This window comes from Anabaena cylindrica UHCC 0172, from assembly GCF_034931625.1.
Taxonomy (GTDB): Bacteria; Cyanobacteriota; Cyanobacteriia; order Cyanobacteriales; family Nostocaceae; genus Anabaena; species Anabaena cylindrica_A.
The window spans coordinates 1-57671 of the sequence record NZ_JAYGGY010000018.1; the positions used below are offsets into that span (position 1 = coordinate 1).

Annotated in this window: 56 protein-coding genes and 1 tRNA gene (1 of these 57 running past the window's edge); 31 read left to right on the plus strand and 26 right to left on the minus strand. The window is 39.6% G+C overall.

What is annotated here, in order from left to right; all coding sequences use genetic code 11:
• Positions 1 to 89: 89 nt before the first annotated feature.
• From VB713_RS07300 to VB713_RS07315, 4 genes are all read left to right on the plus strand, one after another.
• Positions 90 to 269: a hypothetical protein gene (locus VB713_RS07300; RefSeq protein ID WP_323310903.1), complete on the plus strand. Its 180-nt coding sequence runs from the start codon at positions 90 to 92 to the stop codon at positions 267 to 269.
• A 69-nt stretch (positions 270 to 338) separates the two neighbouring features.
• Positions 339 to 839 carry a DUF4258 domain-containing protein gene (locus tag VB713_RS07305; RefSeq protein ID WP_323310904.1) on the plus strand — a complete coding sequence of 167 codons (501 nt, stop codon included), beginning with the start codon at positions 339 to 341 and terminating at the stop codon, positions 837 to 839.
• Between the two features lie 212 nt (positions 840 to 1051).
• Positions 1052 to 1294, plus strand: a complete 243-nt coding sequence (locus VB713_RS07310) for a YgiT-type zinc finger protein (protein ID WP_323310905.1) — start codon at positions 1052 to 1054, stop codon at positions 1292 to 1294.
• A 546-nt stretch (positions 1295 to 1840) separates the two neighbouring features.
• Complete coding sequence (locus tag VB713_RS07315; RefSeq protein WP_323310906.1) at positions 1841 to 2056, plus strand: hypothetical protein; 216 nt, start codon at positions 1841 to 1843, stop codon at positions 2054 to 2056.
• Between the two features lie 300 nt (positions 2057 to 2356).
• On the opposite strand, the gene VB713_RS07320 is transcribed toward VB713_RS07315, so the two are convergent.
• Entirely contained in the window at positions 2357 to 3562 is a 1206-nt protein-coding gene (locus VB713_RS07320) for a glutathione S-transferase family protein (protein ID WP_323310907.1), read from the minus strand.
• A 133-nt stretch (positions 3563 to 3695) separates the two neighbouring features.
• Here VB713_RS07320 and VB713_RS07325 point away from each other — a divergent pair, with 133 nt between their 5' ends.
• The gene (locus VB713_RS07325) at positions 3696 to 3920 is read left to right on the plus strand and encodes a DUF167 domain-containing protein (protein ID WP_323310908.1); all 225 of its coding nucleotides are present in this window, start codon (positions 3696 to 3698) and stop codon (positions 3918 to 3920) included.
• Between the two features lie 23 nt (positions 3921 to 3943).
• Here VB713_RS07325 and VB713_RS07330 read toward each other — a convergent pair whose 3' ends face one another.
• A complete protein-coding gene (locus tag VB713_RS07330) occupies positions 3944 to 5434 on the minus strand; it encodes a HAMP domain-containing sensor histidine kinase (RefSeq protein ID WP_323310909.1) in 1491 nt (496 codons plus the stop codon).
• A 569-nt stretch (positions 5435 to 6003) separates the two neighbouring features.
• Between VB713_RS07330 and VB713_RS07335 the strand changes: the two genes are divergently transcribed.
• The 3 genes from VB713_RS07335 to VB713_RS07345 all read left to right on the plus strand — a co-directional run bounded on the left by VB713_RS07335 (position 6004) and on the right by VB713_RS07345 (position 10631).
• Positions 6004 to 6450: a BON domain-containing protein gene (locus VB713_RS07335; protein ID WP_323310910.1), complete on the plus strand. Its 447-nt coding sequence runs from the start codon at positions 6004 to 6006 to the stop codon at positions 6448 to 6450.
• Between the two features lie 589 nt (positions 6451 to 7039).
• Positions 7040 to 8341: an EndoU domain-containing protein gene (locus VB713_RS07340; RefSeq protein WP_323310911.1), complete on the plus strand. Its 1302-nt coding sequence runs from the start codon at positions 7040 to 7042 to the stop codon at positions 8339 to 8341.
• A gap of 307 nt (positions 8342 to 8648) precedes the next feature.
• Complete coding sequence (locus tag VB713_RS07345) at positions 8649 to 10631, plus strand: AarF/ABC1/UbiB kinase family protein (protein WP_323310912.1); 1983 nt, start codon at positions 8649 to 8651, stop codon at positions 10629 to 10631.
• Between the two features lie 149 nt (positions 10632 to 10780).
• Here the strand turns inward: VB713_RS07345 and VB713_RS07350 are convergent, their stop codons facing one another.
• From VB713_RS07350 to VB713_RS07380, 7 genes are all read right to left on the minus strand, one after another.
• Complete coding sequence (locus VB713_RS07350; protein ID WP_323310913.1) at positions 10781 to 11077, minus strand: type II toxin-antitoxin system RelE/ParE family toxin; 297 nt, start codon at positions 11075 to 11077, stop codon at positions 10781 to 10783.
• On the minus strand, positions 11078 to 11368 hold the full coding sequence (locus VB713_RS07355; RefSeq protein ID WP_323310914.1) for a hypothetical protein: 291 nt from the start codon (positions 11366 to 11368) through the stop codon (positions 11078 to 11080).
• A 176-nt stretch (positions 11369 to 11544) separates the two neighbouring features.
• Positions 11545 to 11964 carry a hypothetical protein gene (locus VB713_RS07360; RefSeq protein WP_323310915.1) on the minus strand — a complete coding sequence of 140 codons (420 nt, stop codon included), beginning with the start codon at positions 11962 to 11964 and terminating at the stop codon, positions 11545 to 11547.
• Positions 11965 to 12112: 148 nt separating this feature from the next.
• On the minus strand, positions 12113 to 15142 hold the full coding sequence (locus tag VB713_RS07365; RefSeq protein WP_323310916.1) for a valine--tRNA ligase: 3030 nt from the start codon (positions 15140 to 15142) through the stop codon (positions 12113 to 12115).
• Positions 15143 to 15519: 377 nt separating this feature from the next.
• Entirely contained in the window at positions 15520 to 15939 is a 420-nt protein-coding gene (locus VB713_RS07370; protein ID WP_323310917.1) for a transcriptional regulator, read from the minus strand.
• A gap of 232 nt (positions 15940 to 16171) precedes the next feature.
• Positions 16172 to 17149, minus strand: coding sequence for a porphobilinogen synthase (gene hemB, locus VB713_RS07375; protein ID WP_323310918.1), 978 nt, complete (start codon positions 17147 to 17149; stop codon positions 16172 to 16174).
• Positions 17150 to 17418: 269 nt separating this feature from the next.
• Positions 17419 to 17778, minus strand: a complete 360-nt coding sequence (locus VB713_RS07380) for a DUF4870 domain-containing protein (protein WP_323310919.1) — start codon at positions 17776 to 17778, stop codon at positions 17419 to 17421.
• 205 nt (positions 17779 to 17983) lie between these two features.
• Between VB713_RS07380 and VB713_RS07385 the strand changes: the two genes are divergently transcribed.
• The 12 genes from VB713_RS07385 to VB713_RS07440 all read left to right on the plus strand — a co-directional run bounded on the left by VB713_RS07385 (position 17984) and on the right by VB713_RS07440 (position 32871).
• Positions 17984 to 19336, plus strand: a complete 1353-nt coding sequence (locus VB713_RS07385) for a serine/threonine-protein kinase (RefSeq protein ID WP_323310920.1) — start codon at positions 17984 to 17986, stop codon at positions 19334 to 19336.
• A 310-nt stretch (positions 19337 to 19646) separates the two neighbouring features.
• Positions 19647 to 19913: a ribbon-helix-helix domain-containing protein gene (locus VB713_RS07390; RefSeq protein ID WP_323310921.1), complete on the plus strand. Its 267-nt coding sequence runs from the start codon at positions 19647 to 19649 to the stop codon at positions 19911 to 19913.
• Between the two features lie 134 nt (positions 19914 to 20047).
• Positions 20048 to 20377, plus strand: coding sequence for a hypothetical protein (locus VB713_RS07395; protein ID WP_323310922.1), 330 nt, complete (start codon positions 20048 to 20050; stop codon positions 20375 to 20377).
• A 56-nt stretch (positions 20378 to 20433) separates the two neighbouring features.
• Entirely contained in the window at positions 20434 to 21798 is a 1365-nt protein-coding gene (locus tag VB713_RS07400; protein ID WP_323310923.1) for a protein kinase domain-containing protein, read from the plus strand.
• A gap of 49 nt (positions 21799 to 21847) precedes the next feature.
• A complete protein-coding gene (locus tag VB713_RS07405; protein ID WP_323310924.1) occupies positions 21848 to 22210 on the plus strand; it encodes a nucleotidyltransferase domain-containing protein in 363 nt (120 codons plus the stop codon).
• The gene (locus tag VB713_RS07410) at positions 22173 to 22541 is read left to right on the plus strand and encodes a HEPN domain-containing protein (protein ID WP_323310925.1); all 369 of its coding nucleotides are present in this window, start codon (positions 22173 to 22175) and stop codon (positions 22539 to 22541) included. Before VB713_RS07405 ends, VB713_RS07410 begins: the two co-directional genes overlap by 38 nt.
• Before the next feature lie 349 nt (positions 22542 to 22890).
• Complete coding sequence (gene prfC, locus VB713_RS07415; protein ID WP_323310926.1) at positions 22891 to 24555, plus strand: peptide chain release factor 3; 1665 nt, start codon at positions 22891 to 22893, stop codon at positions 24553 to 24555.
• A gap of 164 nt (positions 24556 to 24719) precedes the next feature.
• Positions 24720 to 26942, plus strand: coding sequence for a M48 family metalloprotease (locus VB713_RS07420; protein WP_323310927.1), 2223 nt, complete (start codon positions 24720 to 24722; stop codon positions 26940 to 26942).
• Positions 26943 to 27529: 587 nt separating this feature from the next.
• Entirely contained in the window at positions 27530 to 28021 is a 492-nt protein-coding gene (locus VB713_RS07425) for an RNA-binding protein (protein ID WP_323310928.1), read from the plus strand.
• A gap of 1141 nt (positions 28022 to 29162) precedes the next feature.
• Complete coding sequence (locus VB713_RS07430; RefSeq protein WP_323310929.1) at positions 29163 to 30428, plus strand: glycosyltransferase family 1 protein; 1266 nt, start codon at positions 29163 to 29165, stop codon at positions 30426 to 30428.
• A 102-nt stretch (positions 30429 to 30530) separates the two neighbouring features.
• On the plus strand, positions 30531 to 30803 hold the full coding sequence (locus VB713_RS07435) for a hypothetical protein (protein ID WP_323310930.1): 273 nt from the start codon (positions 30531 to 30533) through the stop codon (positions 30801 to 30803).
• A gap of 310 nt (positions 30804 to 31113) precedes the next feature.
• The gene (locus tag VB713_RS07440; RefSeq protein WP_323310931.1) at positions 31114 to 32871 is read left to right on the plus strand and encodes an NFACT family protein; all 1758 of its coding nucleotides are present in this window, start codon (positions 31114 to 31116) and stop codon (positions 32869 to 32871) included.
• Between the two features lie 152 nt (positions 32872 to 33023).
• Here VB713_RS07440 and VB713_RS07445 read toward each other — a convergent pair whose 3' ends face one another.
• The 8 genes from VB713_RS07445 to VB713_RS07480 form a co-directional block, all read right to left on the minus strand.
• Positions 33024 to 33392, minus strand: a complete 369-nt coding sequence (locus VB713_RS07445) for a type II toxin-antitoxin system PemK/MazF family toxin (RefSeq protein ID WP_323310932.1) — start codon at positions 33390 to 33392, stop codon at positions 33024 to 33026.
• A complete protein-coding gene (locus tag VB713_RS07450; RefSeq protein ID WP_323310933.1) occupies positions 33386 to 33640 on the minus strand; it encodes a ribbon-helix-helix domain-containing protein in 255 nt (84 codons plus the stop codon). The genes VB713_RS07445 and VB713_RS07450 overlap by 7 nt, the downstream gene beginning before the upstream one ends.
• Positions 33641 to 33933: 293 nt before the next feature.
• Positions 33934 to 34134 (minus strand): type II toxin-antitoxin system HicA family toxin, encoded by a 201-nt coding sequence (locus tag VB713_RS07455; RefSeq protein WP_323310934.1) that lies wholly within the window; start codon positions 34132 to 34134, stop codon positions 33934 to 33936.
• 2 nt (positions 34135 to 34136) lie between these two features.
• Positions 34137 to 34430 carry a type II toxin-antitoxin system HicB family antitoxin gene (locus tag VB713_RS07460; RefSeq protein WP_323310935.1) on the minus strand — a complete coding sequence of 98 codons (294 nt, stop codon included), beginning with the start codon at positions 34428 to 34430 and terminating at the stop codon, positions 34137 to 34139.
• A 346-nt stretch (positions 34431 to 34776) separates the two neighbouring features.
• Positions 34777 to 35691, minus strand: coding sequence for a peptide chain release factor N(5)-glutamine methyltransferase (gene prmC / locus VB713_RS07465; RefSeq protein ID WP_323310936.1), 915 nt, complete (start codon positions 35689 to 35691; stop codon positions 34777 to 34779).
• 8 nt (positions 35692 to 35699) lie between these two features.
• A complete protein-coding gene (locus VB713_RS07470; RefSeq protein WP_323310937.1) occupies positions 35700 to 36497 on the minus strand; it encodes a Tic22 family protein in 798 nt (265 codons plus the stop codon).
• 417 nt (positions 36498 to 36914) lie between these two features.
• A tRNA-Pro gene (locus tag VB713_RS07475) sits at positions 36915 to 36988 on the minus strand.
• Between the two features lie 274 nt (positions 36989 to 37262).
• Positions 37263 to 37790: a GNAT family N-acetyltransferase gene (locus tag VB713_RS07480; RefSeq protein WP_323310938.1), complete on the minus strand. Its 528-nt coding sequence runs from the start codon at positions 37788 to 37790 to the stop codon at positions 37263 to 37265.
• Positions 37791 to 38865: 1075 nt separating this feature from the next.
• On the opposite strand from VB713_RS07480, the gene VB713_RS07485 reads away from it, so the two are divergent.
• Positions 38866 to 39585: a hypothetical protein gene (locus tag VB713_RS07485; protein ID WP_015212803.1), complete on the plus strand. Its 720-nt coding sequence runs from the start codon at positions 38866 to 38868 to the stop codon at positions 39583 to 39585.
• 116 nt (positions 39586 to 39701) lie between these two features.
• Positions 39702 to 40595: an alpha/beta hydrolase gene (locus VB713_RS07490; RefSeq protein WP_323310939.1), complete on the plus strand. Its 894-nt coding sequence runs from the start codon at positions 39702 to 39704 to the stop codon at positions 40593 to 40595.
• A gap of 75 nt (positions 40596 to 40670) precedes the next feature.
• Here the strand turns inward: VB713_RS07490 and tsaD are convergent, their stop codons facing one another.
• Entirely contained in the window at positions 40671 to 41723 is a 1053-nt protein-coding gene (gene tsaD / locus VB713_RS07495; protein ID WP_323310940.1) for a tRNA (adenosine(37)-N6)-threonylcarbamoyltransferase complex transferase subunit TsaD, read from the minus strand.
• Positions 41724 to 41971: 248 nt separating this feature from the next.
• On the opposite strand from tsaD, the gene VB713_RS07500 reads away from it, so the two are divergent.
• The 3 genes from VB713_RS07500 (at position 41972) to VB713_RS07510 (ending at position 43309) form a co-directional block, all read left to right on the plus strand.
• On the plus strand, positions 41972 to 42466 hold the full coding sequence (locus tag VB713_RS07500) for a Photosystem I reaction center subunit III (protein ID WP_323310941.1): 495 nt from the start codon (positions 41972 to 41974) through the stop codon (positions 42464 to 42466).
• An 82-nt stretch (positions 42467 to 42548) separates the two neighbouring features.
• Positions 42549 to 42656, plus strand: coding sequence for a photosystem I reaction center subunit IX (gene psaJ / locus VB713_RS07505; protein WP_323310956.1), 108 nt, complete (start codon positions 42549 to 42551; stop codon positions 42654 to 42656).
• A gap of 131 nt (positions 42657 to 42787) precedes the next feature.
• Positions 42788 to 43309 carry a photosystem I reaction center protein subunit XI gene (locus tag VB713_RS07510; RefSeq protein WP_323310942.1) on the plus strand — a complete coding sequence of 174 codons (522 nt, stop codon included), beginning with the start codon at positions 42788 to 42790 and terminating at the stop codon, positions 43307 to 43309.
• Positions 43310 to 43399: 90 nt separating this feature from the next.
• Here VB713_RS07510 and gmk read toward each other — a convergent pair whose 3' ends face one another.
• Positions 43400 to 44011: a guanylate kinase gene (gmk, locus tag VB713_RS07515; RefSeq protein ID WP_323310957.1), complete on the minus strand. Its 612-nt coding sequence runs from the start codon at positions 44009 to 44011 to the stop codon at positions 43400 to 43402.
• A gap of 172 nt (positions 44012 to 44183) precedes the next feature.
• On the minus strand, positions 44184 to 44450 hold the full coding sequence (remA, locus tag VB713_RS07520; protein WP_012410221.1) for an extracellular matrix/biofilm regulator RemA: 267 nt from the start codon (positions 44448 to 44450) through the stop codon (positions 44184 to 44186).
• Between the two features lie 1224 nt (positions 44451 to 45674).
• Here remA and VB713_RS07525 point away from each other — a divergent pair.
• From VB713_RS07525 to VB713_RS07535, 4 genes are all read left to right on the plus strand, one after another.
• The gene (locus VB713_RS07525) at positions 45675 to 46325 is read left to right on the plus strand and encodes a hypothetical protein (RefSeq protein ID WP_323310943.1); all 651 of its coding nucleotides are present in this window, start codon (positions 45675 to 45677) and stop codon (positions 46323 to 46325) included.
• 281 nt (positions 46326 to 46606) lie between these two features.
• On the plus strand, positions 46607 to 46927 hold the full coding sequence (locus tag VB713_RS28225) for a transposase family protein (protein WP_416242413.1): 321 nt from the start codon (positions 46607 to 46609) through the stop codon (positions 46925 to 46927).
• Entirely contained in the window at positions 46899 to 47297 is a 399-nt protein-coding gene (locus tag VB713_RS28230) for an ISAs1 family transposase (RefSeq protein ID WP_416242414.1), read from the plus strand. Before VB713_RS28225 ends, VB713_RS28230 begins: the two co-directional genes overlap by 29 nt.
• A complete protein-coding gene (locus VB713_RS07535; RefSeq protein ID WP_323310944.1) occupies positions 47294 to 47437 on the plus strand; it encodes a hypothetical protein in 144 nt (47 codons plus the stop codon). The genes VB713_RS28230 and VB713_RS07535 overlap by 4 nt, the downstream gene beginning before the upstream one ends.
• 1 nt (position 47438) lies before the next feature.
• On the opposite strand, the gene VB713_RS07540 is transcribed toward VB713_RS07535, so the two are convergent.
• The 3 genes from VB713_RS07540 to hetZ form a co-directional block, all read right to left on the minus strand.
• Positions 47439 to 49736: a DUF3488 and DUF4129 domain-containing transglutaminase family protein gene (locus VB713_RS07540; protein WP_323310945.1), complete on the minus strand. Its 2298-nt coding sequence runs from the start codon at positions 49734 to 49736 to the stop codon at positions 47439 to 47441.
• A gap of 302 nt (positions 49737 to 50038) precedes the next feature.
• On the minus strand, positions 50039 to 50884 hold the full coding sequence (locus VB713_RS07545) for a PatU (RefSeq protein ID WP_323310946.1): 846 nt from the start codon (positions 50882 to 50884) through the stop codon (positions 50039 to 50041).
• A gap of 151 nt (positions 50885 to 51035) precedes the next feature.
• The gene (hetZ, locus tag VB713_RS07550) at positions 51036 to 52226 is read right to left on the minus strand and encodes a heterocyst differentiation protein HetZ (RefSeq protein WP_323310947.1); all 1191 of its coding nucleotides are present in this window, start codon (positions 52224 to 52226) and stop codon (positions 51036 to 51038) included.
• A 169-nt stretch (positions 52227 to 52395) separates the two neighbouring features.
• Here hetZ and VB713_RS07555 point away from each other — a divergent pair, with 169 nt between their 5' ends.
• On the plus strand, positions 52396 to 52872 hold the full coding sequence (locus tag VB713_RS07555) for a hypothetical protein (protein ID WP_323310948.1): 477 nt from the start codon (positions 52396 to 52398) through the stop codon (positions 52870 to 52872).
• Between the two features lie 64 nt (positions 52873 to 52936).
• On the opposite strand, the gene sds is transcribed toward VB713_RS07555, so the two are convergent.
• The gene (sds, locus tag VB713_RS07560; protein ID WP_323310949.1) at positions 52937 to 53908 is read right to left on the minus strand and encodes a solanesyl diphosphate synthase; all 972 of its coding nucleotides are present in this window, start codon (positions 53906 to 53908) and stop codon (positions 52937 to 52939) included.
• Positions 53909 to 54801: 893 nt separating this feature from the next.
• Between sds and VB713_RS07565 the strand changes: the two genes are divergently transcribed.
• Positions 54802 to 54990 carry a hypothetical protein gene (locus VB713_RS07565; protein ID WP_323310950.1) on the plus strand — a complete coding sequence of 63 codons (189 nt, stop codon included), beginning with the start codon at positions 54802 to 54804 and terminating at the stop codon, positions 54988 to 54990.
• Between the two features lie 190 nt (positions 54991 to 55180).
• Here the strand turns inward: VB713_RS07565 and murI are convergent, their stop codons facing one another.
• Both murI and VB713_RS07575 read right to left on the minus strand, forming a co-directional pair.
• Positions 55181 to 56038, minus strand: a complete 858-nt coding sequence (gene murI, locus VB713_RS07570) for a glutamate racemase (RefSeq protein WP_323310951.1) — start codon at positions 56036 to 56038, stop codon at positions 55181 to 55183.
• A 234-nt stretch (positions 56039 to 56272) separates the two neighbouring features.
• A protein-coding gene (locus VB713_RS07575) for an N-acetylmuramoyl-L-alanine amidase (RefSeq protein WP_323310952.1) crosses the window boundary here: on the minus strand, positions 56273 to 57671 show its 3' portion. 515 nt of this gene lie beyond the right edge of the window; only the last 1399 of its 1914 coding nucleotides appear in the window; its start codon lies off the right edge, out of view — the gene reads right to left on this strand; it ends in the stop codon at positions 56273 to 56275.

Sequence of the window (57671 nt, forward strand, 5' to 3'; positions counted from 1 at the left end):
TCCTCTATCCATATAAGTTACATTTTGTCAAGATAATTTAGATGCGTTTCCCCTGGTTTATCAAGTTAACTTTAACTATAAAGATAGCAATGACAACTATTAAACAAAACTCTCTAACTCGTGTTGTACCAACTAGATTAACCATTAAGGACTATGACCTTTTATCAAATGTCGCCAGACAAAATAAAAGTACAACTTCGGCTTTACTCAGACAGTTAGTGATGAAGTGTATTGAGAAGCAAGATAAAGAAATACCACCACTTGATTAAGTGATGGCATCTCCAAATCAGTTCAAATATACGAAACAAACCAAATTGAGTAAAAGTAAAAATCTAACTATGAATAACAATAATTATAACGCTTTTTCCGATAATCAAGACCTAGAAACAACCGAATTAACACAGGAAGAACATAATCTAATACCGTTACCACTATTGATGCCACAAAAGTTAGATGCTAATCAACATCTACAAAACAGAGAGAATGAAATAGTCTCTACTGTGGTATATAGTAAACCAGCTAAAAATACAGAAGAAGATATTATTGCAGCGATTAACTTAAATCAGGTTTGGGTGACTCGTCATGCAAAAGAAGAAGCAGCAAATGATCACTTATTCATCGATGAAATTAATTTTTCTGCCACTCAAGGACAGATAATCGAAGATTATCCAAATGATACCCCCTATCCTAGTTGCTTGATTTATGGACTCAATCAGAAAGGTGATCCTATTCATAGTGTGTGGGCATATAATAAAGATACAGGGTTAGCCGTGCTAATTACTGTCTATTGTCCTGATCCAAATAAATGGATTAATGGGCGCATTAGAAAAAAAGACTGAGAATCTAAATCGTACTAAATTACTAAGGAACGTGGATTTATTAACTTACAATTTTTGATAACGACAATCTAAGCCAACGTTAGATTACATCCATCAAGAGTTGTACTTTATTTAATCCTCATTCCTAACCTAGATATGGCTGTTTTAGTCTTATCTAGTAACAGTTTAGATCATGGTAACTGGTACCATACAATATATAAGAGGTAATAATTATGATTCCCATTGATAAATGTGTTGTTTGTAATGGCAACTTATTAGAAATTAAAGTCACAGAAATTATCAAAGGTGGTGGTAACACTGCAACATTACAAGTTAATGCTTTAGTTTGCGAAAATTGTGGAGAACGTTTTTATCATGTAGATACCATCAGAAAATTTGAAACTATTAAACTTAAATTAGAAAAACAAGAAACGCAAGACTTAATTGCAGTAGGACAATCTTTTGAGGTTGCATGATTACTAAATTATCAGAAATTGTAACGATGGATGATACATAAAATATCTTGTTTAACTTATGCCAATAACGTATTTCTCTAACTGTAGTTAATACAATGCGGTACTGATGATATATTTACTATGTTCAAAAGTTATATGGGTGTACTCAGATAATAGAAAACATAGTTCCCATTAACTAATGCAAAATAAGGCATTACAAAACATTTAAACTATTTATATTTCATATAGTTTTTATTACTAATGATGAGATTAATAAATATTTGCTTTTTCTATCTCAATACCACTGTTGCCATATAAATAAGCTTTGTATTGACTTTATTAAACGTAATTCCATATCTACTGTTTCTATATGCCTCTACAACAGCAGATATGAATATGACATTGTATGGCAATTTGTACCTAAAACTTAAAACATAGCTGTTACAGCCGAATATGACATGATTAGTTAACTGATATGGTTATTGGCTAAAGCTTAATAAATTTGTTGGATAGGTTTTCAGATAACTATGATCTATACTTAATCTGCTACTTGCCACGATGTAATATATGTCAGATAACGATTGGAGACAACAGGAAACCACTATAGCCGTTGCTAATGATAATACTGGTGAATGGGAGTTTCTATCGTTCCCATCGTGGGAGGAAGCCAGACAAGCTGTTAATGCGACTAGAAGTGAAGATAAAGCTGCTGTTTTCTATGATGGTGCTACTCTTCCTTTCCCACCAGAATTACCTATAGAACTAGAACCACCAAAAGATTGACTATGATTTGACTATGAAGATGAATGACTATCCTTAACTATCAGTCATTACAGTCATTAAAACAGAGGGGAGAAAATTTTCGTGTCACGAGTTCAAGTCTCGTTCCTGGCATTCTGTAAAATAGTACAATTATCCATCATTTCGGATGTAGGGTTTAAACGGTTCCGATAGGTGTTGATAATTGATATTATTATCTCTCAAAAATGAAACGTCATAATTAACCTTTGAGGATGCTAAAAATTGAAATTTTTGGTTACACCAACGGTATTGTGAGTGGTCTAACCGCAAAGTTCATAAATCCTACTTTCTGACAAAGTTAGATGGGTCTTGATCTCGTCGATGCTTGGTGGGAATGGGTTCTGGCTGTCCATCACCTACCAGGGCTGCGGTCTTCTCTAGGGATTCCCTCAATCGCTTGGCTGCATAGATAGACATATCTCTAGGTACATTAATGCGATCGCGCAAATATCGTAAAGCGACATCAGATCCCTGAGGAGGTACACAGTCTTTACCTGTCATCATCTGTGTTAAGGCACAACGTAAGGCTTGATCAAACAACTGATCATCTAAGGGATTGACTCGGATAATATTGGTGTGATGCTCGATAGTTCTTTGCAAAGCTTCCATCCGAGAGTTTTCGGGTTCTGGATAAGTAACATCTGGTAGCCCGAACCAGGGACCATTATCCACCCGCGCTTTATTAATCAGCATTTGGGGTTCGCCGTTTTCCCAACAGCCCCCCATCTGAGGCGGCAAATCATGTGCGTGGGTATGAAAGTCGCTCTGAGTACCGCAGTAGGTAGATCGGCTTTCCATGGCCGCAAACCATGCTTTCAGATGAGGGTTTTCCTCCCGCAGAGAATAGCCTTTGTAGTAGTAAAGGCTTGCATTCATCCGTTCGACATAGGGTGTAAAGATGACATCGACAGTGCCGAAGCTATCTAGAAAGTAAGGACTGGGAGTGCGACTCAGCGCCTCCTCAACCAAAGCTACCACTTCAATAAATTTTTCTCGATTGCGTTGTTCTTGTTGAGAGGAACTTGCTGGGTAGCATAACCAAGTACACCAGGCTCTAAATAAAAGTCGTTCTAATTGACGTAGAGGAAGCACTGTGCGGTCTTCCATACCTTGATTCAATGAACCAAAAGCTTGTTCCAAAGCGATCAAAATATCATCGCTTTCCTTAATAATTCGCCCATCTAGAGCGATCGCAGGGAGCATTCCTGATGGTACTTTACGTTTGTACCAACTTTCTTTCTCTCCATAACAGAACATGGTCACTTTTTCGATGCGGTAAGGAATTTGTTTTTCCTCTAGCCATAACCAAACTTTTTGACAGTAAGGACACCAAGCATGGTTATCACGGTACAGCGTTACCCGCACATCAGATTCGGGATGCCCAAACAAGCGTAACCGGGCTTTAGCATTAGTGAGACCATTAACAGTATCTATTTGATAGTTCGTCAGGGTTTCTAGTTCTTGCCAACTGAGGGGTGCGGTAGTCATAGGGTGAGTTACAATAGGTAATTACTGAAATAATCATAAAACATTACACAGATATAATCAGGCAGATTTAAGTACCTGAATTTTAACACCACTAAATTATTTTTTTATTTTAGTCATTACCTAACTTGGTGTTATGCAAAAAAAGGTCAAAGTTAAACCGAATTCTCAACAACAAAAAATTACCGAACAAGAAGATGGGAGTTTAACTGTACATTTAAAATCACCACCAGTAGATGGTAAAGCTAATGAGGAGTTAATTAAGCTTTTAGCGAAAAAGTTTGATGTCCCCAAATCCTCTATTAGAATTAAGTCTGGTTTAACATCGCGGCAGAAACTGGTAGAAATTGATGATATTTAGAATGTGTTATTAGCAAAACCAAATTATTTAAATACCACTTTTTCTTTACTAACTTCCAACGGTAAGAAAATTGTCAGTACTTCCCCATAGTGAGGGCTTTGGCGCACAATCAACTTACCACCAATTGCTTGAAAAAGATGCTTTGTGGCTGCAATGTTTAAACTAATTGTTCCTGTTTCCGGTTGGAACATTAATAATTGACCTAGAGATTTACGAATTGGTAGTGTTGTAATTCTCGTTGTATCTTGACAATCCAATTGAGGTGTTAATTGCAATTTGAGTTGATCACCGGCGGGAATAACCTGAACCTGAATAGAACTACCAGGAGGTAAACTGCGGGTAAAATTCTCCATTAAACCCGTGAGTACTCGATCTAGCATAGCGGGATTACTAACCACCGTTGGTAGTTGTTGGGGTAAAGCTACATCTAAAGTTAAATTCCGTCGATGGGCTGCTTGTTGCCAACGAGGTATACTTTGCTGTAATACTTGATCCAAAGACATCGGTGTTAGTTGGGTATTTGCAGATTTCGCGGCTGTACAAGTTTCTAATTCGGCTGCTTTAAACAGCAACTCCATCCGGTCAATTTGCTCAGTACATTCGTGATCAATAACTTCTAAGCGTTTAGTTACAGTAGTAGGCAAATCTCGCCGTTTTAGTAACAGACGAGTTAGAGTGCGAATGGTAGTGAGTGGGGTGCGGACTTCGTGAGCAAAGGCTTGTAGTAATTCCACATCAGAACGGGAAGATGGTTTTGGTGATGGGGAAACAGGAGTGTGGGAACGTGGAGAGATGGGGGGAGTATGTGTTGCTTTATCCGCTTCTGGCTCTGCTAATTCCTGAAGCAACAACTGGCTAAATTGAACTATAGTATGGTAACTTGGTGCGGTAGGGGAATAGGTTCCGACTAACATATCCAACTCAGCGAATAATTCTGGATTAGTCAAAATTACCCTAGCTCCGAGCGATCGCCAAGCTTGCTGCACTACCTCTGGCTCAAAGGAAAATAAAAATTCTTTTTTACCGCTTCTATCGGCTGATAAAACCAGAACTAATCTAAATTTTTCTGTGAACACCAAGCAAAACTGCTCTGAACCTAGAGGATCGGCTGGTAATAAAGGTAAAATAGTTTCTGCGTCTGCATTGGCATTAGTTGTGATGAACGCAGCGTCTCGGAAAGCAGACATCCTTTCTTTTTCATCACTTTCTGCGCTTATCGCTGGTGAAACATGAAATGGCATCAGTGCCAACGGATTAAAGGGTTTGGCTGTAAAAGTTACCGTCTGTAAACTTTGAGTTAGCTTTGGCTGACTAAATAAAGGTGCTGGTGCGGTTAAAACTAAACCTTGGGTGATTTCAGGCGAACCTGTTGCTAAATTATTGAGTAGTAGATGTTCTGTTGCTGCCAGGCTAATACGCCATTGCTGCTCTGCTTTGGCAGATGAACACCCAGCCATACTTGATTGGCTTTGGGCTAAAACTTCTCTCAAACTTGGCAAGATCCATTCGTACACAGGTTTTCACCCCTTGATTCAAGATCGTCTAACAGCAGCTAAGGTAGACATTGCACCATATACTTACGAGGTTATAGTCTTTCCTGCACTAGCGACAGTCGTAGAACCGAACAATTGAGGCGCAATTTCCCCTGTAATTACAATTTTAAAGGTCATTGGGGACTGGATACTGGAAATGGGGGAATATTTATCTTTCTCCTGCCTCCTATTAAAATTATCATTTAGGTTGCGTCAAACTTCTCCAAATCTGATAATATCGAGTGATCAATGTGGAACAGCATCATTTACCCTTAAGAAAGCTGTTAGGACTCTAAATGAGATTCAGTAGAGAGTCTTTATACCACATACCAGGGACTACCGTCTGTAGCCAGCATGAAAATTGAATTGGTACTTTTGTTAGAACTGGCTTATGGATTTGAGTCAGAGAAGTTATCCAATCCTCAATTTTCACCAAACTAAGTGCTTAAACCAGCATTGATGTTTTTGTTTAATTTGTTTTTAAGATTCGCTCCTCAGAATCACACACAAATTCAGTTCATCGCTTCACTTAATTCGATTTGGAGATAAACATGAAGAAGCTAATCACCTTTATTGTTAGTGGCATTTTAGTAGCTGGTGTTTTTGGTTGCCAAGAAGCTCCTAAAACTGGTTCAGAAACTCCTGGTACAACTAATGAAGCTACTACAGTACCAGCAAAACCTGCGTCTCAAACTACACAAACTACAGACAAAACTGCTCAACCTATCACAGAAGCTACCGCTACACCAGCTAACACAACCACACAAATTACTCCTGGAACTACTCAAAGCGACCTCAAAGCCGAAGTTAGCAAAAAGTTAAAGGAAGGTTTACCCAGCACTAAGTTGGAAGTAGAGAATAAAGAAGGTGAGATTATTCTCAAAGGTACAGCTGCTTCTCAAAACGAACTCAAAAAAGCGGAAACCTTGACTAAAGAAGTCAAAGGTGTAAAAAGTGTCAAAGTAGAAGCAAAAGTTGCACCTTTGCAAAAGCCATAGGGACGGATAAACCGCACATTCTAGCAATATTTATGTAGGGTAGGTGTCTTGATTCCTAAAATGCAAGATGCCTATTTTACAGAATGATTTATTTTACTATCAGGACTTATGCAAACAGTAAGTCCTGTTTTTTGTTTGTGTAAACGCTATATAATCGACTTATTTTTGAATAAAATGATGGTTTATTTTTTTCATGGAAAGCCAAGAAGCCTGTAATTTTAAAGTCTTGTTCGTTCAAACCAAAATGCTTGGCTACAGTCAAAAAATACTGATATAGTCCACCAATTGCAGCTAACGCAATAGTTGTTCCTTTAGTTTCTTTTACTTGATTTTTGATATTAGTTCTACATTAAATCATCTTTTTTATAGCTTCACTAAGCAGATTTTATAGTATTTTTTAACTTAAGTAACATTAACTATTGAGGATAAGAAAAGTTTAAGGAAGATAAGGAAAGTTTAAGCCTATAAACTAACTTAAGAAAATGGTGAAAATATTGACTTTATCTCAAACAATATAGTAAAAACAATGGCTGAAGGAAATCAATTTCTTGACATCTTGAAAGAATACCATTGAGAAAATTGGATCATTATGTTGCATATATCAACTAAATCTAAATTGACCTCTTCTTTGAAAATAGTAGGTGGAGCAGTTTTTTTACTTGCCATTTTTACCTTGAAGTCCAGCGCAGCAACAATTACGGAAGGATTTGAAACCGGCAGTAAAGGAGCTTATGCTGTAGGTGATGTCACTCTCAGCACAGGAGTTTGGACATTAAATGATGCCTTAATTGCCAATGGTAGCGATGCAAAAGACAGAAAAAGTGGCGCTCAATCTTCCAGAGTTCGCAGTAGTGGTGCGATCGCAATGAAGTTTGATCGGACTACGGGTGCTGGTATAGTTACTGTTAAACACGCCGTATATGGAACGGATGCCAGTAGCACTTGGCAGTTACAATGTTCAACTAATGGTGGTAGTTCCTGGACACAAGTTGGTTCAACAGTTACTACCAGTTCATCCACACTGTCTACAGCCACATTCACACCTAATATTTCTGGAACAGTCCGCTGTCAAGTCAAAAAAACCAGCGGTGGTACTAGCAACAGAATCAATATTGATGATATCTCCATCACCGATTATGGTTCTTCTGGTGGTACTCCTACTTTACCTTCAGGTTCAGTCCCATTTTTTGATAATACCAACAACCCTATATCTGGACTAGCTTATGGTAGCCCTGCCGATGTGACACCCGTAGCCCCAACTCTCAACAGTTTTGATAACGCAGTTAATACCCTTTGTGGCGCACCAGGCACGGCAGTTAGTCGTTCTAGCTTCCAAACATTGATGAACAATAATCCCACTGTGTTAGCTAGTGTTAAGTCTTACGTGGGCGGATTTTTGGTAGCTGGACGTACCACAGATTCACAGTTTTTAAGCGATTTAACTGATGTTTGGTTTAATGTTGCTGGGTTTGATCATGTATTCTGTGGTGAACCTGTATCGGGTGGTGCTATTGGCGGACTACATTTTGTTGGTCGCTACGTGCAACTACAAAATGATGGTTTAGCTGGTAGAAAAGCCAATAACTCATCCAATGAAGAGGTTGATCCTGGTGCTATTTACACAATAGGTGCGATCGTTAAGGTAGGTTCTGGGATTTCTCAGTCTAATATTAAAGGCTATGGTTACACCCTCAATGCCGAAGACATTTTGAAAATGGGTGCGAAGGCTTACAAGCAGAATCCTAATACCACCGGTACTAACACGGCTTGTCATTGGACTATCACAGATGATGGTGAAACCTTTAAATCAGTATTTGTGAGAAGAAGTGGTGGTATTCGCACTTTCTATCCAGATGCTACTCCTAGCGGTAATCCTGACTGTACACCGTGAGTTGCTAGTCAGGAGTCAGGAGAAAGAATCAATTTTGATGTTTAAATCCATGAATTTTGAGTTATTTTCTCCACAAACTAGCCCTTTCCAGGTAACTAACCATACCTTGTTTCATTGATTCAATTTTGGGCGTTGCATAAGTGCGGGACGAATTTAGAAGTTGAAACCATCTAAAACTTCGTGCCAAATTACACGAAATCATCTCATGATTCGGTAATGCCCAAATTTCTATATTTTGGACAGATGCTAAAATGACAACGTATTGTTACAATACTTAACAGCGTTCATCAAACCGGTGGCTTTCTTCATGATGGTTAAGACATTTCCCCCCAGTTCCCAATCAACTCCGAAGGACAGTCACGTAGGCGAATTGTCCGTGATCGAAGTGGTACCAGAAAATGGGACAACAGCCAAGGCTGTCCATTCACCAGAATCAGCATTACAGAAACCGTTAGTGGTAGTTAAAGCTGAATCGGAGAGACTGGATTACGATCCTGAAGAAATCGGCGCACATTACGCAAAGAAACCTCTGCAAGTTTTGCGGCGGATTTTGGCGGTTTTACGACCAACTTTGTCCTATGTTTTGGGAATGTGGTTGGATAAAAAACGGGGAATTGTCGTCAAAAATGATCTCCGTCGAGCGGTTCAATTACGAGAGTTGCTGACGAAATTAGGGCCTGCTTACATTAAGATTGGCCAGGCTTTGTCTACCAGACCGGATTTAGTTCCTCCGGTATACTTGGAAGAATTAACTAAGTTACAAGACCAGTTACCGCCTTTTCCGAATGAATTAGCTTACCAGTTTATTGAAGAAGAATTAGGAGCAACTCCAGAGGAGATTTACGCAGAAATTTCAGCCGAACCAATTGCGGCGGCTTCTTTGGGACAGGTTTACAAAGGTAAGCTCAAAACTGGGGAAGAAGTAGCAATTAAAGTCCAGCGTCCCGATTTGCGAGAAAGAATCACCATTGACTTGTATATTTTGCGCTACTTGGCTGGGTTTGTACAAAGAAAAGTCAAACGAGTACGGAGTGATTTAGTTGGGATTTTGGATGAATTGGGCGATCGCATTTTTGAAGAAATGGACTACATCCACGAAGGCGAAAATGCTGAACGTTTCTTTGAATTATACGGTCATATGCAAGATGTATATGTACCAAAAATCTATTGGGAATACACCAACCGTCGTGTATTGACGATGGAGTGGATCAACGGCATTAAATTAACCCAAGCACAAGAACTTCAGGATCTGGGTATAAATGCTCGTTATTTAATTGAAGTCGGTGTCCAGTGTTCCCTGCGTCAATTACTAGAACATGGGTTTTTCCATGCTGACCCCCACCCTGGTAACTTGTTAGCCACTTTTGATGGTAAATTGGCTTATCTTGACTTCGGGATGATGAGTGAGATTAAGCCACCACAACGTTACGGTTTAATTGAAGCGATCGTTCACGTCGTTAATCGGGACTTTGACTTATTAGCACAAGACTACGTTAAATTAGAATTTCTCACCCCAGAAACCGATTTAACACCAATTATTCCCGCCTTTTCTAGAGTATTTGCTAATGCTCAAGGCGCAAGTGTAGCCGAACTTAACATTAAAAGCATCACCGACGATTTATCAGCTTTAATGTATGAATATCCCTTCCGCGTACCTGCTTACTACGCTTTAATTATTCGTTCGTTGGTGACATTGGAAGGTATTGCTATTTATGTAGATCCAGATTTTAAAGTTCTTAGTGAAGCTTATCCTTATGTTTCTAAACGCCTATTAACTGACCCAGCAGATGAATTAAGAACATCATTGAAAGATTTACTCTTTAAAGATGGTAAATTCCGTTGGAACCGCTTAGAAAACCTCTTAAAAAATGCCCGGAATAGTCAAGATTATGACTTGAGCTTAGTACTCAATCAGGGAGTAGAATTTCTGTCTTCCGAACGAGGTGAATTTATTCGTGACAGATTAGTAGATGAGTTTGTCAACGGAATTGATGCTGTCAGTAAAAATGTCTTGCATAACTTTACTTACCTACTACGAGAAAGAGTAGGATTAACATCAGTTAATGAAACTCCTGGTGCAACAGTCGAACAACAACAAAACTTAGAGCATATCAAACGAATTTTAGGTATTCTCAGAGAAACAAAAGGTTTTGATGTTGCCCAAATTGCTCCTCAATTAGCACAAGTACTTGTTAACCCCAGAGTGCATCATTTAGGTCAACAAATTGCTAGTCGTTTTACACAAAAAGCTTTAACAAAGTTAATTCGGCAATTGTTAGCAGCAGAATAAAATAGGAGATTGGTAATGGAGATTGGGGGTTAGGGATTCATCAAAGTTTCTCCCATCTCCTAGAACACCAATTCAGTATTCAAAATTATGAATAAAAAATCAGTTTTTCTCATTCTTACACGCATACTCTAGAGTGGACGTGATCACACTCAGTTATTAGGAAAAACACCCTGCAAATCACGATATCCACTGACAACACGCAGAATTTCGACATTATCCTCAAGAACTTGATAAAAGACGATGTAATCCATCATCAAAAGTCCTCGTAAACCAGGTCGTAGTCGAGCGTAAGACTTACCAATATATGGAAAACGTGCAAGGTGTTGGCACTTTTGGTTGAATGTTTGTACGAAGCGATCACCAGCATCCACACTCCTCTCCAGAAAATAATCAGAAATTGCTTCCAAGTCTCGGCTGGCGGTAGCTGTAATCCGTAGATACCTCATTCATGCTAAGGCAGATCTGGCTGCTTCCACCTTACTGCGTAATCGAGCTAGTACAACATCTGCGTCTAAAACATCACCTCGCTCTGCTGCCTGTACACCTTCTTCGATCTTTAGTCGTGTTTGTTCAACCCAAGCGAGATATTCTGGGGTTTCGTCTGAATCTTGCTGTGTGATCTCATCAGCAAGTAGAACAAGAGCTGTATCAATTGCATCTTCTAGAGAAGCATACCCACCCTGCTGCGAGAGGGATTCAAGAATTTGGCTCTGCTGTGAACTAAGGGTGATTTGCATATCTGTTCAGTACTTGAGGCTATTGGTTGGGGTTTGAAAGAAAGGGCTATATTCTAAATATAGCTGTATTAACCCAAATTGCTAGTTCTAGGTTTATTCTCGGAACATTTGTGTTATTAGATATCTACCTCACCTCATTATATCTAAAAGCCAGATTACTCCCAATTGAGTTGAGCTTATGGCTCAGTTTTCTCTCGATTAATGTTTTCTTCTAGAGATTGAATTTGTTCACGACGAGCTTCTAATTCTAAGGAACGACGCGCTAAATCTTGGTTTTGCAAAGTTAATGCCTGTCGCCAATTTTCCGCTTGTTCCGCTTCTTTTTGTAAAAATTCTGGGGTAATACCAGTTTTGAGATAAGTTTGCACTAGATAGACTATCCAACAAGTAGCATCTTCAATAACTTCTATATCACCTGTAGAGGAAAGCTCAACTAACACAAGCACTTTTTCGTTCATGGTGTTTCCTTTTCCCAAGAGAATAAATGCCTCTTCAGAAATAATTGACCATAAATGTTCAGCTTCCTGACGTGCTAACAGGCGTAATTGATACTGGTCTAAAAAATCATTTTTACGTACTTGGGCTAAATATAGCATTGTCGCTGCGTCCCCAATTCAAAATTAGGTAATTGGTAATTGGTAATTGGTAATTGGTAATTGGTAATTGGTAATTGGTGATTGGTAATTGGTAATTGGTAATTGGTCAATTTCTTTCAGTCACCTGTCACCGATTACCTCTCACTTGTTATAAAGTAAGCAAGCGATCGCGCAAAATTTCCGCTTGTTTCTCAGCCTCTATTAAAGCATCACGCACACCTTGAACTACATCTGCGGGAGCTTTATCCACAAACTTAGAATTACTCAGTCTAGCACGTAGGGATGCAGCTTCTGCTTCGGCTTTGCTGATACTTTTCTCTAGTTTGGCACGGAGAGCTTCAATATCTACCACACCTTTCAAGGGAATTACAACTTGAACAGTACCAACAACACCAGAAATAGAATTGTCTGATTCTTCGGTTTGGGTAGGTTCTGGCTGTGGTAGATTTTGGTTATCAATTTGCTTGGATAGATTGGGCAAATTTGCAAATAACTTTTGTCTACTTTCAGCATTGAGTATATTGTAAACAATAAACCAACCTGCATAACCAAGACCAACTGTTTCAAAGAAAGTACCAAAAATTGGAATACGTAGAGATGCATTCCCGACCACAATAGCAACTCTTAACAAGACAAGTCCGACAATAATTAAGCCAATAATTTTTAACCCCTTAAAAGCTGATTTGGTAGCAACAGGTTGGCTTTTTTGTTCATCAATCAGAGTTTTATCAGTAATAGTTAAAGTTTCTACCTTTGCCAAATCTTGAATATAAGATTGTCCAGCATTGAGAATGAAACGCTCACTGGCATTTTCACTTTGCAAATTAGCAGTGACTTTCACTCCAGGTTTAATATCAGCTTCCGCCCGTAAATTGCGAATTGTGCGAATAGTATTAATTAACAATTCAAACTGTTCTTCTAAAGCTTGATCAATTAATTTATCATCCGCTTCAGGATAGGATTGTAAGGGTAAAATTTGGGGATTTTCTGCTGGTTGTTGAGTGAGGGTTTGCCAAATTTCCTCAGTGATATGAGGCATTAAGGGATGAAGTAGTTTTAAAATTCCTTCAAGTATATAGGCAAGAATTTGCTGGGCAACTTGGCGAGATGCGGGGTCTGCATCTTTCTGTAATCTGGATTTTACTAATTCAATATACCAATCACAAAAATCACCCCAAATAAACTCATACAGTCCTTTGGCTGCTTCACCTAAACCGTAATTGTCGATATAGTTAGTGGTTTGTTTAATTACTTGATGATAACGGGAAATAATCCATTTATCACTGAGTTCTGTCGGCTCAGGTTTACCTAATTGGGCTGGAGTTTGTCCATCCAAATTCATCATTACAAATCTGGCAGCATTCCATAACTTATTGGCAAAGTTACGAGAAGCTTCTACAGATATTGATTCATCTTTTTTGCGGTCATATTCTAAACGAATATCTTGACCAGCTCCAGCAACTTCTTTAATTAAGGTATACCGTAAAGCATCAGTTCCATATTTGGCAATTAGCAATAATGGGTCAATGCCATTATTTGCCGATTTCGACATCTTTTTATTATTTTCATCCCTGACTAAACCATGAATATAAACAGTTTTAAACGGCATTTGTCCGGTGAAATATCCTGCCAGCATCGTCATTCTGGCTACCCAGAAAAAGATGATATCAAAACCTGTAACTAAGGTGGCGTTGGGGTAATAAGTTGCTAAATCTGGAGTTTTTTCTGGCCAGCCTAAAGTGGAAAATGGCCATAAACCAGAAGAAAACCAAGTATCTAAAACATCGGGGTCTTGTTCTAATTGAACGTTTTCCCCAAATTGTGATTTGGCTTTTTCCCAAGCTTCAGCTTCCGTTCGCGCTACGAAATGGGGTGTTGAGTCGGTGATTTGTCCGCCGGTTTCGCTGATAGCATACCAAGCGGGAATTTGATGACCCCACCACAGTTGACGGGAAATACACCAGTCACGCAGATTTACTAACCAGTCACGATAGACTTTTGTCCAGCGTTGGGGAACGAAATCTGGTGAATTTTGATTATCTAAGAATTCGAGAGTTTTGTCAGCAAGGGGGCGAATATTGACAAACCACTGGGTAGAAAGTAGGGGTTCAACGGGGACTTTACCGCGATCGCTATAAGGTACAGTATGTTTATAATCTTCTATCTTCACCAAAACCCCATCTGCTTCTAGGCGAGAAATCACATTTTTCCTAGCTACAAAGCGGTCTTGACCTTGAAACTCCCCGGCATTCTCATTCAGAGTACCGTCTTTATTCATAATATTGATAAACGGCAAATCATGACGTTTACCCATTTCAAAATCATTGGGGTCATGGGCTGGAGTTACTTTCACGCAACCCGTACCAAAAGTAGGATCAACCAATTCATCACCAATTATCGGGATTTCTCGGTTCATAATTGGCAAAGTCAGCATTTTACCAATTAAATGTTTATACCTTTCATCTCCGGGATTAACCGCAACTGCTGTATCACCTAACATTGTTTCTGGTCGAGTCGTCGCCACTTCTACAAAACCAGAACCATCACTCAGGGGATAGCGGAAGTGCCAAAGATTACCATTTACCTCCTTTGGTTCCACTTCCAAATCAGACACCGCAGACTGAGAAGCTGGACACCAGTTAACTAAATAATTACCGCGATAAATCAACTTTTCGTCATACAGGCGGATAAATGCTTCTACAACAGCTTTTGATAAACCTGCATCTAAAGTGAAGCGTTCCCGCGTCCAGTCCACCGAAACACCCAAACGGCGCAGTTGATTAACAATTGTCCCCCCAGATTCGGCTTTCCATTGCCAAGCCCGTTCTAGGAATTTTTCCCGTCCCAAGTCATAGCGAGTTTTACCTTCAGCCTTGAGTTGCTTTTCCAGAATAGTTTGCACAGCAATACTGGCGTGGTCAGTTCCCGGTAGCCAGAGGGTATTGCGTCCTTTCATGCGATGGTAGCGCACGAGGGTATCAATCAACGCACTTTCAAAGGCATGACCCATGTGCAAACTGCCTGTTACATTTGGGGGAGGAATAACGATACAGTAGGGTTCGCCCTTATGGTTGGGGTCAGCTTTATAGACTTGTTTTTCTTCCCAGAATTTTTGCCATTTGGCTTCTGTGGAGAAGGGTTCGTAGAGACTAGGGAGATTAGGAATAGTTGCGGTCATGCTGGGAATAATCAGTTTTTGAGGACTCTGATCAATTTTGCCACAGGGTTGGAGGAGGATTGTGGATTAGCTTCTAATTTTTCAACCCAACCTGTCATAAATACTCGTACAAAATAAATTGCATAATTATGCAAAGAATATAGAGAACAGGGAATAGTGAAAGAATACAGCACTTCCCGCTCTTATGAGGTACATCTTAGCCCCCTCCCCGCAAGCGATGAGGGGGTTGGGGGTGGGGTTCTTGTACTTTATAACACCGGGAAGTGCTGTAAGCTAAAAAAATATCAGTCAATACATCCTCAATTTTTGAACATCTTAGATGAAAGATTTTCAGGAATTAACAATTTTGCAGATAATTTAGATTGATAATTAAATTATCAATCTTGTGTAGGTAGCGGTAGAAAAACAGCAGGTGAAAGATGGAAAAATCCTGCTAACTTTTGGATGTGACTGACAGTGAGTTCGCTTTTTTCTGTTAAGATATCTAACACCATAGATTCTGTCTTAAACACAGGAATTAAATCTTTTTGACCAAAGCCATATTCTTCCATAAGAGCTTTGAGCAATTCTATTCCATAAATATCAGGAACAGGTTCTTTTGTTTGCTCGTATTCATAAACTAAAGTACCTAGTAAATCAAGATAGTCTTGCTCATCTGGTGTTAATGGAGTATTGTCTAACAGAGAATCAATTACATTTTGAGTAGCAAGCAGTTCCTCATCAGATTTGATAGGTCTAGGAGGAAAAGTTTGTAATAAATTAATGTAGCTTGGTGCTTTATCTGAGGTCTTAATCATAATTTTTCCCTTAACACCCGTTACAGCCGGTGACGCTTTTACTAGTAGCATAGCTACGCCACGCAAGCTATCAAAATCTTAAACTTTGCTCCTTTGCGCGAAACATAATTCATACCGCCATTATGCAATGCCAAAATTATCCTGTAGCTTATCCAAAAAATCTCACGCCCAAACACAAAGCCACTCAAAATCATCTTTGCGCCTTTGCGCCTTTGCGTGAGACATTATCTTATTACAACCACCGAGCCGCATCCTTAGCGTGGTAAGTCAAAATCAAATCAGCACCAGCCCGTTTAAACCCAGTCAGAGTTTCCATTACCACGCGCTGCTCATCAATCCAACCATTTAAAGCCGCAGCCTTCACCATCGCATACTCACCAGACACATTGTAAGCCGCCACAGGTAAATTAGTAGCTTCCTTAACGCGCCAGATAATATCCATATATGCCAAAGCTGGTTTAACCATCAGCATATCTGCACCTTCAGCAATATCCAACTCAATTTCTTTCAGTGCTTCACGACCATTACCAGGGTCCATTTGGTAAGTGCGTCTATCCCCAAATTGAGGTGTTGAGTCTGCCGCATCTCTAAACGGACCATAATAAGCCGAAGCATATTTAGCAGCATAGGACATAATGGGGATATCTTCAAATCCCGCCTCATCTAAACCTGCACGAATTGCTTGCACAAAACCATCCATCATTCCCGAAGGTGCGATAATATCAGCACCTGCTTTTGCTTGAGAAACTGCTGTTTTCTTCAATAATTCCAAAGTGGGATCATTTAAAACTCTTCCTGTTAAATCACCAGTTTGTAAATAACCACAATGACCATGACTTGTATATTCACACAAACAAGTATCAGCCATGACAATTAAATCAGGAACTGCTTCTTTGACTGCGGTTGCTGCTTTTTGAACAATACCACAATCATGCCATGCACCTGTAGCATCTACATCTTTATCTGCCGGAATTCCAAATAAGATAATAGCAGGAATACCTAAATCATAAACTTCCTTTGCTTCTTCAACAATTTTATCTACTGAAAGTTGGTAAACACCAGGCATAGATTTAACTTCTTTAGCCACACTTTCGCCGGGAACAGCAAACAATGGATAAATCAAATCATTGGTTGTTAAAACGGTTTCCCGCACCATGCGGCGGAGTTGGTGATGAGTACGTAAACGGCGGGGACGATGTGTAGGAAACATAATTTTTTATCAACAAAAAAGATGATGGACATAAAACAAAGCGTCACAAAAGATAGTTTTTCTCTTGTGAATCTGAGACAAACTAGAAACAGTGCTTAACTGTCTTTGCCCTACTGTTGATGAAGCTGTGGGGCAATTTTGTATTTTACAACTTAGTTGACATTTTCTTACAGTAAAGTCAAAAAAACAATCTTCAAAAAATCATTCAATTCATTTGGGTAAATTTTAAAATCAACAGTTTGTGATTAGTCAATCTACCTAATTTCCCCCTAAAATACTCGGAAAATAAACGGATAACGGCAAGGTTGATCAGGGTTATTAAAAACACCAATTAGCGCCCAAATTGTGAGTCCCCAGTGGATGATATATCCTAAACCGGCCAGTGGTAACAAAACGATTAGTGGTAAAACTAACCAACCAAGTAGAAAAAATAAAGCTCCCAGAATTGCTCCATATAACCAAACATTAAAGTGGAAATTGATTGATTCCTTGGCATTTTCTTTAACGACAGGATCATCAGATACAAACAGTATGGCTATAGGTAAACCAACAGATATTATTGAAGTGCTGAAAAAAATTGCCCCGTGACACAAAGCTGATAATAGTCTACGTTTATCGCTGTCGTACATTATTTCCTCCATCAATCCTTTTCATACTTTAATTTTATACTATTGTCAGAATCAGGATTTACAGGATTTAAAGATTTTCAGGATGTCAAGATAAACTGGACATATAAAATCATGTTGATGCTTTAATATTGAGTATCCTAATTTTGATATGATATAATTTTTACAAGATATTAAATTAATTTCCGTAGTATCTACTATCAAAGGTATGATTATTTGGCAACCAGGGCAACAAATTAATAACGGTAGATTTATCATTCAAGGTAAACCCTTGGGTAGTGGTGGTTTTGGGACTACCTACAAAGCTTTAGAACCCAGCACGGGTAAATTATACGCTATCAAAACCCTGAACTCAACCATGCAACTCAGGGATGACTTTGCAGAACAACAGGTTAAGTTTATTAACGAAGCCTTGACAATTAAAGGATTTGACCATTCCCATATTCTCAAAGTCTATGAAGTCATCCAAGAAGGTCAACTTTTTGGTGTAGTGATGGAATATATTGATGGGGAAACTTTATTTCAATATATCAAAAATAAAGGACAATTATCAGAATCAGAAGCACTATTATATATAGATCAAATTGGTCAGGCTTTGGAATATGTTCACAAAAAAGGAAGTTTACACCGCGACATTAAACCCCAAAATATTCTCTTGCGACAAAATAAACAAGAAGCGGTTTTAATTGATTTTGGTTTAACTCGCAGTATTGCAACTAAATATAGTCATGTCTCTTTAACAGAAGGTTATGCACCTATTGAACAATACCGACGCAAAGGGAGTTTTGGTTCTTATACAGAGGTTTATGCTTTAGCTGCTACTTTATATTATCTGCTCACGGCAGATGGACTGAAAAAAGAGGGTGAAGTTACTCCAGTTCCCGCGCAAAACCGGAAATATGATGATGAACCTTTACCAGAACCAAAACATTATAATTCTCGGATTAGTCAGAGGGTGAATGATGCTATTTTGCAGGGTATGGAAATAGAACCGGAAAAACGGACTGGGACAGTGTTGAATTTTCGGGAAAGTTTGGGTTTGGTTAGTAGTGGAAACCCAGCAGAAGTAGAATTAAAATCATCCTGTGCAATGGACTATAGTAAACTGCGTGATTATCTAGCACAAGGGAAGTGGAAAGAAGCAGACAAAGAAACAGCACGGTTAATATTAGCGGTTTCCAATCGAGAAAAAGAAGGTTGGTTAGAAGAAAAAGATATTGATAATTTTCCCTGCGAAGATCTCCACACTATTGATAAATTGTGGGTAAAATATAGTGACGGTAAGTTTGGTTTTTCTGTTCAAAAAAAGATCTACCAAGGTTTAGGTGGAACAAGAGAATATAACAAGGGCATTTGGGAAAAGTTCGGGGAAAAGGTGGGATGGAGGAAAGGAGACTGCTGGTTGTTCTACGGCGATATCACTTTTGATAAAAAAGCACCAGAAGGACACCTCCCTGATAACTCCCTTTGGCGGCTGAGGGGTGGCGGGTGGCGGATCTGGGCAGGGGTGGGCAGTGTCGTCTCTTCTCTAGTGTCGAGACTTGTAAATTGTAATATTTAAGGATTACAGAAAATTATTAAGTCTGAATCAGGATATCCAGGATTTAAGGATTTACAGGATGTTGGTTTGAAACGTGATTTTTTAGAGATTTATTTAATAATCAATTTTTAATTTGAAAATGTGAGAGTTTAAATAGAATTACCCAACAATCATTAACTTACATAATAAGATTAATATCTAAAAAATCCCCACATAGCAAAAATACTGACATCAAAAAATCTCAATTTCAACCCACATCCTGAAAATCCTGGATATCTTGATTCTGATAATTACGTTTATAATGAAGATTATCAGTTATAGGAAATAGACAATGAATATTACCCTAAAACCAGAACAAGAACAGTTTATTCAAAACCAGTTAGCTCAAGGGAGATTTCCTAATGCTGAAGCTGTTATTAATCAAGCTCTAGAACTTTTACAAGAAAAACAACGAGAATATGAAGACTGGGTAGAAGATGTGAGAGTTAAAGTCAATGAAGCCGCAGCAGAATTAGAACGAGGGGAAGGAGTTCCTTTAGAAACAGTTGTTGAACAGATACAGGCAAAATTTCGTCATGCGCGTGAGGAGAAAAAATGAATCAATGTTTGATTTCACCTCAAGCAATTCGAGATTTAGATCGAAAAAAATCAATCTCAACCCACATCCTGAAAATACTTTAATCCTGGATATCCTGATTCTGATATAACAAATTACCAGCAGGAATAAAAGTTATGACTGTAAAAAAACTTATTCAAGCAGAAATTGACAAAATACCAGAACAAGAGCTAGATAATCTTTATCAATGGATAAAAGAATTTACAGATAAAATAAGTAGTGTAACAAATGGTATTTTCTCATCCCAAAATATACCACCAGAAACCTTAGAAACATCCGAAAAATATCTTTCTAATTCCTATCCTTACCATGATTTAGATTATCTTGCTGGAACATGGACAAAAGAAGATGAAAGTGAATTTTCACTTAATACTCAACAATTTAATGAAATAGATCAACATCTGACAAATAAAATCACCAACTCCTCATCAAAAATCATCCAATAACATCCTGTTAATCTTTAAATCCTGAAAATCCTGATTCAGACAAAAAATCCTCAAATATGCAATCTACTATCACCCTAACTATTACCACAGGTAAACTATCAGGTAGACAATATATATTCGATAGTCGCACTACTTGTTTAATTGGTAGAAATGATGATTGTCATTTATCAATCCCCAATGAATTTGATAAACGGGTTTCCCGCTATCATTGTTTATTAGATATTAACCCTCCAGAAATCAGAATTAGAGATTTAGGAAGTTTAAACGGAACTTATATAAATAATACAAAAATTGGCGCTAGACAATCTCACCAAACTCCAGAAGAAGCTGGTAAATTGAATTTTCCTGAATATGATTTGCAAGATAGTGATGAAATTACTGTAGGTGATACTGTCTTGCGAGTGCAGATTGAAATTCCCCAACCAGTTTATCAAAATCCTGATATTAAAACTCCTGAATTTGTCAAACCAATAGAACCAAAAGCGAAAACAAAACTTTTTGATGTCATTCAAAAATTAATCAAACTAGCTATAGGTGGTGAAAAACAATTAACAGCTTTACGCAATTATCAAATTATCAAATCTATTGGTAAAGGTGGTTTTGGTGAAGTTTATTTAGCGCAACATTCCCAAACTGGTAAATTTGTAGCTTTAAAAGTCATGTTACCTGCGGTTGCTGGAGATGAAACTCATGTACAAATGTTTCTCCGGGAAATTGAAAACATGAAAGCTTTAAAACATCCCCATGTTGTGGAATTATTAGATTATGGTTATGCGGAAAACTTGTTTTTCTTAGTTATGGAATATTACGAAGGTGGCAATGTTTTTGATTTAATGCAGCAATTAGGAGGAAAATTATCTGTAGATATGGCTTTAGGAATTATCCTCCAAGTTTTAGATGGTTTAACATATACCCATAATGCAGAAATTCCTTATGTCAAATTAGCTAATGGTAATTTTGCAAAAGGTAAAGGTTTGGTTCACCGTGATTTAAAACCAAATAATATCTTTCTCTGTAATATTAATGGTAAACTGACCGCAAAAATCGGTGATTATGGTTTAGCGAAGTCCTTTGATTTAGCTGGTTTAAGTGGACAAACTTTCACAAAAAGAACGGGTGGTACACCTGGTTTTATTCCTCGTCAACAGGTGCTAAAGTTTAAAGATTCCAAACCCGATGTAGATGTATGGGCAAGTGCAGCTTGTCTATATAATATGTTAACAGGATATGTTCCTCGTAACTTTACAGAAGATCCTTGGTTGGATGTCTTGCAAAATAATCCTGTACCCATTCTGCAACGCAATGGCAATATACCTATAAAATTAGCTGAAGTGGTAGATTTAGCTCTAACCGAAAAGCCGCAAATTTATTTTCATAGTGCTGCAAATTTTAAAGAAGCACTTATTAATGTAATCCTGTAAATCCTCAAATCCTGGATATCCTGATTGTGACAAATTTCTCAGATAAACAATGATGAAACACCCAAAACTAGAACAAATCATGCAGGAATTATGCGATAATTTGCTCGCAACTTATCAAGATCAACTAATTGCAGTAATTCTTTTTGGTTCTCAAGCGCGTGGTGATGCTACTCCCGATTCAGATTTTGATGTGTTAATTGTTCTCAAAGATGTATTTTCAGCAACCAAAGAAATTGAAAAAATAGGCTTTTTTCTCAGTCCTCTTTGTTTAAAATATAGCGTAGTAATTTCTAACCTGTTTTACTCCCTTAGTCGTTTTGAGAAGGAAGAAACAATGCTGATCAAAAATATTAAAAAAGAAGGTATTTATTTCTATGAACAACGAACAACAGTTTCTAGTACAAAAAGCTGAAGATAGTCTGCGTGCTGCTAAAATTTTAACTAGTGAAAATCTACATGATTTTGCTGCTTCTCGTGCTTATTATGCTATGTTTTACATAGCTGAAGCATTTCTAGTAGGTGAAAATCTCAGTTTTAGTAAACACTCCGCTGTAATTAGTAAATTTGGCGAAATTTTTGCTAGAACTGGTAAAATTGATCCTAAATTTCACCGTTATTTAATTGATGCAGAACAAATCCGTTTAAAGGGAGATTATGATCGTTCTGAACGTTTGAATGCTGAAGATGCAAAACTACTAATTGATAGATGCGAAGAGTTTTTAAAATTAGCAGACTATTTATAATTTCTCAAATCTAACACATCAATATATAATAATAACAGAGTTAAAAAATAATTAATATGGCAAATTTACATCCTGTAAATCCTGATTGTGATATTTATACTCCCAAACACTTCGTAATCATATAATTTAATAATTCCAAGAAAATCAACCCTTATATATATGAGCGCACATATTTCCACTATAATGAAAGCATAATAAAAAATTCGGCATTTGTCAACTATCTCACTGATTAATTTCTGAATTGAGTAATATTGATTCAGATGTGAAGATTAATAGAATTTACAAATGTGATTCCTAGTCCTGAAAAAGATTACATTAAGTTAAATTAGGTAACAAACAAATTACAATTATGTCCACGGAAATTGAAAATGAATTGTTAGCAGCGGTGGAACTACGTCGCAATTTTGCGATTATTTCTCACCCTGATGCTGGTAAAACTACGTTAACAGAAAAACTATTATTATACGGGGGTGCTATCCACGAAGCTGGGGCAGTGAAAGCCCGGAGAGCGCAGCGGAAAGCGACTTCTGACTGGATGGCGATGGAACAACAACGGGGTATTTCTATTACTTCGACGGTGTTACAATTTACCTACCGCAATTGTCAGATTAATTTACTTGATACTCCTGGACACCAAGATTTTAGTGAAGACACCTATCGAACTTTAGCCGCTGCTGATAATGCAGTGATGCTGATTGATGCTGCTAAAGGGTTGGAACCCCAAACTCGGAAATTGTTTGAAGTGTGTAAGCTCAGGGGTATCCCTATTTTCACCTTTGTGAATAAACTCGATCGCCCAGGAAGAGAACCTCTAGAACTGTTGGATGAGATTGAGCAAGAATTGGGTTTACAGACCTATGCGGTGAATTGGCCGATTGGGATGGGCGATCGCTTTAAAGGCATTTTTGATCGCCACCAACAGCAAATCCATTTGTTTGAACGTAGCTCCCACGGCAGCAAAGAAGCCCGTGATACCATCATCGAATTAGGCGATCGCTCAATTGAAGAATTACTAGAACAAGACCTTTATCACCAACTAAAAAGTGATTTAGAACTGTTAGAAGGGGCGGGAGGCGATTTAGATTTAGATTTAGTGCATCAAGGAAAAATGACACCCGTATTCTTTGGTAGCGCCATGACTAATTTTGGTGTGGAGTTATTTCTCAAGTACTTCCTCGACTATGCCCTGAAACCAGGTACACATAGCAGTACCGTTGGCGAAGTTCCCCCCAGCTACCCAGAGTTTTCCGGATTTGTCTTCAAACTCCAAGCCAATATGGACCCCAAGCATAGAGATCGAGTGGCTTTTATCCGGGTCTGCACAGGTAAGTTTGAAAAAGATATGACAGTTAACCATGCTCGCACAGGTAAAGTTGTCCGTCTATCTCGACCGCAAAAACTCTTCGCTCAAGAACGGGAATCCATTGATGTTGCCTATCCTGGTGATGTAATTGGTTTAAATAATCCCGGCGTTTTTGCAATTGGCGATACAATTTATACAGGACAAAAACTGGAATATGAGGGAATTCCCTACTTCTCACCAGAACTGTTTGCCACTCTCAGAAACCCCAACCCCTCCAAATTTAAACAATTTCAAAAAGGCGTTTCCGAATTACGAGAAGAGGGTGCTGTGCAGATTATGTACTCTACTGATGAAGCCAAACGCGATCCTATTTTGGCAGCGGTGGGTCAGTTGCAATTTGAAGTGGTGCAGTTCCGTTTACAAAATGAGTATGGTGTAGAAACTATACTAGATGTACTTCCCTACAGTGTTGCCCGTTGGGTTGAGGGTGGTTGGGAAGCTTTGAATCAGGTGGGACGTTTATTCAATACAACTACTGTGAAAGACAGTATGGGAAGGCCAGTGTTGCTATTCCGCAACGAATGGAATTGTCAACAACTAGAAGGAGATCATCCAGAATTGAAATTAAGTGCGACGGCTCCGCCTACCGTAGGTATCGCTCCGCCCACTGTAGGTATCGCTCCGCCCACGGTTAATATCGCTCCGGTCTGAATCTATCCAAAAACTGTAGAGGAATAATTCACTTTTGACACAACCAAGGGAGCAATTAGCAACTTGATTCGTCGTCATTCTTATCCGAATTATCACAGTATCTCAATTTTGCACTTTTACACCAACGTGTCTCACCTTGAAGAAATTGGAGTGCCAAAATTTGTATGCCTTCACATGAAAAATCGTCTTTGGAGGCTGGTTTAGCTGCCCTCAAGGAGGGAAATTACTACGCAGCAATTACTCAACTTGAACCTATTGCTGGCAGCCAGAATCAGAGTAATACTTGCTTGCAAGCCCAGGTGGGTTTGGTGATGGCCTATGCACGCACAGGAGAAGCTACTCAAGCGATCGCCCTATGTCAGAATCTGATTGCGAGTGGTAATCCAGAAGTTAAAGAGTGGGCAACACGCGCTCTCGAACACCTGAAAAAACGCCAAAAACGCCATCAAAAAAGCAAAAAAATTGCAACCGAATTTGTCAACTTTGATAATTCTTTAGATACTCCCCCAGTTGAGGCTATGTCAACACACCCACCTATAGAGGGTGTGATTAAAAAGAGTATCCCTGCTACTTCCCCTGAACTATCAAATACTGGCTTAATAGGCTCTGTCGGTAGAACAAAAACTGAACCGATTAACATATTTTGGCGACAAGCCAGACGCGCCAAAATATGGCAACCCCTACGAAAACCGAACTTCATCCTCTCCATGCTCTCCTGCTTACTAGCCGCAGGAACATTCATGGCGCTATTTTGGGTGTTGCGAGCATTACTCAGATTCTCAATGGGTTTAATCAACCAGATTTTAGAGAAACTTCCCTATTTAAGGCCATTACCGCTTTTATATGGCAATCCTAGTTTATTAATACTAGTTTTATTGTTGGTTTTGATTGGTTTGTCACCTTGGTTGATAGATGGGCTATTAGCAAGCTTTTATAGTCAAGAACACCTATCCAAAGAAGATTTACATACTCACAGTCGTGAGGCATTTCGGGTAATACAAAGAACTTGTCAACAGCGTCGCTGGAAAATTCCCAAATTACGAGTTTTACCAATATCAGCACCGATCATGCTGTCCTATGGTAATCTACCCAGTACTGCCAGAATCACCGTGAGTCAGGGTCTGTTAGAACAATTAACAGATGACGAAATAGCGACTATCTATGCACTTGCTCTCGGACAAATTGGCCGATGGGATTTTAATGTTATGTCCTTGGCATTGTTAGTAACTATGCCGTTTTATCAACTGTACCAGCAAGTATCATTGTGGGGAAACAAAAGCGAAAAGAAAATCTGGCGCTGGATTTTTACTGGTTTGGCTGGGCTGACCTATGGCATTTGGTGTTTACTGACTGGTACAACTTTGCTTAATTCCCGGTTTCGGCTTTATTATAGCGATCGCCATGCCGCCGAAATTACAGGCAATCCCAATGGCTTAATTCGTGCCTTACTGAAGATTACCATTGGCGTTGCTGGTGATATTCAAAAACAAGAACGCACCAGCTGGCAGTTAGAAAGTTTGAATCTCTTGGCACCAGTCAGCTACCAACAAAGTCTCTCTTTAGGAAGTATAGTAGGGCATCTTTCCTTTGAGTCATTCTTAACGTGGGAAAACTTCAATCCCTATCGGCGATGGTTTACCATTAACAATAGCCACCCCTTAATGGGCGATCGCATCGAACGCTTATGTGAAATAGCCCGTCATTGGCATTTAGAACCTGAACTGCATCTAACCATTGAACAATCCTGCCAAGTCAAGCCTCAGTCATTCTTATTACAAATCGCCCCTTGGTTAGGAATTCCCATCAGTTTTCTCTTAGCAGTTCTATTCTGGTTAATTTGGCAAACTGCATTTGCCATGCATTTGTTAAACCTGAAATGGATTTACGATGATTGGAATTTCGTAATCGGTTTCTTCATGATTGGCTTTAGCATCGGTACAGTCATGCGGATTAATGCCTTTTTTCCAGAAATTAAACCCTTCAACTTACAAGCCGACAACCACCTCTCCCAGTTATTAACCGACCCCTCCGTTTTACCACTCGATAGTGTCAGCGTCCGTCTTGCGGGTAAACTATTAGGCCGTCGGGGTACTGCTAACTGTCTCGGACAAGACCTCATCCTACAATCCAGCACAGGTTTAATGAAATTACACCACATTCCTTGGTTAGGACAGTCAATCAACCCGACTGAATGGATTGGTCGCCAAATTATCGTTACAGGCTGGTTAAGAAGAGGAGCAACACCTTGGATAGACATCCAAACCCTAGAAACTCAAAGTGGCAAAACCATTAACAGTCCTCATCCCATTTGGTCTACTGTTTTAGCCGTCGTCGCCCAAGCATGGGGGGCATATATTATGTTGACAGCGCAATCTCTGACAAGATAACACTGCAATTTATTGACCACATCACATGAAACGTAAACACAAGTTGCAGTTAAGTTCCAAAAATGTTACATTTATTAACTAAATCAGCAACTCAGCCCCCCACATTGGTTATTAATCTGCCTGTCACCACTAAATCCATCCCGACTTATGCTCCCAATACAGCAGCCACTGACCGCTTTTTGTTTCCCATTTCTATAACTTGTCCAAAAATTATACTTTATGCTAGGATGCAGTAATGCTATTGGCAGAAATGTAGGTGCTGAACTAGCTACATGAAAAATACCGTGATAATCTGAAGAGATGGTATTTTACTCTGTCGATAAAACCTAGAAAGAATTCATTTACTGTGGCGGACGGTGGGCTATTAAATTTACAATTCTTAGAATTAAGGTGGTATTAGCTGGGCGCAGTAGCCCTTTTGTCTTAAATAAGCTTGATCCCAACAAAAAACTGTATTGTATAGGTTGGCAGTTTGGATTAAAAAAATTGGTTTATGGCGATTTTAGTTAATAGCATCTATTTAAAAGCCAAAGCCAAGGTAATTGTTTTGTCAAGACAAGTTCATTTAAACTCTGGAGGTATAGTTCATGTCCGTTCGCCTATACATAGGTAATTTGCCTAAAGAAGAAATAGATCGTCAAGACTTGCAAGCAGTATTTGCAGAAGAAGGCGATGCTGTCACTACTAAACTAATTAAAGACCGCAAAACAGGCAAATGTCGTGGTTTTGGTTTTTTAACAGTGAACAATGACGAACAAGCAGACCAAATTATTGAAAAGTATAATGGTCAAATGTTCAAAGACACTGCCATCAAGCTAGAGAAGGCATTACCTCGCACCAAAGGTGAAGAGGGTGATGAGCAAGCTCCTAAAGTGGCTAGTACAGCTACTAGTATCCCCACACCTAGCATCAACAAAGAAAGTCGTCGTGAAAAAGGCGCTAAGAAGTCTCGGCGTGGTGGTGGTAGTGTGCGTGAAACAACTAGCAATGTTGATTCAGACACTATTCGTCCAGATCCCCGTTGGGCGGCTGACTTAGAAAAGCTGAAACAGATGCTGGCTGCACAAACTACAAACTGATCTTTTTAGACAATAGAGATTAAAAATTAAGAATCGCAAATTATGCTGATTTTTAATTTTTAATTATTTTTTATCTGAGTGAGTTGGCTTGTCTGCTGATGATAAATACCAGCCACTAATCTAAAACTGAAATCACCAGCCCCCATGTGGGACTGTTTCTTGTGCAAACCAACACCAATCAAAAAGGTATTGAGCAGTGCCGAAAGCCAGACTAGGACTTCAGCACTGCTCAATTTTAATTTATTTAGTATAATTAAATACGTTCACACAGGCAGAGCCTCTACTCTCATTTTTAGGGTTTGCCGTTCGCGGAGCGTGCCGTTAGGCATATAAAACAAAAACCTAATATATAGCAATTACCATTCAAGTGAGGTACAAGCTGTAATAATTAAACGCAGATGGACGCAGATAAGCGCAGATGATTTTGTACTTCACTAGATTAGGAAACGCTATATATCAAGAGTTTGAAGGTTGAAAATGCAAATAAGGTTAAAGGAATAAGCGTTGACACCATCAAAAACCCAGATTCAAGACTATTCTTACCTCCTTCTAATTCTGACTCCTGACTCCTAGCCCTTACCAAAAAACTTTTTCCGCAAGCCCTATTTATAATTTTTTTACAAGAATGTATCTTATTTAACAAAAAATAATATTTTTTCATAATAGTATCTGTTAATACAATCACTAAAAAAGTAAGTTGGTCAAAAATCCCCCTGTGCTTGACAGTTAATGGGAGAAAATTCACACGTAATTAGCATTATTCATGTGTATGAATAGCTATTTTAAAATGTGAAATTAAAACATTTAAAATTCATTTTTATTGTGCTGTGTTATTTCTACAGTGATGTTTATTTATGGCTAATTGATATGTCATAATTGATAGATATTGCTGTATTTTTTTATAGGCAAATAGGGATTTATCTATCAAAATCATTGGATATTCTTACTATAAACTAAGTTATCAATAAATTAAATGTAAATACTAGAAATAAACTACCGAATTATGAACAATATATAAATTTTTCTGACATAATTAAATTAAAATAAAAATTACTAAGACTTTCTAGATTATTCAGGAAGGCGTGAAAAACGCCAACTTGAAACGGCCTACTACCTTGTGAAAATAAGCAAAATACAACTTATGAAGTCTACCACTGACAAACGCATTGCCTTGATTTCAGTTCACGGTGATCCGGCGATTGAAATTGGGAAAGAGGAGGCTGGAGGACAGAATGTTTATGTACTCCAAGTGGGTGAAGCGCTATCTCGTCTCGGATGGAAAGTTGATATGTTTAGCCGTAGGGTGAGTGCTAATCAAGAAACGATTGTTCAGCATAACTCCCAATGTCGAACTATTCGTTTAACAGCCGGTCCGATTGAGTTTGTACCACGAGATAACGGTTTTAAATATTTGCCAAAATTCGTGGAACAGTTATTGCAATTTCAACAAGAAAACGGCATTAAATATGAGTTGGTTCATACTAACTACTGGCTTTCTAGTTGGGTAGGGTTGCAGTTGAAACAAATCCAAGGGAGTAAACAAGTCCACACGTATCATTCTTTAGGAATAATTAAATACAACACAATAGAAAGTATTCCTCTGGTAGCTAGTCAACGCCTAGCAGTAGAAAAAGAAATTTTGGAAACTGCGGATAGAATTGTGGCGACAAGTCCGCAAGAAAAGCAACATATGCGATCGCTCGTTTCTGATCAAGGTGAAATTGACATTATCCCCTGTGGTACAGATATTCGGCGTTTTGGCTCAGTAGAAAGAGAAGCAGCTAGAGCAGCATTAGGAATTGAAGCAGATGCTAAAGTTGTCTTGTATGTAGGGCGTTTTGACCCGCGCAAAGGCATAGAAACCTTGGTGCGTGCAGTGCGTGAGTCGCAGTTTTATGGCTCAAAAGACCTGAAACTAATTATTGGTGGTGGAAGTACACCAGGTAACAGCGATGGTAGAGAACGCGATCGCATTGAGTCTATTGTCAACGAATTGGGAATGAGCGAATTTACTTGTTTTCCTGGTCTTCTTAGTCAAGAAGTTCTACCAACTTACTATGCGGCTGCTGATGTTTGCGTTGTTCCTAGTCACTACGAACCCTTTGGATTGGTAGCAGTGGAAGCAATGGCCAGTGGAACACCAGTTATAGCTAGTGATGTCGGTGGACTTCAGTTTACCGTAGTCAATGAAAACACTGGTTTATTAGTACCACCCCAAGATGTAGCAGCCTTTAGTCATGCCATTGACCGCATTCTCAGCAATCCCGAATGGCGAGCAGAACTGGGTCAATCGGGTCATAGACGGGTGATGAGTAAATTTAGCTGGGATGGTGTAGCCATGCAGCTAGATCAGCTATACACCCAACTCATGCAACCAGTGAAAGAACCGGCGTTGCTTACTCTTTAAACATAGAAGTGGTTCAGATTTCACCCTGTTTCCTATCCATATTTTAACTCTCCATGCCTGGAGATTGAGGTAAAGTCAATAAAGAGTTAGGCAGGTAAAACAATGGAAGTTCAAGAACTCAAAAAATTTCCTAAGCCCAGAAGAACAGAAGCCGAACCTACGGCTTCTCAACACATCAAGATACTAGATTGCAACAAACCAGTTAGTCGGGTTATTTTTGAGTGTTGGCATTGTAAACAAGGTCTTTTGAGTGAGGTAGATGTAACAGCTTCAGAGTATCTTGAGATTGAATGCCCCAGTTGTGGTAAAACAGGTTTAAGGCTGATGGCAAAAGAAGTGCTTTCAACCACAGCTATTCCTTCACCCTGGCAATGAGATTCAGGAGTAACGAGTTCTGAGTGCTGAGTAACGAGTGCTGAGTGCTGAGTATTTAGTGAAGTAAAGCTCTGCATTCCGGAATACTTTTAGAGCGAGGTCTAAATTAATCTTATTTTTAACTCAGAACTCAGCACTCAGCACTCAGCACTCAGAACTCAGAACTCAGCACTCAAAACTCAAAACTCAGCACTCAGCACTCAAAACTCAAAACTCAAAACTCACAACTCAGCACTCACAACTCAGAACTCAGCACTCAGAACTCAGCACTCAGAACTCAGCACTCAGAACTCAGCACTCCCTAATCGTTTTGCAACCAGTTGATTTTACTACTCTCACAGCGGCTTGTAGCGAACTACGCGCTAACTGGCTTCCCTCGCGGACAGAACAGGTATACCAGCGCGATCGCTATACAGTTACCATTGCCTTACGAACTTTAGAACAACGGGTTTGGCTAGATGTCTCTTGGCATCCCCAAGCTACACGCATTTGTATTGGTGAACCACCACCACGCACACCAGATACATTTACCTTTAGTCAGCAACTAATTCATCAGTTGGGTGGTTTGGCGTTAGTGTCAATTACAGCGATCGCTTCTTGGGAACGTGTAATTGATTTACAATTTGCCCGTCGTCCCGGTGAAGATGCCCTCTATCACTTGTATGTGGAGGTGATGGGTAAGTACAGTAACGCCATTCTCACCGATGCCAATAATTTGATTATCACCGCTGCTCATCAAGTTAGTCAGCAACAATCTAGCGTTCGTCCCATTCAAACCGGACAACCTTATGAACCACCACCCAAACAAACGGGACCCATTCCCAGTTTGAGCGAATCTCAAGCACGCTGGCAAGAACGGGTTAGTTTAGTACCAGGTGCAATTAAGCGGCAACTCCTGAAAAATTATCGGGGTTTAAGTGCAGCTTTGCTAGATACGATGTTGTTGGTAGCAAATATAGCCCCGGAAACTAGCACTGATACCCTGAGTGTCGATGATTGGCACAGGCTATTTACACGTTGGCAAGAATGGCTACAAGCTTTGGAAATTGGCAAATTCCAACCTGCTTGGACAGCAAATGGATATACTGTCATGGGTTGGGGTGTTGTTGCACCAGTCAAAGATATCCAAGTATTACTCAATCAATATTATACCGACGAGTTAAATGAACAGGTATTTACTCAATTGCGTCATCAGTTGAGTCAGAAATTGAGTAATATTTTGGGGAAATTGCGGACTAAAGCCCAAACTTTTAGCGATCGCTTAAAGCAGTCAGATCAAGCCGATGAATATCGCCAAAAAGCTGATTTATTGATGGCATATTTGCAAAATTGGCAACCGGGGATGAAAGAAATTATCCTCTTAGACTTTGAAACTGGTCAACCAACTGCGATCGCTCTCCTCCCAGATAAAAACGCCGTTCAAAACGCCCAAAAGCTTTATAAACAGCACCAAAAACTCAAACGCGCTCGTGCTGCTGTTGAACCACTACTATTTGCGGTGCAATCAGAAATTGATTATTTGGAACAAGTAGAAGCAGCTATTTCCCAAATCGAGAAATACCAAACATCAGCAGATTTACAAGCTTTAGAAGAAATTCGTGATGAATTAATTGGCCAAAAATATCTAGAAGCCTTAGAATACCGTAGCCGTAGTCCCCAGGAAAATGCCAGCATCAATTTCCATCGTTACCGCACCCCTAGCGGGTTTGAAGTCTTAATTGGTCGCAACAATATCCAAAATGACCAATTGACATTTCGGGTAGCCGGCGATTATGACATCTGGTTTCATGCCCAAGAAATCCCCGGTAGCCATGTCCTGCTACGTCTAGAACCGGGTGCAGTGGCAGAAGAAACCGATTTACAGTTTACCGCCAATCTGGCCGCCTACTTCAGTCGCGCTCGTCAAAGTGACCAAGTTCCAGTAGTTTACACTCAACCAAAGCACGTCTACAAACCTAAAGGTACTAAACCAGGATTAGTCATTTACAAGCAAGAAACAATTATTTGGGGACAACCAGAAATCATCCGTAATAATCCCTCAAAAGGAACAGTAGAAACGAAATTGTGAGATTATTTAGTCATCTTTTTAACGAAGTTTATCTCACCATACTCAAGTGATTCTTCTACTAAATTTCCCTCTTCTTTAGCTAATTTGGTGGCTAAAAATTGAATGGCTGATCGCTAACCATTTTATCTCACAAACTGCATCTATCAAAGAGTCTAATTATCATCCCAACTTATTTCCTGTGGTTCCGTTACTATTACTAATCCTGCTAAAATTTGTCTAATTCTTTCTTTGGATAACGTACCTATTTTATCAGTTAATAAAGCTTTATCTACTGTAAAAATTTGCGATACATTGACCACACTTTCCCTATCAAGATTAGCTTCTCCTAACTCTAGTAACACATTACCTATCGCCTTAGCTCGTCTCAAATTAGAAGTTAATGCACAAACTATTACTGTTCTGATTTGAGAACGGTTTAGTAAATCATTTTGGATTACTACATAAGGACGGATATAAGCTGGTTCTGCTCCTATTGGTTCTCCCAAATCAATCCAATAAATATCACCTTGCTTAATTACCATTCTTTTTGCTGTAATTTTCCTTGATGATGTCGCATTTTTTCTAACATGATTCCTTCTGATTCATCTAGATCATCTGCGTAAGCTTCATTAACACTTTCTAGCAATTGACGATGTTTTTTACGCCGCAAAAATTCTTCCATTGCTAAAGCAAATAATTTACTACGAGGAATTTGCATTTCATTTGCTAAAGCGTTGACTTGATCATACAGTGATTCTTCTATTGAAATAGCTGTTTTGATACTGGTCATTCAGTTATACCTTTTATCTGACTTATGGTATAACTTAATTTTACTATATCTCGATCATTTCCACAATAAATACTCAAAAGGCATTAGCACTGGAGTTTACCGTTAACGGTAGCATTTCGCAGAGAAGGTACGCTCTTAATTTTCCACAATCAATGATAGGTTTAGCATTGCTAAACCCCTACAATCATTAACGATAAACGAGCGATTCCTAGGGAGCGCTATCGCTTCCAATTATTTAGATAAATGCGATCGCTCCTCATCCTCTATAAATACAGAAAGTGACACTATAAGGTTTAAAATTTAGGTAATAAATCAGCTTGTTTACAGATTGCATTTGCAGTAATACGATCAATGCTGCGATGTCTTTTGACAGGAATAGTTTTTATATCATTAGTATAAATAGAATGATTTCCGCCTTCACGTAATAAATAAAATCCATTTTCTTCTAAATACTTAATTAAATACTTAATTAAATCTTTTCGTTTTACGGACATGATTAAACTTCTACAGGAATTTGTTCCAATAAAGAGTTTCCTGTGGGAATTTCTTTATTTTGTTGCCGATATGCAAGAATCATTTCTTTGATTGCATCTTGTAACATAGCTCTGCATTCTTCTAAAGTTTCACCTTCTGTAATGACTTCTTGCCATTCAATTAGTTGTCCCATATATCCGCTATTAATTTTTGTATATTTTGCGGTGTATGTAGTTAGCATAAGGCATGAATTAAGAGTATTCCATAAATTATAACTTTTTTTGAGCGATCGCACTCCATCCTTGAAAACAGACAAGCGATCGCATTTCTACAATTTCATAAATACAAAAAATGTCTTTTATCTGAAATCTATTTTCTTTGAGCCTGGTATGAATCCGAAGGATACGTTAACTAGAACCCAAGCACCATTTTATGTATATCTGTTTACTTATCACACATCATTACTATGTGAGCAAGCATAAAAGTATGTGTATTTTGTATTAAAGAGTTAGTGAATTTTATTTGAATATATAAATTATTGATAAAGTTGCGTTTTTGTCTTCAACTGTCTGAATCAGGATTCTCAGGATTACGGGATTAACAGGATTAAGAATGAATTTTTTTCCTCATCCTGTAAATCCTCAAATCCTGTACATCCTGATTCAGACATTTTTATAAGCCAAAGCAAAACGCTCAATTCCCGCTAAATCAGCATGAATCTGAATGTTTTCATAACTACCATGATTTTGTAGCAGTTCTCTGACTATATTTGCCTGTCCTGCCATCATCTCAATCAACCACAAACCACCAGGACATAAATACTGAGGGGAAATATCAATTAAATGACGAATATAATCTAAGCCATCAGCACCACCATCTAAGGCTAAATGAGGTTCATGCTGAACAACTTCTGGCTGTAAAGTAAGTACAGTACTGGTGGGAATATATGGCGGATTTGATACCATACCGCTAAACTGACCTTTTAGAGATTTTAGAGGTTCCCACCAAGAACCTTGATAAAGTTTAATCCGTTCTGTAAACCCTAAATTGTTAGCATTGGTTTGAGCAACAGCTAATGCTTCTGGACTCAAGTCAACAGCATGGATTGTGGCATTTATAAATATATCAGCTAATCCGAGAGCGATCGCACCACTACCAGTCCCCAAATCCACCCAATGTCCTTGTTCTAACCCTTCTTTCCTGCTCTTTTTAGCAGCTACAACAGCTAAATCAATCAAAGACTCTGTTTCCGGCCTGGGAATTAAAACCGCATTGGATACTGCAAGTTTAAACAATCGCCAAGGTGTCACCCCAGCGATATATTGTACTGGCAAGCGATCGTGTAAACGCCTTTGCCACAAATGCTCTAACTCATCTAGAGACAAATGCATTTTTATTTGAGTCCATGCTTTAAAAGACTCTAAACGCAGTGCCAAGCGGTCTAAACCTGCTATCTCCTGTAACAGCCAGTCTACTTCTAAGGGAAGGATATCATGAGCGATCGCACTCTGAATTGCCTCATTTCGCCACTGCCAAAGTTCTATTCCACAAACCACCTTTGGCTGTTGACTCATCATGCTTAAAATTACTTGGAAGGTAAACTTTTCGGCTTAGGAGTATTCTCTCTAGGTAGAGTCTTGATATATTCTCTAGACTCCGCAGATGGTACTAAAACCACTTGCTTTAACCATGAATCATCTTTATCTTTGAGAGTTTTAATCACACCATCCACATCTATAACTTGAATATCAGCCGTAGGAAACTTTGGCTTCACTTGGCTCAATAAACCTTGTGCATCTTGTTTACTCAAGAATAGAGGAATTAATTGCTGTTTATCCGCAGTCACTTGAATTGGTACATATCCTTTATCTGGTGCAAATCTCACCGCAAAAACCGGCACGCTTTTAAATTGATCTATTTTTTGACCGCTGGCGCGTAGCAACTCTAAAGCCCCTTTCAGTTCTTGCTCTACAGGTTTAAAAGCAAATAAGAGGCGATTTGCCTGATTTTTAGTTTGTTGTAATTGTTGATAAATCACACCTAAAGGCACGGCTGTAACTTGTAGTTTCTTAGCCATATCTTCCAGTTTTGGATCTTTATTTTTCACATTCCTCAGTTCTTTGATAAAAGCTAAAGCTTCCTGGCGACTCATATATACTCCTGTCACTGAGCCACCTTTTTGCCCATTTTGAGCATCAGGTAAGTTACGACTCAGAGGTAGACCTTTCTCGTTAGTAATCAAGTAAACAGGTACTGAGTCTAATTTATCTTTTATTTGTTGTTCTGTTAATGCCTGCACAGGAATATTAATCCCTACGACACCTAAAAGCAACGTACTACCTACTAGACCTAAGGTTGCGCCCAAGCGAACTAATGATTTCATAACTACTCCTCACTTCAATATTAATAGTTGAATTAACTTAGACAATCAGAAAATTGGTTTGAATTTATACAAGAACACCCGATTTTATTAGTTAACTGTTTTTAACTGTCTTGCCATTCACCACTAAATGCTGTACTGGCCTATTATATTTCTTCTCAAGCGAAGAATGACCTCCGGGAATCTTGATTCAGAACAATGCTATTTTATTGTTTTTCTTAAGCTAGTGGTGACGCTATGATTAAATTAATCGTTCCCACGGGCATCGATTCTATAGCAGAACTGAGAAATTAACACTACTAAATTTATTAGTAATTAATCTTGTATAAGTTATTAACAGCAATTTTTGCAAAAATAACATGGAAACATATATCTTAATCTACTTATTAACAAGCCAGAAGATTTGATATTTATTGAAAATCGGGATGACAGGATTTGAACCTGCGGCATCCTGCTCCCAAAGCAGGCGCGCTACCAAGCTGCGCTACATCCCGAAAAAACTGTTTTGCTGTCGATAGTTTAGCTTTACATAACCGAAGTCATACTTTGCTTAATCATCTCGACTATCATATCACACTCAAAGCAGATTGCGAACCCCCATGCCTGGAAAAAATATAATTATTTTTTCAAATTAGGAGTTTTTCGCTCACTGACCTCGACAGATATAATTTTGCCAGATAAATAATTTTCCTTAGACTATCTTAGCACACTTTAGGGATTTTAGCAGTAACCTAGCGGCAACCTGTTTTGTTTGTTTTCACTTGAGGATTAATGAGGATACCAAAACATCCCTTTAATACCTTCTGGATCAGGCATAAATCCCATAGTCCGGTAAAAATCCACAACATGGGGATCAGCAAAAAGAGTAACATTGCTAATCTCTTCACTCCTAAGTTTTTTGAGGACATATTTCATCAATGCCTTACCCAGTCCTTGACTTTGGAAGTCCGGGTGAACCACTACATCCCAGATAGTGGCATTAAAAGCATGATCTGAGGTAGCACGAGCAAAACCAATCAACCTTTTATGATTTCCTCGTACTTGCCACATAGAGGCGACGAGAAAACTATGCTCAATGGCTTTTTTTACTTTTCTCAGAGGTCGACGTGACCAACCAACCGCGTCACAGAGTTCTTCCAGTTCATACAGGTCGATATCACGCTCAGTACTGAAAACAATGTTATCTTTACTGGCGTTAGAGTTGCCTCTATCTCCCGCTGTATACTCTTCAAATGCGGTTGTTTTATTTGTCGTTACAGACTCAGAAGCACTAAACCAAGTTTTCCAAAAACCCATGCCAACGTGGTTCGGTTAATATGACTGAATTGTTGCCACTCTTTGAGAGTGTTGATTCACAAGTTAAGACAACTGTATCTATTGTATGTCCAGACACATAAATTTGAATTTTTAGTGTTTTGGGTTTTGACAATAGTCACAGCTAGTTAATGACATACTCCACACACTCCTTTATGCCTTGCGGCACGCTTGCGCGAACAGGTGAGTATGGGTTTCTCAGCGACTCTTCTTTGAAGACATTATACTGAGCTTTAAAGTCCTATGCCCTAGGAGCTTTTTTGTAAAATTATTCAACGAGAGTTAAATAGGCTGCTTTTCAGCATTTAATTTGGATTACACCTAATTAATCGAATCATATCAGATTTGATGAGTTCGTGAATACATCAGGGGCTTGGCTATTCGTGGTGACAGAGCTTGTTGAAGTATCACCCACTCCCTCAATGAGTGGTAGTCACTAGAGGTCGAGGTGGGACTCCTTACTGCCAAAAAACTTTTCTCATTTACCCCGAAGGGAGTGATGAGAGGCTTCTTCTTGTTTTAGCTAAATTTTTCACCCTAATCATTTCTAACTTTAGCACTTTGTTTTCACACTCCTTTAGCTAATAAAGCACGGGAGATTTTTTTAGAGATGTGTTGCTCCTTGATTTCTGGTTTTTCACAAGTGATTGATTTTTTTATCCATCAACATATTTATACACTTACTGCAAGCGGTGAATTTTGTTTAGACTGTACAAGATGCTTTTAGGTACAGATGTAATTTGCTTTCCCGAAAGGATACTGAGTATAAAGTTTTTCCTGTCGGATTTAGCTCAGATGAAGATACTACATCATCAGGTATTCTACCTTGCCCAAGCCTATAATTTGTAACCGTTCAGGGAAAAGAGATTCAAAGTTTTTCATAAATTATGTATATTGTTCTTTTGTAGCTGGTATGATATCAAACTTCCAACACATTTCTCGCCATTAACTAAAATCTATGATTAAGTCCTCAAACAGAAAGATATGAGAACAAAGTAGTAGATAACGTAGTTTTTAGCTTTATTTTTAACAAAGCAAGCAAGTCTTACCACCAACAATGACTTCTGGTTTAAAATCTTCGACACTGGAACTCCTAAAGCGCTTTAACCGAGCGTTTCCCCAATTTTATGAGCAATTTGTTAGTAGTGAGATTCAACTGCAAAATTTACGACTGGCTTACCGTTTATATAAAACCAGACGAGCAGTTATAGAGATGAAACCGGAAGGTAGCAAAAGTGCGCTGCACTTTGCATACCGCAATCAGTCTTTTCTCCTCAGCGATATTTTTGGTGTGCTGGCAGCTTATGGTTTGACTATTCATGGCTTGAGTCTCTATGGCCAGATTCGACCACCAATGTTAGTGTTTATTAAGCTGTTAGTGTCTCGTGGCAGCAAAGCCTTGACTGAAAAAACCGCAGAAAATGTTTGTCGTGCCATTCGTGAGGCTTTGGGCAATCGGTTTGAGGTAGAAGAGATGTTAGCCGTGGAATTTAACCTTAATGCTGGTTTAGAGCAGGTACAAACCGAGTTCTATGTAGATCCAGTTTTTCATCTCCCGGCTTTAGTCATTGAAGCTGATAATCAACCAGGATTATTTTATAAAGTCATGTATGGCATCTGGCAGGAAGACCTGCTCGTAGTCAATGCCAATTTGTTGGTTTGGCGCGGACGTACACGGCTGATACTCTATTTATTGGGACCAAATGAAAGTCTGATTCCTGAATATCTGGGTAACAAGATTGCGGAAGGAGTGCGACAAAGGTTACTAGGTCGATGAGTATAGGAAATTTTGAATTTTGAATTTTTTAGATACACAGCGACTTCTCACAGGGGATTTTGAATTTGTCTTTCTCCGTATTTAGCCGCACCTGCTCTTAGGGGTACGATATACGTATGGCAACAATAGAAATCTTAGGCGTTCCACACGCATATGAGCTAACTGCTCCTACGTCTTGCCCTCATGCTTTAGTATTTATCCACGGTTGGCTCAATAGCCGTGGATACTGGCAACCTGTGATTTCTCGCCTATCAGTTGATTTCCAGTGCTTGTCTTATGATTTGCGAGGTTTTGGTGAATCCCAGTCCCAGGCAAAATTTGATTTGGAGCAAGCAGAAACTGTTTTGAAGCTCAATGCTCAATATCCTGCTGATTCTCTATATTCTCCTTCTGCCTATGCTCAGGATTTAGTCATACTTTTGGAACACTTGAATATTTCTAGTGTTTGGCTAATTGGTCATTCTTTGGGAGGCACTATTGCCCTGTGGGCAGCGGCTCAATTACCTGATTGTGTTAAAGGAGTTATTTGTATTAATGCAGGTGGTGGTATTTATCTGAAAGAAGCATTTGAGCAGTTTCGCTTGACAGGTCAGAAGTTTTTACAAGTTCGCCCACGTTGGCTGTTCCAATTGCCTTTGATTGATTTGTTGTTTAGTAGAGCAAGTGTAGCACGCCCTTTAGATCGCTATTGGGCGCGTCAAAGGGTAATTGATTTCGTTGTTGCTGATCCAGAAGCTGCACTAGGAACACTTTTAGATTCTACTACGGAGGAAGAAGTTAACCGCTTACCTCAGTTAGTATCACAACTAAAGCAGCCAGTTTATTTTTTAGCTGGTGCTGACGATAAGGTGATGGAACCTAAGTATGTACGTCACTTAGCCAGTTTTCATTGGCTTTTCCAATATGTTGGTGATAATTTTCTGGAAATTCCCGATTGTGGACATTTGGGAATGTTAGAGCAGCCGGAGGCAGTTGCTGATCATATCCGGTCGTTGGTGGTTGGACAGTAGGTAGGAGGCAGGGGGCAGGGGGAAGAAAAGTTGCTTGAGTAAACTGGAATCATCTTTTTTGTGGAGTTCTCTGAACTAATTACCAGTTGAATACAATTGCATTACCTGAGCCAGGGGTAGCCGAGAATGAACGCCTAATGTGAGGGGGGATGTGTGTCCACGGGAGAGATGATCAGATGCGGCACAGCCAATCATGGCGGCGTTATCAGTGCAAAATTTTAATGGTGGGAAGAGGACTCTTTGTAGATGATGCTGGGCAACAGCGGCTTGTAAGTGCTTTCTGAGTCCACTGTTGGCTGCTACGCCACCACCGACGGCAATTGTATCTAGACCATAGTCACGGGCGCAGGCGATCGCTCTTTTGGTTAGCGATCGCGCTATAGTTTCCTGAAAGCTGGCCGCTACATCTGCTAAAGGTACTTGCTCACCATCTTTCTCTAACTGCTGTACTACGCGCAATACCGCTGTTTTTAATCCACTAAAACTACTATCGTAGGGATGATAACCCCCACCTGGTAGAGAAATTTTTCCTTCTGGTAGTGCAAAGGCTTGGGGGTTCCCCTCTTGTGCCAACTTGTCAATAATTGGCCCACCAGGATAACCCAGCTTTAACAACCGCGCCACCTTATCAAAAGCTTCACCCGCAGCATCATCACGGGTTTCTCCCAAAGTTTCATAGCTACCACAATCTTTCACATAAATCAAGCTTGTATGTCCGCCTGAAACAAGTAAGCTAAGAAATGGGGGGTCTAAAGTTGACTCGCTCAAGTAAGTCGCATAAATATGACCTTCGAGGTGATGAACACCCAAAAAAGGTTTTTGATGTACTATTGCTAGGGTCTTGGCAGCTGTTAACCCCACTAACAGCGCTCCTACGAGTCCTGGCGCACAGGTAGCCGCAATTCCATCAATTTGCCCCCACTCCATATGACTGTCATCCATAGCCTGCGCTATAGCTTGATTGACAATTTCTAAGTGCTGCCGCGATGCTACCTCTGGAACTACCCCACCATACTGCTGATGAATGGGAATCTGAGAGGCTACGATACTGCTGTAAACATGACGATTGTTAACAATTGCGACGGCAGTCTCATCACAACTGGTTTCGATTGCTAAAACGGTTGGCATAGTGATTGGTGATTGCTAAAACGGTTGGCATAGTGATTGGTGATTGGTGAAAAATAAATATTCCCTCATCTTTCCCAGTTCCCAATTCTTACTTTTGGTTGAGAAGCTTTAACTTTTATTTACTTAAACTTTACTCGGTTCCCGCCCAAGAGTATGATGACTTGCTAGTTATGCAAATTAAAACACTGTACAAGCCGCTTCGTTTTGTACAAAGAACTTCTTGTTTTGTAATAAAAGGAAACAACTCCATGCGACGATTGTTTGCTTTGATTTTAGCGATTGGTCTTTGGTTCAACTTTGCTCCTCAAGCTCAAGCTTTAGGCGCTAACCTTGTACCCTGTAAAGACTCTCCCGCATTTCAAGCACTAGCACAAAATGCCCGTAACACCACTGCTGACCCTGAATCAGGCAAAAAACGGTTTGAGCGTTATTCTCAAGCGCTGTGTGGACCAGAAGGCTATCCTCACCTGATTGTAGATGGTCGTCTAGACCGCGCTGGCGACTTTTTAATCCCTAGCATCCTCTTCCTCTATATTGCTGGTTGGATTGGCTGGGTTGGTCGCGCTTATTTACAAGCGATCAAAAAGGGTACTGATGCTGAACAAAAAGAAATCCAAATCGATTTGGGTTTAGCGCTGCCTATTATTACCACCGGGTTTGCTTGGCCAGCAGCAGCAATTAAAGAACTTCTCTCAGGCGAATTAACAGCTAAGGATTCAGAAATTACTGTTTCTCCACGCTAATTCATCTGAACTCATTCACTTGTTTTTGGAGACTAAATTCATGGCTGACAAAAGCGACCAATCATCGTATTTGATTAAGTTCATTTCTACAGCACCTGTGGCAGCTACCATTTGGCTGACAATCACAGCGGGCATTTTGATCGAATTTAACCGCTTTTTCCCGGACTTACTTTTCCATCCTCTACCATAGGGTGAAAAAGCGGATTTACATCAGTTAACAGAACCAATAGCTGAAAACTGATTACGTAAGGGCGAATTATATTCGCCCCTACATCTGAAAAATGGATGCCACCACTTTGTATTTAGAGGCAACGTAAAAATATGGCGCAAGCAGTAGATAAATCCAAAAATCTTCCTAGTGATCCCAGAAATAGGGAAACAGTTAGACCTGCTGGACGTAATCCACAGGATGGGAATCTAGAAACCCCAATTAATTCTTCTCCTTTGGTCAAGTGGTTTATTAATAACTTGCCCGCCTATCGTCCCGGTCTGAATCCTTCCAGAAGGGGTTTAGAAGTCGGCATGGCTCATGGTTATTTACTATTTGGACCATTCTCCACATTGGGTCCACTACGGAACGCACCCAATGGTAACTTAGCTGGGTTGCTGGGTAGTATTGGTTTGGTTGTGATTCTCACAGCCTGCTTATCTTTGTATGCCAATAGCAATCCTGACAAAGCACTTGCTAGTGTTACTGTTCCCAACCCTCCAGTAGATGCTTTTAACTCTAAGGAAAGCTGGAATAACTTTGCCAGTGCTTTCTTAATTGGTGGTATTGGTGGTGCAGTAGTTGCTTACTTTTTGTCTGGTAATTTGGGACTCATTCAAGGTCTAGTAGGTTAATTTGATTTCAGGTAATGGGTAATGGGTAATGGGTAGTTGTGATTGATTTGTTGCTATTACCTATTACCTATTACCAAAATAGGTGTGTTGTTAAACAGTTATTTGTTCAAATAAAACCGTTTCAATTTGAATTAGAGCGGTTTCAAGATTGTCATTCACGATTTGAGTATCAAATTCATCTGCGGCTTTAATTTCTTCTTCGGCACGGCGTAGACGACGAGCGATCGCTTCTTCCAAATCTTGTCCTCTTCCGCGTATCCGCTTCTCCAATTCTGAAAATGACGGTGGCAAAATAAAAATGCTGTGGGCGCTAGGGAAAGAAGCCCGAATTTGTCTAGCTCCTTCTAGTTCAATTTCTAGCATCACCAACTTACCAGACTGAATATGGTTAAGTACAGCTGCACGGGGTGTACCGTAATAATTACCAGCAAATTCTGCCCATTCCAAGAATTCCCCTTGAGCAACTAATTCTTCAAAATCGTTGCGGGAGATAAAGTAATAGTTTTCGCCGTTGGTTTCTCCTGGCCTGGGGGAACGAGTCGTTACAGATACTGAATAATAAAGTTCTGGATGACGCTGGAGAAGCGATCGCATTAAAGTACCTTTGCCGACTCCACTAGGTCCTGTCAAAACAATCAGCTTGCCCAGAGAAGCACATTCTTTCGTAGTAGCACCACTAGGGATGGGTAAAACTTGCATTATCCGTTCAACTTGTGAATTAATTCATCAATAGATATTATTCATTAGTCTTGTGTTAGTTGCCAGCGCAAACTGTGACTAAAGAATTTGTAGCAATCGTGACAAAAAACCTATCTAATTCATATCCTCATGCCGAGATGGTGCAAATAGGGGGGGTTGACAGCCCCACCTCTAACTAATTATCTACAGTCTGATGATCACGGGAAATGACAAAGCGATTTGCTACTGTCTCCGGCTGAATCGCCGATAAAATTACGTGGCTGGAATCAGTGATAATTACAGCCCTAGTCCGACGACCGTAGGTGGCATCAATCAGTTGGCCTCTGTCCCTAGCATCGGTAATGATGCGCTTAATGGGAGCAGATTCTGGACTGACAATGGCAACTACTCGATTGGCGGATACGATGTTGCCAAAACCGATGTTGATTAACTGAATTTCCATAAAAAACTGACGCTAAAGGCGCTAGAAAAAGCTTGTGATAAACTTATTCCCATGTTATATCTAAAGAATCGTAGTTACAACGCCTAAAGTCTAGCTAAATTGAGTTTTTTAATAACAACTGCTTTTTTTTAGCTATTTATCAACTAAATATCCTAAAAATCTCTCTAAAGATATATTGGCAATTATACTCATCAGAGATAAGAGAAAGCCCCTTTGACACTCGCCCCACCTCAATAACTATCGCTACGCTTATCTACTTCTAAGAACGAGCAATTATACTTTATAGTGCGATACCTTAAGTGGACGCAGCGAACTGACAAAAGCCCTCCGGGCATACAAGAAACAGCGCTGACACTATCGCACTTACTCTGCATTATCCCATCATGTAGCTTAATCTGACGTGAGTTCGATAAATTGAAAACCCTTCTCCAAACCTCTCCCCGTTCACGAGGAGATGCTTTGAAACCCTAATTTTTCCGTGGAAACTAAATGCATTTCTACCTCTCTCCGTGTCAGACAGTCCTTAGTATGAGGTTCATCGAACTGACGTTAATCTGTCCAAAACCACTATCCAGCGCTAGAGATAATTTCTAGCATAAGTTATTACAATACTGTAGCCAATTTACGAGGGTGAGATGATGACGCTTTAACCATTAACTCCCATTTATCTGAGGCTTGGCAAAAACAATAAGTCCTAATAATTCCTTTAAGGTTTCCCGCTAGGTTTTTTTAATGTATTGAAAGCAGGATAAGGGTTTCAGATTCCAAACCACCTTTTTATCGAAACGCTTATGTATGCTTATTTTTGCCAGTTTTGCCAAGAATGGTCAAGGCTCTTTTTTTGGCTATAGTATTGTTATTAGTAACGGTTTTGTTCAATTTTTTGGTGGAGTTCCCTTGGAAATGATGCCATCAATTATTACAATCCTACAGTCCCAAAAAATCAAAAAATCTCAATAACCGTGTTATTACTTATAAGATTTATACTTACTTCATAATTTTATTTTTAAAGATTTCAGTAAATATAAGGTTATGCCGAAATCAAAAATACGGTAAATCTATTTTAGACAAAGCTGAATCTTTTCTTACTTTAATCTGTCCAACAACCCTCTCGCACCCTAGAAATTATCTCATGGGTAAATTTTAGGCGACAGTTTTAGCTGTGATTTTAGGATTTATTGGCACAATGGTATTAAGCCATATACCGATAAACCGATAACTGTCATGGCTAATAAAGACCAACAAATTGAGAGGTTAGTTGATATGAGTGCTTTTGAATCAAACAGTAACAATGCCGTTGAAGTAGATGGTATTCGCTTTGAAACTATAGTTCCTGAGCCAGAAGTGTTATTACCAAGAAAAAATCTAGTAGAGAAACTTCTGAGCATTTTGGAATCTTTATTACCAATCCCACCAAGACATTTTCCCCCTAAATGTCCTGTACAAATTGGTATACGGATTACTAATAACACCTCAATCCCTCTGCGATTTAGCTTTTCTTTCACCTTATTTCCAGAAATTGTGAATGCAAACAGGCCAATTCCATTTGAGGGTGGTTGGATAAGAGCTTCAACATCTTTAGAATCTGATTACCCTCTAGTCTTGCCAGGAGAGAGTTTTACCTTCTTTCCGAAGATAGAACTCTTTTGGATTTGGGGTAATAGGTTTGGACTTAGTTTCACCAATGGAGATAGTGGTACATGGTTTTTTCAACCTCTCAAGCCGGGTAATTATCAGTTCCGATTTATTTATGAAAATTCAAATGAAAAAGTAACAATGTACAGTTCTGTAAGTACAAATATGAACTTAATAGAAGGGATTTGGACGGGCAAAGTGTTAACTCCGTTTATAGAGTTAAATTTAACAAAATCTTGAAGTGAAGTTAAATATTGAATTTCACCAAAAATCATATTACTTTGAAACCAAAAAATATAGGAGCTAGTGAAAATGTTATCACGGCAATATTCTTTAGTGTTGTTTGCATCCACGTTAATAGTTGCATTGACAAATGAGACTGGTTCAGCATTTACTATTATACCTTCAAATCCTTCTGATGTTGAGTTTTACAGAGAACAGTCTTTTGCCCAGGTTAGCCCGCAGGGCTGTTTCATTCCCTAAAACAGGTAGAATTGCAAGGGTAGATGGGGAGAAAAATCATGAGTGCTGGTCTAATTGAACAATTGAAGCAGGTAGAAGATTTTAGAACAAAGGATGGACGAAGACATCCACTGTGGCTAGTGTTGCTATTTGTCATAATAGGCACAATGAATGGATATGTGGGATATCGAGGATGGGGAGATTTTGTCAAACGGCATCGTCAAGTATTAATAGAGAAATTCGGGATTCAAAAACATGGAGTACCATCGTATTCAACAATCCGACGTGTAGTCATGGGAGTAGACTTCGATAAACTGGTGGAAAAATTTCATGACTGGGCAAAAAATTATATTGACAACGCGTATTGTCGAGGTTTTTGATGATATTAGTGGACTTGATCCAGAATGGATAGGAATCAAATCTTTAATTAAGGTCGAAAGATATGGCACAAGAAAGGGTAATAAATATCATGAAATTGTCTGTTATATTAGCAGTTTGATTTGCACTGCTAAAGAATTTGCACTCGGTATTCGCGGTCATTGGGGTATCGAAAATTGCCTGCATTGGGTGAAGGATGTTGTTTTCAAAGAAGATAGTTCCACAATTCGTTTGGGCAACGCTCCGGCAAATCTTTCTCTCATCAGATCTATTTCACTCAACATCCTTCGTCGAAATGGTTATACTTCCATGACAATTGCCCAAAGATTTATCTCTCACGATCTTGACAAACTTCTTCGTCTTGTGGAATGAAACAGCCCTGCCCTTACCGGGGCATTGAAGCGGTGGTAATTGTTTATCTTGCTTTTACTTTAACTTGGTTTGAGTGCGCCCAATTTACCCATTTGGCTTGGTGGGCGCTTAGTTGTAATGGAAATGTGGCTGAAAACTAAATCACTTAGCGCTCTTTGTCTTGTTCAAATCTTGCCAGCGTTGCTGTAGTTGCTTCCAATTCGGAATATGACCACCATAACGCCAACTCACATACGCTTGACAAATTTCATCTATCACTTGAGCAGTTTGTCTGGGATGTTGTTGATATGACACTTGGGCATATTCCAAGGGTGTCTGTGCTGGATGTTTACCTAAACCTTTTTCGGCTGTCCATTGCAGCATTTGTTGATAAAGGCTTTCCATTGGGGGTAATTTTTTTAACCAACGACGGTTGAGCCATTTTCGCCATTGTACCCAACCCAACCAACCAAGGAAAGCTGTAGTTGTACCGACGATTAAGCCAGTTAATACTCCTAGCCAACCTTGAGAAAATAAAGCTAAAAACCAAGCGATCGCTCTAAACAACCAACTAAACACTGTCCCAAATACATTATTCAGCAACCCTGTCACCGGTGAAGGTAGCCAACCAGCCACCCAACTCCAAAACTGACGCAACACGCTAAAAGTTTGATCTTCTTCAATAGAAGGAGGAATTAAAGAATGATTGGGAATTGGATCAAAAGCGAACCATCCATATTGAGGAAAATAAACTTCTGTCATGGCGTAAGCATCGGTGTTACGGACAATATACATCCCCGTAAATGGATTAAATTCTCCTGGCGCAAACCCCGCTACTAAACGTGCAGGAATACCTATGGAACGCAGCATCACAGTTAACACGGTAGAAAAGTGGTCTGGATAGCCTCCTTGATTTTTAAACAAAAAGGATTCTACTAAATCATCTTTTTCGTCTAGATAAGGCAATCCTAAAGGGTTTTCAGGAATAGAATAATTTTGTTTGAGATACTGCGCTAGGTAAAGAGTCTTTTCATAAGCTGAATTGAGGTTCCTCGTATCTTCTGTTCGGGAAACCCGTTCATGATTATAGTTAGCTAGAATTTCTTCAGTTTTGTTGCGGACTTTAGCGGCAATTTCTGGCGGGATTTGCAGGTAATGATTTTTAATGTCTGTTGAGTATTTATTTGTAGCTTTCCCTAACAAAGTGCGATCGCGGTAAGGAACTTCCGAAACTACAGTGTAAGTCATCCCTTCTGACAATTCTACAGGCGATCGCAAACCCCCTTCTGGATCAACCGCGATCACAGGTCCAGGAAAGTAGATTTCTTTGGGATAAGACAAAGAAGGTATCAGATTAGGCAAATCTGACACCACATTATAAGTTTGTACTACCTCTTTTGTTGGAGTTCTCATCAGGGGGAGATCAACAAAAATTCTGTAATTCCAAGATGATCTCCTCAAAGTAGTAACCTGATCATTACGAGAAATTTTCCATCCCTTACCTGTATAACGATCAAAAGCTAAAACTCGCCAAAAACCTTCTGCTTGGGATCTTACCCGCATCACCACCTTGGGTTTCATTTCCCCTCGGAGGTTTTGGTTCATTTCGCTATTAAAACCGTAATAAAAATTATTATCTACCTTACCTGGTTCACCACCTCTTCCCTGTCCAGTGCCATTCCCACCACTGCCACTACCTTCACGGACATAACCAGGATTATTAATATTACGACCTGTAAAATTACCCTTGAGCTCAATTGGCGCACTCACAGGAAACGACTTCAGCTGATAACCAGGAAATCGGGGCAAAATAGCGAAAATCCCCAGTCCTATCCCCAAAATTACTAAAAAATTGACAATTAAAACTTTTAAATTGGAACTAACAGTATTCTTTTTGGTAAACTTTTCTTTTTTTGTTGGTTTTAAACCCAAGCGCGATCGATAGTCTAAAACTAAAGTCGGTAGAGCCACGCCTAAAAACAACAACAACACAGGTGCAAACCCCATAGTTTGACTTAATGTTGCAGCTACACCTAATAATATTAAACCGATCACAATTGAATACCCCAAGTCCTTACGTCGGGGCGTATCATAACTGTGTAGTACTTGAAGCTCAATTAATAATTGAGCCAAACTTAGTCGTGTGTCATTCCAATCACCCAGGAACCGCCCAAAAAAAGCACCTAGTGCTACTAACATTCCTATGGCAATACAGAACTTGACTGGAATATTAGCATTGTGGCGACGGTAGTAACTCCAAATTGTACCCACTATACTTAGAGGCACTGCCCAAAGACTAAAGGTAGTCTCAGATGCAATATCCGTCGCCACGGTTCCTAAGATCACTAACCCTAATACTAGAATCCGTAAAAGGATTGAATCTTCCACTTCTGCTAAAGACGATCGCCGTCTATTCTGCGGCCAATCATCACCTACAGGTACGCGCAAAAACCGATTCATCCTGGAGAAATTTAACATTTTTAGGTAAGTAGAACTATGATGTAGACGCTAAAGACACAATGCTAGGGACAAAAACTGATTACCTTGTCTTCTTTCTATCTTAGCCCCACCCTATCCTAGCTCTAGACTCCCTTTCAGCATCTAAGGGAATCTACGCATTTTTTGCGAGTGTCCTGCTCATAGTTACTTCCTAATAGATGCCTTAATTAGTGTTTTTACAAAGATGAGTAAATTTGAAAACCAGGATCATCATTTTTTTATTGGCGTTGATTAACTGAGAGTACTAGCAGTAGTGGTTGGAATTACATCGTTAGATTAATCGCCAAGAATAATGGCTGTTCTTCTAGTTCTGGGCATTTAACTTCCAGAGTATAATTCTGGCTGACACGCTCACAGTATAGTTCCACACTTGGTCTAGATAAATCCAAAGATTGTGCAACTACCTCCAATGTGCCTGAAGAATTAGCTTGAGTACCATTCCTCTGAAGCTTCAAAACCCCTTGAGTAGGTAACTCACCGTGAACACGTAACTTAGTCCGTTTACCTAGTGACTGTAACTCTACTCTGATAATTAGAGTTCCAGTAGTAGTTTGCCATTGTCTTTCTATCACCGGATGGGTGAATGAAATTGGCAGAGTCAGATTTTCAAGCAGTTGTTTAGCTGCCATTAGCGACAACGCCATTTGCTGACGCGGTTGTAAATCTGAGTAATCCCTCTGAATGTTGGGTATTGTTTCTATAGCATCTACAGAACGATAAGCGCTTCTGAGTACCAATCCAGCTAAATCATTGATTAATGGGTAATCTTCAGGAAAAAAGCTCTCTACTGCCTGAATTAGTTTGGGACCTAAGGGTAGAGAAGATGTCAGCAATAACTGACACTTTTCCATCAATTGTTGGAAAATTTTGTCTGGTAAAGTAACTGGCAAATTGAGTTTCGATTGCTGTGCCAACCACCCCCAGGCAGGAACTAAGGCAATCGACGGCTCTTCGACAAATTCTGGATAATCTATTAATTGGCTTTCCCAAGGGAACAAAGGTGGGTGGTCTTGGATTTCGACTTGTAACCGACGCTTAAGGACGGCTTGGAAACGTTCTTGCACAGTAGGAATTTCTCCTAGTTGAAAGGTTTGGGGTTTTCCTCCCAACTCCGGCTCACCACTTTTATGATGTAGTGGCTTCCTTGAGAGGGTCTTCTAACCCATCAATTTTCTCACAATCTACCGAGGGATGCTCGCCGGTTTGACATTATCTGCCAAAAACCAATTGAGTTACTCGGATTGTCAGGGTTGTGAGTCACTATTCATGGGTAGATGCACTAGATCCGGACACTAATGAGTTACGAATTTCCCATGCTTGCTCCAAAATCTTAAACCACCGTTTTTGTAATTGTGCCATTGACAATCCTAAAGTTTTGGCAATTGTTTCGTCAGATTGACTTTGTTGCTTCAACTCTAGTAATGACATTTCTTGATCATCCAATTGCGCTGTGTAGACTTGCCATTGGTGAGGCGTTAAGCCTAAATTGGTGGGTAAAGAGGCTTCCAACCATTCATGAACCAATTCCCAACGATGCAAAAGTGCAAACCGAATTAAATGATACTTAAAGCGTTGCTGCAAATAATCTCGCTGACGTGAGGTTAAACCTAAAATCGACTCAATTTCTGGCGCGGATAAATCCTGAAGCCGCAGTGAGAAGTAGTCAGCACAATCCGATTGTTGCTTTTGTTCGAGATAATTCATTAATTCAGTAATCACAACAGAGCGGAGGGTGTCTTCTTCAGGTTCAGGTTCAGGTTGCATCGCCATTGCTGATCTCAACTGCTGTATGGCTGGATCTTCCCAAAATCCATCCGATTCACCACTACCACCTTCAGCAGCTTTTTCTATGTCTATACTAGTTTCTGGCGGTTGCTGTTGTGAAAAAGTTTGCGCTCGCAGGATAATTAGCTGTTGTTGTCTTCCTGGTAAAGGAATCCGGCGTTTACCATAGCGCTCGGTAAATGCCATATATTCGGACAATTCTAGTAAGGTTTGGGGCTGGTAGGTCGGTTCTTGTTGATTCTCCCTGCGGAAAGCATTCAAGGCCTCCAGATAAAAACTCTGGAGAAAATCTTCTATGATAGTCAGCCGCCCTTGATAGCTTAATTGCTTTTGAGGAGGATTAATATAGCGATAGATGATTGCACTTAGAGTACTGTGTAGTTCTACTCTGCCCCGATTGGAACCCAATTGATAGTACCTGAGACACTGTTGCAGCCGATGTCGGGCTAAGGTCATGGCGGCACTTTCTATTTCACCGGAAGCTTGGATGCGTTTACTTTCATTACAAATTCGCAGGACTTCGCCAGCAATTCGCAATGCCACATTGTGGCAATTCTTTTCAGAAGCCTTGGTTGACTGCTGTAGCTCCTTCAATAGGAATTGAAATATAACCTCCACGCCGATAGAATTCTCTCCCTGAGTAGTTGCAGTTGCGGCTGAATTCATAGTCTGAATTTTAAAAAGACCCTAACATACTTAAACACAACCTGTAGGGCTGTGGGTGTTAGCTTGATATATTTTGCGTATAAGCTATCAGTGGTCAGTTGTAACTGTTCCCTGTTCACTGTTTCCTGCTTTAATATTTTGGACATTACTCAGGAGCTATTTACAAGTCATGACGGATCTAGAAGTACAAATTCAATTATTAATTAACAATGCACCTCAGGATGGTGTGACACCAAAACTTGTAGCCACAATTGCTCCTGTGCTGAGAGCGATCGCCCAAAAGTTACGCTACCCCCAGTACTATATCCTCCAAAATTTGCAGTCAAGCTGGATTTTAACTACATTGAGCAACAGGGCAAATCCAGAATTAGAAAAGCACGTAGTTTATGCCTTTCCTAGATTACAGGATGTTTCTCTGTTTTCATCTGCTGGGCTTGACCCTCAAGCAGTAGCTAAAGCGATGCCAGTAATTCATATTTTGTTTCAACTGGTGGCATTAGCACCAGTAGATAGTATAGTTTTTTTTGAGACTCCTGGCACAACCAGCGATGCTATTGAAGTGCAGCGCACTGAATTGCAAAACCTGATTCAGCAGAACCTGCAACAACACAGATCCAGTCAGCAAGTGCCTCCTGATATTGCTTGAAGCAATTTTTAGATTTTAGATTTTGGATTTGCGATTGAACCTAAAATCTAAAATCCAAAATTCTCTAATAGGGCCGACTCAATACATAATCAGTCATATTGATTAATGCTTGCAGTGAATCTGAGGGTTCTAGAGTAGCAATATGTTCAGCCGCTACTTTAGCATGGTGAGCAGCTAATTCTCTAGCCCGTTGTATGCCTTGGCTATCTGAAATCAGCCCTAATGCCTGCTCTAAATCTCCTTCTTGGGCAAACTCTCTTTCAATCAGCGCTTCTAGGTAAGGTTGTTCCTCTAAGGCAAATAATACTGGTGCAGTCAGATTACCGCTTTTGAGATCAGATCCGGCTGGTTTACCTAAAGTATCTGTAGAACTAGTGAAATCTAGAATATCATCTACTATTTGGAATGCCAGACCAATATGCTTACCGTAGTTATACAAATTTTCGGCTCTCTCTGGGGAAACTTCGCTAAGTAATCCAGCGGCTTTAGAACTGTTGGCAATTAATGAGGCTGTTTTGTAATAGCTCTTTTTCAAGTAAGTTTCCGTAGCAAGATTAGTGTCAAAATGATTTAACCCTTGTTGGATCTCTCCAGATGCAAAATCCATGATCACTTCTGAAAGCAGTTTGACTACATCCAAGTTATCTAGATTTGCTAAATACCAGGAGGATTGAGCAAAGAGAAAATCTCCTGCTAGTACAGCAATACGATTACCAAACAAACTATGAACTGTAGGTACACCACGGCGTACACTGGACTCATCCACTACATCATCATGTACCAAGCTGGCTGTGTGAATCATTTCCGTAATCTCTGCTAGGCGGCGATGACGGGGCGTAATATCTTCTTTTAGCATGGTTGCCCGTGATATTAGCAGCACAATTGCTGGTCTGATACGCTTTCCCCCGGCTCCAAACAAATGTTCGGCAGCTGCATAGAGGATGGGGTGGCGATTTCCAACTAGCTGTGTCAGGTTATCTGCTAGTATTCGCAGGTCTGCTTCCACAGGGGTGAACAGGGAGGTGGCTGGGGTCATGGATGGGTGGACTCTGACTTAGGTTACGAAAGTTTACATATCCTTTACTCATTTTAAGATAACCCAGTGCCAGCGCAAAGTTTTCCTGAGAGAATCCCATCCTTAATTAATGGAAAAAACCCCGAAAAAGCTGATGCTATGTGGGATTACTTGTATTACATAAATTTCGCTGGGGAAGAAAAAATTTATTATTGGCAGTCATTTAAAAGACTAGCCATAATTCTGAACATCAATACAATTGGTTTTTCCTTTACCGATTAACTAATTACACATTACTTATTTCCGGGTGAGACTGGGCAATCTAAAAATTGTGCGTCAATTTGGAGAAAATTTGAAATTTAGTCTGGAAGTTAGCTAAAAATGCAGGTCTGTTGTGTTACGCTAATGTATAGGAATTTTAAATCTTTGAGATATTCACTCCCAAAAAAAAGTAAATCATCATTAGGTGATTTTACTCATTCGAGTTGTGAGTCTAAAATAACAGGTCGCCGACAGAATGAAGGGAATGATTCCTAGTTGTTTGCTGTGCGATCAACAGACCTTTTGGGTTAGATTATGTGCTTCCTGTTAGGGAAGCAACTACACATTTTCAGCTAAGGTTGAGCATAAGTGTAGCTCTTACTCGATTGGTGTGAGGGTAAATAACGCAGACTGGGTAGACTGCTGAGGAGCGCAGTTTTGAATTGCTATTGAGCAATTTAACTGCTGTCGGATGTGTGGTCTGCGAAAAAATAAATTAAATAATAAATTGGTTGATCCAGAGAGTTTTTTAGACTCTACTGGGTGGCTTTGCATAGCCAGCTACAGCAATTAAGTAAATTCTTAATTAGCTGGAGTTCCACTATTTTTGTATGCAATTTAAATATTCCTTTGAAAGCAGAGCTGGTAGAACAATGATTTATGGAAATATGCCTATGATGGTATTTATTTTAGCTACTGGATATTTATTCACCGTCTACTTATTATTAGCACTGGCAAAACGAACAGGTGGAAATAGTGTGATTAAAATTGGGTCTAAAGCTATGCAGAAGCAGGAAAGAGGATTAAGAACAAAGGTGACTGAAGTAGTCAATAGCCAATAAAAAAGTACCGAGTACCGAGTACTGAGTGTTGAGTAAAAAAGTTACCGCAGTTTTCATGTATTTAGACCACACTCTTGATTCCTCTCTAGAGCGCTACGCCAGTTGCGACAACGGGGGGAAGCCGCACAACGCAATGGCTCTTCTGTCATTAACTATGGACTACTTTCAACTCGGTACTCGGTACTCGGTACTAGGATACTGTGGCATCAGTCAGGTATACCTGTTCTACTAGAGGGGTATAGCCTAACCAGTGCAATCCGGACTGAGCAAATTGTTGTGGACAACCGCTAACAGCAAAACGAGTAGGCATTGGGAGATAATTATTTCTGATGTTTAATAGATCTAACTCTTGAGCGCAAGCTGCCACGACATGAACAGCTGGGTCAACTAGTTTAACGTGTGAGGGGAGGAGCGATCGCAGTATTGGTGCTAAATGGGGATAATGGGTACAACCATAGACTAAAGTGTCGATTTCTTGTTTGATTAATGGTTCTAAATAGGATCTTGCCACTTCCATTGTGTAAGGGTCATGAATGCGATTTTGCTCAATTAGTGGCACAAATTCTGGACAACTAACTTGCCAGACTTGAACATCGGGTTGTATTTCCATAATAGCTTGACGATAGGCATTGCTTTTGGCAGTAGCTGGGGTAGCAATGACACCAATTCGCTTACCTTGCTGTACTGCTGCCTTCGCTCCTGGTAGGACTACTCCCAAAATAGGGAAATTAAATTCTTGACGGACATTTTCTAGAGCGAGGGCAGAACTGGTGTTACAAGCCATAATCACCATTTTCACCCGTTGCTGTTGCATCCAGTCCAGAATTTCCCTGACATATTGTAAAATTTCTGTTTGTGAACGAATCCCATAAGGAAGATGAGCTGTATCCCCAAAGTAAATAATTGATTCATTGGGAAGTTGCTTATAAATTTGTTGCAGTACCGTCAGTCCACCTACACCACTGTCAAACACCCCAATGGGGGAGCGTTGATGTTCTTTATCAGAGAAATCGTCAAAATTACCTTCAAAAATAGAGGATGAATACACAGGCAAATATTGATTTAGATTTTGTTATTTTAAAATACAGAATTTAGCAGACAATCTGCTAGTTGACCACTAAATTCTGTTTTTTGTAATTAGTAATTTGGACTAAGTAGGTAGGCGAAAAAAAACAGAAGTATGTAACGAAACGTAAAGTTGCCTCAAAACCTCTTCCCTCCTGCCTTGTCTCAACGATAAATATTTATGCCCACCTACTTACATTTTTAACGTAGTGTATTCTTATCTTTGCTGTAAGTACTTGAGAATACCACGAGCGATCGCATCTGCCATCCGATTTTGATATTCTCGTGATCCTAAACGGGGATTATCCTCGCGACCAGTCATATAGCCTGTTTCCACCAAAATTGAAGGCATAGAACTTTTTCTTAGGACATAGAATCTAGCTTTACGAGTTCCTCTATCTTTGATAGTCCCAATATCCTGAAGGATAGTCTTACGAACGGTTTCGGCTAAACCATAACCACTGTCGTAATAATATACTTCTAAACCATTCACATCAGAACGATTATCTACTGAATTAGCGTGAATGCTCACAAATAAAGTTGCATTTACCCGTTCTGCTATATCTACCCGCCCTTTTAGTTCCACAAAAAAGTCAGCATCTCGCGTCATCACAGCTTGAACGCCATTTTGCTCCAAAATAGCAGCTACTCTTTTTCCGATTGGGAGAATAACATCCTTTTCCAACAAACCACCCAGACCGGGAGCGCCTGAATCTTTACCACCATGTCCGGGGTCAATTACTACTAATAGTTTACCTCTGGGAACTGATAGACGTGGTTGAGGTTGTGAACGAATTTGAGGGGCTGTATCTGGATCTGGTAGTTGTCTGCTATTAACTGGTGGTAAGGGAGGTAAGCTAATTGGAGGCGTTAACTGACGAGAGCGTTGTAACTGTAGCGCTAAAAGCTTATCTCCCACTTGATTGAGTTCACCAATTTGCACACCTGATGCAGGTTGAACAAAGACCAAGACAGTATTATTTGCTTGGGGTTGTAGGCGTACCCTGAGGACGGGACTATTAGCACTAAAAGCAGGGCCTGTTACCTTATTAGCTAACTTAGCATTAGGAATAGTGATGCGAAATAGACCAGTGCTTCTATCCCAATTTCCGGTAGCAGATACAGCTTGGTCGGCTCTAATCAGTAGTTGTGTCCCATTACCTGCCAGTTCTACAGACTGAATTGTAGCTGGGGAGTCGCTAACATTTGCTCTAGCATTTGAAATAGCAGGTTGATTTTCTTTAACTCTGTTCAGACGATTAGGCAGTAGAACAAAACCGCTAGTACCACCAGATGTTGCTCGCCAATCGGGGCTGTTGCTATCCACCCGCAAAGTCATCCGAACAGTAGGAATTCTACTAGAAAGTTGGGTAAATTCGATTCGGTTGACACCATAGCGATTAATCAACTGATCTCGTTGTGTGAGATTTGATGATAAAGCTGCGCCAGTAATATCAAGATTAATAATGCGGTTATCTTGGCTGCGATTAACTTGAATTGGGGGATTACCACCACTGGTCTGAATGAAAAAACCATCTCCCGTGACTCGCAAGTTCTCAATTTGAACTACTCCTCTTGTGGTGTTGGCTGCTATATCTTGGTTAGGCAGGGTGACA

Bases quoted from the DNA above. Each gene is read 5' to 3' on its own strand.
- VB713_RS07300 (WP_323310903.1), top strand. From the start codon at position 90: ATGACAACTATTAAACAAAACTCTCTAACTCGTGTTGTACCAACTAGA.
- VB713_RS07305 (WP_323310904.1), top strand. From the start codon at position 339: ATGAATAACAATAATTATAACGCTTTTTCCGATAATCAAGACCTAGAA.
- VB713_RS07310 (WP_323310905.1), top strand. From the start codon at position 1,052: ATGATTCCCATTGATAAATGTGTTGTTTGTAATGGCAACTTATTAGAA.
- VB713_RS07315 (WP_323310906.1), top strand. From the start codon at position 1,841: ATGTCAGATAACGATTGGAGACAACAGGAAACCACTATAGCCGTTGCT.
- VB713_RS07320 (WP_323310907.1), bottom strand. From the start codon at position 3,562: ATGACTACCGCACCCCTCAGTTGGCAAGAACTAGAAACCCTGACGAAC.
- VB713_RS07325 (WP_323310908.1), top strand. From the start codon at position 3,696: ATGCAAAAAAAGGTCAAAGTTAAACCGAATTCTCAACAACAAAAAATT.
- VB713_RS07335 (WP_323310910.1), top strand. From the start codon at position 6,004: ATGAAGAAGCTAATCACCTTTATTGTTAGTGGCATTTTAGTAGCTGGT.
- VB713_RS07340 (WP_323310911.1), top strand. From the start codon at position 7,040: ATGTTGCATATATCAACTAAATCTAAATTGACCTCTTCTTTGAAAATA.
- VB713_RS07345 (WP_323310912.1), top strand. From the start codon at position 8,649: ATGATGGTTAAGACATTTCCCCCCAGTTCCCAATCAACTCCGAAGGAC.
- VB713_RS07350 (WP_323310913.1), bottom strand. From the start codon at position 11,077: ATGAGGTATCTACGGATTACAGCTACCGCCAGCCGAGACTTGGAAGCA.
- VB713_RS07355 (WP_323310914.1), bottom strand. From the start codon at position 11,368: ATGCAAATCACCCTTAGTTCACAGCAGAGCCAAATTCTTGAATCCCTC.
- VB713_RS07360 (WP_323310915.1), bottom strand. From the start codon at position 11,964: ATGCTATATTTAGCCCAAGTACGTAAAAATGATTTTTTAGACCAGTAT.
- VB713_RS07365 (WP_323310916.1), bottom strand. From the start codon at position 15,142: ATGACCGCAACTATTCCTAATCTCCCTAGTCTCTACGAACCCTTCTCC.
- VB713_RS07370 (WP_323310917.1), bottom strand. From the start codon at position 15,939: ATGATTAAGACCTCAGATAAAGCACCAAGCTACATTAATTTATTACAA.
- hemB (WP_323310918.1), bottom strand. From the start codon at position 17,149: ATGTTTCCTACACATCGTCCCCGCCGTTTACGTACTCATCACCAACTC.
- VB713_RS07380 (WP_323310919.1), bottom strand. From the start codon at position 17,778: ATGTACGACAGCGATAAACGTAGACTATTATCAGCTTTGTGTCACGGG.
- VB713_RS07385 (WP_323310920.1), top strand. From the start codon at position 17,984: ATGATTATTTGGCAACCAGGGCAACAAATTAATAACGGTAGATTTATC.
- VB713_RS07390 (WP_323310921.1), top strand. From the start codon at position 19,647: ATGAATATTACCCTAAAACCAGAACAAGAACAGTTTATTCAAAACCAG.
- VB713_RS07395 (WP_323310922.1), top strand. From the start codon at position 20,048: ATGACTGTAAAAAAACTTATTCAAGCAGAAATTGACAAAATACCAGAA.
- VB713_RS07400 (WP_323310923.1), top strand. From the start codon at position 20,434: ATGCAATCTACTATCACCCTAACTATTACCACAGGTAAACTATCAGGT.
- VB713_RS07405 (WP_323310924.1), top strand. From the start codon at position 21,848: ATGATGAAACACCCAAAACTAGAACAAATCATGCAGGAATTATGCGAT.
- VB713_RS07410 (WP_323310925.1), top strand. From the start codon at position 22,173: ATGAACAACGAACAACAGTTTCTAGTACAAAAAGCTGAAGATAGTCTG.
- prfC (WP_323310926.1), top strand. From the start codon at position 22,891: ATGTCCACGGAAATTGAAAATGAATTGTTAGCAGCGGTGGAACTACGT.
- VB713_RS07420 (WP_323310927.1), top strand. From the start codon at position 24,720: ATGCCTTCACATGAAAAATCGTCTTTGGAGGCTGGTTTAGCTGCCCTC.
- VB713_RS07425 (WP_323310928.1), top strand. From the start codon at position 27,530: ATGTCCGTTCGCCTATACATAGGTAATTTGCCTAAAGAAGAAATAGAT.
- VB713_RS07430 (WP_323310929.1), top strand. From the start codon at position 29,163: ATGAAGTCTACCACTGACAAACGCATTGCCTTGATTTCAGTTCACGGT.
- VB713_RS07435 (WP_323310930.1), top strand. From the start codon at position 30,531: ATGGAAGTTCAAGAACTCAAAAAATTTCCTAAGCCCAGAAGAACAGAA.
- VB713_RS07445 (WP_323310932.1), bottom strand. From the start codon at position 33,392: ATGGTAATTAAGCAAGGTGATATTTATTGGATTGATTTGGGAGAACCA.
- VB713_RS07450 (WP_323310933.1), bottom strand. From the start codon at position 33,640: ATGACCAGTATCAAAACAGCTATTTCAATAGAAGAATCACTGTATGAT.
- VB713_RS07455 (WP_323310934.1), bottom strand. From the start codon at position 34,134: ATGTCCGTAAAACGAAAAGATTTAATTAAGTATTTAATTAAGTATTTA.
- prmC (WP_323310936.1), bottom strand. From the start codon at position 35,691: ATGATGAGTCAACAGCCAAAGGTGGTTTGTGGAATAGAACTTTGGCAG.
- VB713_RS07470 (WP_323310937.1), bottom strand. From the start codon at position 36,497: ATGAAATCATTAGTTCGCTTGGGCGCAACCTTAGGTCTAGTAGGTAGT.
- VB713_RS07480 (WP_323310938.1), bottom strand. From the start codon at position 37,790: ATGGGTTTTTGGAAAACTTGGTTTAGTGCTTCTGAGTCTGTAACGACA.
- VB713_RS07485 (WP_015212803.1), top strand. From the start codon at position 38,866: ATGACTTCTGGTTTAAAATCTTCGACACTGGAACTCCTAAAGCGCTTT.
- VB713_RS07490 (WP_323310939.1), top strand. From the start codon at position 39,702: ATGGCAACAATAGAAATCTTAGGCGTTCCACACGCATATGAGCTAACT.
- tsaD (WP_323310940.1), bottom strand. From the start codon at position 41,723: ATGCCAACCGTTTTAGCAATCGAAACCAGTTGTGATGAGACTGCCGTC.
- VB713_RS07500 (WP_323310941.1), top strand. From the start codon at position 41,972: ATGCGACGATTGTTTGCTTTGATTTTAGCGATTGGTCTTTGGTTCAAC.
- VB713_RS07510 (WP_323310942.1), top strand. From the start codon at position 42,788: ATGGCGCAAGCAGTAGATAAATCCAAAAATCTTCCTAGTGATCCCAGA.
- remA (WP_012410221.1), bottom strand. From the start codon at position 44,450: ATGGAAATTCAGTTAATCAACATCGGTTTTGGCAACATCGTATCCGCC.
- VB713_RS07525 (WP_323310943.1), top strand. From the start codon at position 45,675: ATGGCTAATAAAGACCAACAAATTGAGAGGTTAGTTGATATGAGTGCT.
- VB713_RS28225 (WP_416242413.1), top strand. From the start codon at position 46,607: ATGAGTGCTGGTCTAATTGAACAATTGAAGCAGGTAGAAGATTTTAGA.
- VB713_RS07535 (WP_323310944.1), top strand. From the start codon at position 47,294: ATGAAACAGCCCTGCCCTTACCGGGGCATTGAAGCGGTGGTAATTGTT.
- VB713_RS07540 (WP_323310945.1), bottom strand. From the start codon at position 49,736: ATGAATCGGTTTTTGCGCGTACCTGTAGGTGATGATTGGCCGCAGAAT.
- hetZ (WP_323310947.1), bottom strand. From the start codon at position 52,226: ATGAATTCAGCCGCAACTGCAACTACTCAGGGAGAGAATTCTATCGGC.
- VB713_RS07555 (WP_323310948.1), top strand. From the start codon at position 52,396: ATGACGGATCTAGAAGTACAAATTCAATTATTAATTAACAATGCACCT.
- sds (WP_323310949.1), bottom strand. From the start codon at position 53,908: ATGACCCCAGCCACCTCCCTGTTCACCCCTGTGGAAGCAGACCTGCGA.
- VB713_RS07565 (WP_323310950.1), top strand. From the start codon at position 54,802: ATGATTTATGGAAATATGCCTATGATGGTATTTATTTTAGCTACTGGA.